General features: G+C 67.4%; 55 protein-coding genes and 4 pseudogenes. 31 read left to right on the top strand and 28 right to left on the bottom strand.

The features are described 5' to 3' along the window. Positions 1-10: 10 nt before the first annotated feature. Positions 11-451, top strand: coding sequence for an SRPBCC family protein (locus tag ACZYZ9_RS00295; protein WP_463824247.1), 441 nt, complete (start codon positions 11-13; stop codon positions 449-451). A 30-nt stretch (positions 452-481) separates the two neighbouring features. On the opposite strand, the gene ACZYZ9_RS00290 is transcribed toward ACZYZ9_RS00295, so the two are convergent. After that, the gene (locus ACZYZ9_RS00290) at positions 482-1921 is read right to left on the bottom strand and encodes a class I adenylate-forming enzyme family protein (RefSeq protein ID WP_463824246.1); all 1440 of its coding nucleotides are present in this window, start codon (positions 1919-1921) and stop codon (positions 482-484) included. A gap of 4 nt (positions 1922-1925) precedes the next feature. After that, positions 1926-2615, bottom strand: coding sequence for a hypothetical protein (locus ACZYZ9_RS00285; RefSeq protein ID WP_463824245.1), 690 nt, complete (start codon positions 2613-2615; stop codon positions 1926-1928). 186 nt (positions 2616-2801) lie between these two features. Between ACZYZ9_RS00285 and ACZYZ9_RS00280 the strand changes: the two genes are divergently transcribed. From ACZYZ9_RS00280 to ACZYZ9_RS00270, 3 genes are all read left to right on the top strand, one after another. Continuing rightward, positions 2802-3431, top strand: coding sequence for a nitroreductase family protein (locus tag ACZYZ9_RS00280; RefSeq protein WP_463824244.1), 630 nt, complete (start codon positions 2802-2804; stop codon positions 3429-3431). After that, a complete protein-coding gene (locus ACZYZ9_RS00275; protein ID WP_463824243.1) occupies positions 3431-3925 on the top strand; it encodes an SRPBCC family protein in 495 nt (164 codons plus the stop codon). The genes ACZYZ9_RS00280 and ACZYZ9_RS00275 overlap by 1 nt, the downstream gene beginning before the upstream one ends. 85 nt (positions 3926-4010) lie before the next feature. Continuing rightward, a complete protein-coding gene (locus tag ACZYZ9_RS00270) occupies positions 4011-4502 on the top strand; it encodes a hypothetical protein (protein ID WP_463824242.1) in 492 nt (163 codons plus the stop codon). 11 nt (positions 4503-4513) lie between these two features. On the opposite strand, the gene ACZYZ9_RS00265 is transcribed toward ACZYZ9_RS00270, so the two are convergent. Next, positions 4514-4936 (bottom strand): anti-sigma factor antagonist, encoded by a 423-nt coding sequence (locus tag ACZYZ9_RS00265; protein ID WP_463824241.1) that lies wholly within the window; start codon positions 4934-4936, stop codon positions 4514-4516. A 204-nt stretch (positions 4937-5140) separates the two neighbouring features. Between ACZYZ9_RS00265 and ACZYZ9_RS00260 the strand changes: the two genes are divergently transcribed. Beyond that, positions 5141-6400, top strand: a complete 1260-nt coding sequence (locus ACZYZ9_RS00260) for a sialate:H+ symport family MFS transporter (RefSeq protein WP_463824240.1) — start codon at positions 5141-5143, stop codon at positions 6398-6400. Here ACZYZ9_RS00260 and ACZYZ9_RS00255 read toward each other — a convergent pair. From ACZYZ9_RS00255 to ACZYZ9_RS00245, 3 genes are read right to left on the bottom strand one after another with little or no spacing between them, the layout of a single operon-like run. Further along, positions 6397-7680: a competence/damage-inducible protein A gene (locus tag ACZYZ9_RS00255; RefSeq protein WP_463824239.1), complete on the bottom strand. Its 1284-nt coding sequence runs from the start codon at positions 7678-7680 to the stop codon at positions 6397-6399. The two genes, ACZYZ9_RS00260 and ACZYZ9_RS00255, sit on opposite strands and share 4 nt — an antisense overlap. A gap of 35 nt (positions 7681-7715) precedes the next feature. Then, entirely contained in the window at positions 7716-8033 is a 318-nt protein-coding gene (locus ACZYZ9_RS00250; RefSeq protein ID WP_463824238.1) for a hypothetical protein, read from the bottom strand. 44 nt (positions 8034-8077) lie between these two features. Next, entirely contained in the window at positions 8078-8398 is a 321-nt protein-coding gene (locus ACZYZ9_RS00245) for an MTH1187 family thiamine-binding protein (protein ID WP_463824237.1), read from the bottom strand. 50 nt (positions 8399-8448) lie between these two features. Here ACZYZ9_RS00245 and dtd point away from each other — a divergent pair, with 50 nt between their 5' ends. Together dtd and ACZYZ9_RS00235 are read left to right on the top strand one after the other, a co-directional pair. Continuing rightward, a complete protein-coding gene (gene dtd, locus ACZYZ9_RS00240) occupies positions 8449-8880 on the top strand; it encodes a D-aminoacyl-tRNA deacylase (protein ID WP_463824236.1) in 432 nt (143 codons plus the stop codon). Positions 8881-8898: 18 nt separating this feature from the next. Next, positions 8899-9672 (top strand): annotated as a pseudogene (locus tag ACZYZ9_RS00235) (SAM-dependent methyltransferase); the annotation flags it as partial. Between the two features lie 9 nt (positions 9673-9681). On the opposite strand, the pseudogene ACZYZ9_RS00230 reads toward ACZYZ9_RS00235, so the two are convergent. From ACZYZ9_RS00230 to ACZYZ9_RS00220, 3 genes and pseudogenes are all read right to left on the bottom strand, one after another. Further along, positions 9682-10829: pseudogene (locus tag ACZYZ9_RS00230) on the bottom strand (zinc-binding dehydrogenase); the annotation flags it as partial. A 5-nt stretch (positions 10830-10834) separates the two neighbouring features. Continuing rightward, a pseudogene (locus tag ACZYZ9_RS00225) lies at positions 10835-12767 on the bottom strand (flavin-containing monooxygenase). 107 nt (positions 12768-12874) lie between these two features. Then, a complete protein-coding gene (locus tag ACZYZ9_RS00220; RefSeq protein WP_463824235.1) occupies positions 12875-13612 on the bottom strand; it encodes a glucose 1-dehydrogenase in 738 nt (245 codons plus the stop codon). A gap of 136 nt (positions 13613-13748) precedes the next feature. Between ACZYZ9_RS00220 and ACZYZ9_RS00215 the strand changes: the two genes are divergently transcribed. After that, entirely contained in the window at positions 13749-14879 is a 1131-nt protein-coding gene (locus tag ACZYZ9_RS00215) for a nitronate monooxygenase (protein ID WP_463824234.1), read from the top strand. Between the two features lie 6 nt (positions 14880-14885). On the opposite strand, the gene ACZYZ9_RS00210 is transcribed toward ACZYZ9_RS00215, so the two are convergent. From ACZYZ9_RS00210 to ACZYZ9_RS00200, 3 genes are all read right to left on the bottom strand, one after another. Then, a complete protein-coding gene (locus tag ACZYZ9_RS00210; protein ID WP_463824233.1) occupies positions 14886-15107 on the bottom strand; it encodes an Rv1893 family protein in 222 nt (73 codons plus the stop codon). Positions 15108-15180: 73 nt separating this feature from the next. Then, positions 15181-15471: a hypothetical protein gene (locus tag ACZYZ9_RS00205; RefSeq protein WP_463824232.1), complete on the bottom strand. Its 291-nt coding sequence runs from the start codon at positions 15469-15471 to the stop codon at positions 15181-15183. A gap of 9 nt (positions 15472-15480) precedes the next feature. Next, entirely contained in the window at positions 15481-15894 is a 414-nt protein-coding gene (locus ACZYZ9_RS00200; protein ID WP_463824902.1) for a hypothetical protein, read from the bottom strand. A 243-nt stretch (positions 15895-16137) separates the two neighbouring features. On the opposite strand from ACZYZ9_RS00200, the gene ACZYZ9_RS00195 reads away from it, so the two are divergent. The 3 genes from ACZYZ9_RS00195 to ACZYZ9_RS00185 are packed head-to-tail and all read left to right on the top strand — an operon-like array spanning position 16138 to position 19042. Continuing rightward, positions 16138-17430 carry a cytochrome P450 gene (locus ACZYZ9_RS00195; protein WP_463824231.1) on the top strand — a complete coding sequence of 431 codons (1293 nt, stop codon included), beginning with the start codon at positions 16138-16140 and terminating at the stop codon, positions 17428-17430. Positions 17431-17448: 18 nt separating this feature from the next. After that, positions 17449-18462 carry an alcohol dehydrogenase catalytic domain-containing protein gene (locus ACZYZ9_RS00190; RefSeq protein WP_463824230.1) on the top strand — a complete coding sequence of 338 codons (1014 nt, stop codon included), beginning with the start codon at positions 17449-17451 and terminating at the stop codon, positions 18460-18462. Positions 18463-18481: 19 nt separating this feature from the next. Beyond that, positions 18482-19042: a YceI family protein gene (locus ACZYZ9_RS00185; protein WP_463824229.1), complete on the top strand. Its 561-nt coding sequence runs from the start codon at positions 18482-18484 to the stop codon at positions 19040-19042. A gap of 1 nt (position 19043) precedes the next feature. On the opposite strand, the gene ACZYZ9_RS00180 is transcribed toward ACZYZ9_RS00185, so the two are convergent. Then, positions 19044-20162, bottom strand: coding sequence for a DUF7159 family protein (locus ACZYZ9_RS00180; RefSeq protein ID WP_463824228.1), 1119 nt, complete (start codon positions 20160-20162; stop codon positions 19044-19046). Between the two features lie 577 nt (positions 20163-20739). On the opposite strand from ACZYZ9_RS00180, the gene ag85B reads away from it, so the two are divergent. Then, positions 20740-21723, top strand: coding sequence for a diacylglycerol acyltransferase/mycolyltransferase Ag85B (ag85B, locus tag ACZYZ9_RS00175; RefSeq protein WP_463824227.1), 984 nt, complete (start codon positions 20740-20742; stop codon positions 21721-21723). A 69-nt stretch (positions 21724-21792) separates the two neighbouring features. On the opposite strand, the gene ACZYZ9_RS00170 is transcribed toward ag85B, so the two are convergent. Next, positions 21793-22365, bottom strand: coding sequence for a hypothetical protein (locus ACZYZ9_RS00170; protein ID WP_463824226.1), 573 nt, complete (start codon positions 22363-22365; stop codon positions 21793-21795). A gap of 47 nt (positions 22366-22412) precedes the next feature. Between ACZYZ9_RS00170 and ACZYZ9_RS00165 the strand changes: the two genes are divergently transcribed. The 6 genes from ACZYZ9_RS00165 to ACZYZ9_RS00140 all read left to right on the top strand — a co-directional run bounded on the left by ACZYZ9_RS00165 (position 22413) and on the right by ACZYZ9_RS00140 (position 26649). Next, a complete protein-coding gene (locus tag ACZYZ9_RS00165; protein WP_463824225.1) occupies positions 22413-22982 on the top strand; it encodes a chorismate mutase in 570 nt (189 codons plus the stop codon). Between the two features lie 107 nt (positions 22983-23089). Next, positions 23090-23506, top strand: a complete 417-nt coding sequence (locus ACZYZ9_RS00160) for a transglycosylase family protein (RefSeq protein ID WP_463824224.1) — start codon at positions 23090-23092, stop codon at positions 23504-23506. Positions 23507-23557: 51 nt separating this feature from the next. Continuing rightward, a complete protein-coding gene (locus tag ACZYZ9_RS00155; protein ID WP_463824223.1) occupies positions 23558-24013 on the top strand; it encodes an SRPBCC family protein in 456 nt (151 codons plus the stop codon). Then, entirely contained in the window at positions 24010-24858 is an 849-nt protein-coding gene (locus ACZYZ9_RS00150) for an SDR family oxidoreductase (protein ID WP_463824222.1), read from the top strand. The genes ACZYZ9_RS00155 and ACZYZ9_RS00150 overlap by 4 nt, the downstream gene beginning before the upstream one ends. 53 nt (positions 24859-24911) lie before the next feature. Continuing rightward, positions 24912-25322, top strand: coding sequence for a lipoprotein LpqH (locus ACZYZ9_RS00145; RefSeq protein ID WP_463824900.1), 411 nt, complete (start codon positions 24912-24914; stop codon positions 25320-25322). 25 nt (positions 25323-25347) lie between these two features. Then, positions 25348-26649 (top strand): cytochrome P450, encoded by a 1302-nt coding sequence (locus tag ACZYZ9_RS00140; RefSeq protein WP_463824899.1) that lies wholly within the window; start codon positions 25348-25350, stop codon positions 26647-26649. Here ACZYZ9_RS00140 and ACZYZ9_RS00135 read toward each other — a convergent pair. After that, positions 26624-28561, bottom strand: coding sequence for a potassium transporter Kup (locus ACZYZ9_RS00135; protein ID WP_463824221.1), 1938 nt, complete (start codon positions 28559-28561; stop codon positions 26624-26626). The genes ACZYZ9_RS00140 and ACZYZ9_RS00135 overlap by 26 nt on opposite strands. A gap of 108 nt (positions 28562-28669) precedes the next feature. Between ACZYZ9_RS00135 and ACZYZ9_RS00130 the strand changes: the two genes are divergently transcribed. Continuing rightward, positions 28670-29128: a limonene-1,2-epoxide hydrolase family protein gene (locus tag ACZYZ9_RS00130; RefSeq protein WP_463824220.1), complete on the top strand. Its 459-nt coding sequence runs from the start codon at positions 28670-28672 to the stop codon at positions 29126-29128. On the opposite strand, the gene ACZYZ9_RS00125 is transcribed toward ACZYZ9_RS00130, so the two are convergent. From ACZYZ9_RS00125 to bfr, 5 genes are read right to left on the bottom strand one after another with little or no spacing between them, the layout of a single operon-like run. Further along, entirely contained in the window at positions 29125-30270 is a 1146-nt protein-coding gene (locus ACZYZ9_RS00125) for an amidohydrolase family protein (protein WP_463824219.1), read from the bottom strand. The two genes, ACZYZ9_RS00130 and ACZYZ9_RS00125, sit on opposite strands and share 4 nt — an antisense overlap. Then, positions 30267-31631: a type I glutamate--ammonia ligase gene (locus tag ACZYZ9_RS00120; RefSeq protein WP_463824898.1), complete on the bottom strand. Its 1365-nt coding sequence runs from the start codon at positions 31629-31631 to the stop codon at positions 30267-30269. Before ACZYZ9_RS00120 ends, ACZYZ9_RS00125 begins: the two co-directional genes overlap by 4 nt. After that, on the bottom strand, positions 31631-32125 hold the full coding sequence (locus ACZYZ9_RS00115) for a carboxymuconolactone decarboxylase family protein (protein ID WP_463824218.1): 495 nt from the start codon (positions 32123-32125) through the stop codon (positions 31631-31633). The genes ACZYZ9_RS00120 and ACZYZ9_RS00115 overlap by 1 nt, the downstream gene beginning before the upstream one ends. A gap of 31 nt (positions 32126-32156) precedes the next feature. Beyond that, on the bottom strand, positions 32157-34223 hold the full coding sequence (locus ACZYZ9_RS00110; protein WP_463824217.1) for an MDR family MFS transporter: 2067 nt from the start codon (positions 34221-34223) through the stop codon (positions 32157-32159). A gap of 59 nt (positions 34224-34282) precedes the next feature. Next, entirely contained in the window at positions 34283-34762 is a 480-nt protein-coding gene (gene bfr / locus ACZYZ9_RS00105) for a bacterioferritin (protein WP_463824216.1), read from the bottom strand. A 280-nt stretch (positions 34763-35042) separates the two neighbouring features. Here bfr and ACZYZ9_RS00100 point away from each other — a divergent pair, with 280 nt between their 5' ends. Next, the gene (locus ACZYZ9_RS00100) at positions 35043-35231 is read left to right on the top strand and encodes a (2Fe-2S)-binding protein (protein ID WP_463824897.1); all 189 of its coding nucleotides are present in this window, start codon (positions 35043-35045) and stop codon (positions 35229-35231) included. Here ACZYZ9_RS00100 and ACZYZ9_RS00095 read toward each other — a convergent pair. Genes ACZYZ9_RS00095 through ACZYZ9_RS00080 form a run of 4 tightly spaced genes read right to left on the bottom strand, consistent with a single transcriptional unit; the run spans position 35228 to position 38099 of the window. Further along, positions 35228-35983: an enoyl-CoA hydratase/isomerase family protein gene (locus tag ACZYZ9_RS00095; RefSeq protein ID WP_463824215.1), complete on the bottom strand. Its 756-nt coding sequence runs from the start codon at positions 35981-35983 to the stop codon at positions 35228-35230. The two genes, ACZYZ9_RS00100 and ACZYZ9_RS00095, sit on opposite strands and share 4 nt — an antisense overlap. 9 nt (positions 35984-35992) lie before the next feature. Continuing rightward, positions 35993-36433: a TIGR03618 family F420-dependent PPOX class oxidoreductase gene (locus tag ACZYZ9_RS00090; protein WP_463824214.1), complete on the bottom strand. Its 441-nt coding sequence runs from the start codon at positions 36431-36433 to the stop codon at positions 35993-35995. Next, positions 36430-37143, bottom strand: a complete 714-nt coding sequence (locus ACZYZ9_RS00085; protein ID WP_463824213.1) for an EthD domain-containing protein — start codon at positions 37141-37143, stop codon at positions 36430-36432. The genes ACZYZ9_RS00090 and ACZYZ9_RS00085 overlap by 4 nt, the downstream gene beginning before the upstream one ends. An 11-nt stretch (positions 37144-37154) precedes the next feature. Beyond that, a complete protein-coding gene (locus ACZYZ9_RS00080) occupies positions 37155-38099 on the bottom strand; it encodes a hydrogen peroxide-inducible genes activator (RefSeq protein ID WP_463824212.1) in 945 nt (314 codons plus the stop codon). A gap of 102 nt (positions 38100-38201) precedes the next feature. Here ACZYZ9_RS00080 and ACZYZ9_RS00075 point away from each other — a divergent pair, with 102 nt between their 5' ends. Genes ACZYZ9_RS00075 through ACZYZ9_RS00065 form a run of 3 tightly spaced genes read left to right on the top strand, consistent with a single transcriptional unit; the run spans position 38202 to position 40598 of the window. Then, on the top strand, positions 38202-38789 hold the full coding sequence (locus tag ACZYZ9_RS00075; RefSeq protein ID WP_463824211.1) for a peroxiredoxin: 588 nt from the start codon (positions 38202-38204) through the stop codon (positions 38787-38789). Next, positions 38786-39322, top strand: a complete 537-nt coding sequence (locus tag ACZYZ9_RS00070) for an alkyl hydroperoxide reductase (RefSeq protein WP_463824210.1) — start codon at positions 38786-38788, stop codon at positions 39320-39322. Before ACZYZ9_RS00075 ends, ACZYZ9_RS00070 begins: the two co-directional genes overlap by 4 nt. 16 nt (positions 39323-39338) lie before the next feature. Continuing rightward, the gene (locus tag ACZYZ9_RS00065) at positions 39339-40598 is read left to right on the top strand and encodes an alpha-amylase family glycosyl hydrolase (RefSeq protein ID WP_463824209.1); all 1260 of its coding nucleotides are present in this window, start codon (positions 39339-39341) and stop codon (positions 40596-40598) included. Here the strand turns inward: ACZYZ9_RS00065 and ACZYZ9_RS00060 are convergent. Beyond that, positions 40595-41011, bottom strand: coding sequence for a DUF1810 domain-containing protein (locus ACZYZ9_RS00060; protein WP_463824208.1), 417 nt, complete (start codon positions 41009-41011; stop codon positions 40595-40597). The two genes, ACZYZ9_RS00065 and ACZYZ9_RS00060, sit on opposite strands and share 4 nt — an antisense overlap. A gap of 25 nt (positions 41012-41036) precedes the next feature. Between ACZYZ9_RS00060 and ACZYZ9_RS00055 the strand changes: the two genes are divergently transcribed. From ACZYZ9_RS00055 to ACZYZ9_RS00030, 6 genes are all read left to right on the top strand, one after another. Beyond that, the gene (locus ACZYZ9_RS00055; protein ID WP_463824207.1) at positions 41037-42257 is read left to right on the top strand and encodes an alpha-hydroxy acid oxidase; all 1221 of its coding nucleotides are present in this window, start codon (positions 41037-41039) and stop codon (positions 42255-42257) included. 72 nt (positions 42258-42329) lie between these two features. Next, the gene (gene lon, locus ACZYZ9_RS00050) at positions 42330-44648 is read left to right on the top strand and encodes an endopeptidase La (protein ID WP_463824206.1); all 2319 of its coding nucleotides are present in this window, start codon (positions 42330-42332) and stop codon (positions 44646-44648) included. A gap of 18 nt (positions 44649-44666) precedes the next feature. Beyond that, positions 44667-45155 carry a hypothetical protein gene (locus ACZYZ9_RS00045; RefSeq protein ID WP_463824205.1) on the top strand — a complete coding sequence of 163 codons (489 nt, stop codon included), beginning with the start codon at positions 44667-44669 and terminating at the stop codon, positions 45153-45155. A 4-nt stretch (positions 45156-45159) separates the two neighbouring features. After that, positions 45160-45492 (top strand): TfoX/Sxy family protein, encoded by a 333-nt coding sequence (locus tag ACZYZ9_RS00040; protein ID WP_463824204.1) that lies wholly within the window; start codon positions 45160-45162, stop codon positions 45490-45492. Positions 45493-45534: 42 nt separating this feature from the next. Next, positions 45535-46170, top strand: coding sequence for an HhH-GDP family DNA glycosylase (locus ACZYZ9_RS00035; protein WP_463824203.1), 636 nt, complete (start codon positions 45535-45537; stop codon positions 46168-46170). Further along, positions 46167-46892 (top strand): DUF72 domain-containing protein, encoded by a 726-nt coding sequence (locus ACZYZ9_RS00030; protein WP_463824202.1) that lies wholly within the window; start codon positions 46167-46169, stop codon positions 46890-46892. Before ACZYZ9_RS00035 ends, ACZYZ9_RS00030 begins: the two co-directional genes overlap by 4 nt. On the opposite strand, the gene ACZYZ9_RS00025 is transcribed toward ACZYZ9_RS00030, so the two are convergent. From ACZYZ9_RS00025 to ACZYZ9_RS00015, 3 genes are all read right to left on the bottom strand, one after another. Next, positions 46881-48950, bottom strand: coding sequence for an NAD-dependent epimerase/dehydratase family protein (locus ACZYZ9_RS00025; RefSeq protein ID WP_463824201.1), 2070 nt, complete (start codon positions 48948-48950; stop codon positions 46881-46883). The genes ACZYZ9_RS00030 and ACZYZ9_RS00025 overlap by 12 nt on opposite strands. Before the next feature lie 91 nt (positions 48951-49041). After that, a complete protein-coding gene (locus ACZYZ9_RS00020) occupies positions 49042-50526 on the bottom strand; it encodes an acetyl-CoA acetyltransferase (protein ID WP_463824200.1) in 1485 nt (494 codons plus the stop codon). Positions 50527-50591: 65 nt separating this feature from the next. Then, positions 50592-51101, bottom strand: a complete 510-nt coding sequence (locus ACZYZ9_RS00015) for an N-acetyltransferase family protein (RefSeq protein ID WP_463824199.1) — start codon at positions 51099-51101, stop codon at positions 50592-50594. Between the two features lie 33 nt (positions 51102-51134). Here ACZYZ9_RS00015 and ACZYZ9_RS00010 point away from each other — a divergent pair. After that, positions 51135-51982 (top strand): annotated as a pseudogene (locus ACZYZ9_RS00010) (SDR family oxidoreductase). Between the two features lie 45 nt (positions 51983-52027). Next, entirely contained in the window at positions 52028-54418 is a 2391-nt protein-coding gene (locus tag ACZYZ9_RS00005; protein WP_463824198.1) for a phosphoketolase family protein, read from the top strand. Positions 54419-54517: the final 99 nt, after the last annotated feature.

The following is a 54517-nucleotide window of genomic DNA, read 5'->3' as shown; positions in this document are numbered from 1 at the left end:
GTATCTGCGCATGGCTGTCACCGAGTCCCGCGAAGTTGTCATCGACGCGACACCCGACGAGATCATGGAGGTGTTGTTCGATCTGGAATCGCTGCCCGAATGGTCGTCGGCTCATCGCGAAGTCGAGGTTCTGGAGCGCGACGAGGACGGCCATCCGACCAAATCCCGGCAAGTCGTCAAAGTCGTTGGCGTGAGCGACGAACAGGTGCTGGACTACACCGTGCACGACGACGGCGTCAGTTGGAAGCTGGTGAGCGCCAAAGCGCAGAAGGGACAGCACGCGCGATACACGCTGACGCCCGAAGGGAATTCGACGAGGGTGCATTTCGAGCTCACCGTGGATCTCGGCGTGCCGGTGCCGGGCTTCCTGGTCAAGAAGGGCGCCAAGGGGCTGATGGAAACGGCGACGGACGGCCTGCGTAAGCGGGTACTGCAAGTCAAAAAAGGCTGATACGCCATTTTTGTTGTGGCCGTGCAGATTTCAGTCAGCGGCGCCGATCAGCGCCGCGAGCTGGGCGCGGTTCACCTTGCCGGTGGCGTTGTAGGGGATATCGTCGACGATGGTCAGCCGCTCGGGCAGCTTGAAGTAGGCGAGCAACGGCGCGCAGTGCGCACGTAATTCGGCGAGGGTCACCGGCCCGCGGGGCACCACCGCCACGCCCACGCGCTGGCCCAACTCTTCGTCGTCGACACCGGCCACCGCGACGTCGTGCACCGCCGGGTGCGAACGCAGGGCCTCCTCCACCTCGATCGGACCGAACTTCTCTCCGCCCCGGTTGATGGTGTCGCGCAGTCGCCCGCTCGGATAGAGGTAGCCGTCGGCATCCTGGCGGCCCAGGTCGCCGGTGCGCAGCCACCCGCCCGCGGTGTTGAGCGGACTGCGCACCCACAGCTCGCCGACCGCGCCGGGTTCGACGTCGGCACCGGTGTCGGGGTCGACCACCCGCACCTCGACCCCGGGCAGGGGACGTCCCACCGAGCCCGCCCGGGCCGGATCGTGGTGGTCCCCGGGCAGCAGGTTGGCGTACGTGCCCAAGGTCTCGGTCTGGCCGAACACGTTGGTGAAAGCGACGTGCGGGAGGGCCGCAATCACTCTGCGCATCAACGAGATCGGGGCAGCCGCCGCGCCGTAGGTGATCGCAGTGAGCGAGGACAGATCGGTGTCGGCGAAGTCCGGGTGCTCCAGAATCCGGTGCATCATCGTGGGCACCAGGAACATCCCGGTCACGCGGTGCTCTGACACCAGCCGCAGCCATTCGCCGGCGTTGAAACGGCGCTGCACCACCAGCGTGTTGCCCGAGTAGAGACTGGCGATCAAACCCAGTGACCCGCCGACATGAAAGTAAGGTACGCACATCATCACCGCGACGGGCGGGACGTCCGGCGCGAACGGCGCGGACGTCCTGTCCAGCCGCGCGGTCAACTGCCGGCTGCCGATCGGGACAGTCTTGGGCAGGCCGGTGGTGCCGCTGGTGAACAAGACCATCGCGGTCTGCTCGTCGACAACTGATTCGACTGGCGGGCAACGTCTTCCGCCGGTGAAGTCCACATCGGTCAACACCGTCGGCACCGCGGCGTCACGCAGCCGTCCAGCGTAGGACTCCCCCGCCACCGCCACCTCGGCGCAGCCCGCGTTGTCGAGCAGCGCCCGCAGCTCCGGCGGCGTCAGCGCCGGGTTCATCAGCGCTGCCGCAGCTCCGATGCGCGCCGCGCCGAGCAGCGCCGCGATCGACAGCAGACTGGCGGTGTCGACGACGGCGACCCGGTCACCGGCCGTCACACCGCGGGCTGCCAGCCCGTCGGCGCACGCGTGCACGGCCCTGTCGAGCTCGGCGTAACTGAAGGAGCGACCGTCGATGATCAGTGCGGTCCGCTGCGGATCGTGCGCCGCGGCGGCATCGATGATGGTCCCGAGATTCATCAGCTCAGTACAGCGGCGACCAGGTGGAGGTCCGCAACAACCTGCTGGTCCACTGGTCGCGCAGGTCCAACGCGTCGTGCAACCAGGTGCCGGGAGTCCGGTACTCGGCCGGGATGTGTGTGCGAAGCAGATCGAGCAACGCTTCGGGACGGCTGATCCGTTGCATCAGAATCACTTCCCGACGCAAATGGCTGCCCAGAGCGGGCTGAAACGACGCGTGCATCTGCAACATCGACGACGGTTGTTCGAGACTTCGGGCGTACACCTCGCCGCAGCGCAGAATGTACTCCTCGAACTTGTCCTCGTAGGGCCACATGGTGTCTTCCATGTAGAGGCTCATCTCGTGTTCGCGACCGTCGGCCGGCACATCGTCGAATGACACATGCTGCATCGGCGACCACGGCAACGCCACCAACAGCTTGGCGTCGACCCCGTGGCGCAATTCGTCGGTGTGGTGCATCCAATCCCGCAGGTCCCCCTGCTGCACCCGCTTCGTCAGGCGCTCCCAGGCGGCGCCGTCGCGAACCGCGGTCACGGTGATGACGGTGTAAGCCGGCCCGCTGCCCTGCGCCTGGTTGGTGTACCACAGCAGTCGGGCCTCGTCCCCGGCGGCGAGCGTAGGCAACCAGCCGTCCCGGAAAGCGGCCTCGAACTCGTCCTCGGCGCGGCCACGCACCGTATGAACCTCATGCATGAACAGCAACGCCAAAGACCTCCATCCCGGCGCAGGTTATTGAACGCCTGCCCACTACTCGTTGGCACGGACGTTATCCGGCACGATTCCCGCTGTCCAAACCGGGTCGACGCGCGCGTCAATATGGGCGGTCGATTCTTTTCGGGCCCGTCGCGGTAATTTTCTGAGCACGCGGAAGGGAGCTGAATGGACATCGCTTCGGTCGACGAATTGCTCAGCACCACCCGTGCGGTCCGGAAGCGTCTCGACCTGGACCGGCCGGTGGGTCGTGAGGTGATCCTGGACTGCATACGCCTGGCGATGCAGGCGCCCACCGCCAGTAACGCCCAGGACTGGCGCTGGATCGTCATCACCGACCCCGAGAAACGCGCGGCGATCGCCGACATCTACCGCAGCATCGGTGCGGAGTACCTGGCCAACGCCGCGGCCACCGCGTCCGATCCACAGACGCAGCGTGTCTACCGCAGCGCGGCGGGCCTGACCGAGACGTTGGCCAGGGTCCCGGTGCACGTCATCCCCTGCCTGCTGCAGCCCATCGAGGAGAGCAACCGGCTGGTGGCCGCCTCGGCCTGGGCGTCGATCATCCCGGCCGGCTGGAGTTTCCTGTTGGCTTTGCGGTCCCGCGGACTGGGGTCGGTGTGGACGACGATGCACCTGGCGAAGGAACGCGAAGTCGCCGAGCTGCTCGGGATACCGCCCTCGGTCACCCAGGCCGCCCTGTTCCCGGTGGCCTACACCATCGGCAGCGACTTCCGCCCCGCGGCAAGACCATCGGCAGAATCGATCACCTGCTGGGACACCTGGGACGAAAGCTGATGCAGTCCTACACCGTGCGTTTCCACGTCGAGGCGCCCCCGGCGAAGGTATGGCGGGTGCTGCACCCACCGGTGCCGCCCGACGCGCCGCGGCCACGGGTGCTGACGTGGCCGACCGGCAGCATGGAAATCCTGAACGAGGGCGACGCGGCGGGTGAGGGGCTGGTCCGCACCTGTATCTTCCCGGTGCCCAGATATCTGCTCTCCGGCGGCGTGGGGCGGTCCTGGGAGACCGTGACCGAAGCCAGGATCAACCAGGTGTCGCGGTATGTGGCGGTCGGCAAGCCGTTGTGGTCGCGGGCCGAGGGCTACCACCAACTCGACGAACAGCCCGACGGCAGCACGGTGCTCACGTTCCACGAGACCTATCACGCATACAACCCGGTGCTGCGCTTTCTGCTGGAGCGCCCGGTGCACGCGCGGATTTCGCGCGACAACCTCGCGACCTACGTGCACGCGCTGGGTTACGCCGGAAAGGTGCGCCGCCTGGACTGAGCGCGGCAGCGTGTGGCTGAGCTAACGGGATCGGCTCGGCGCCGAGACTCGAAATGCGCAGTTGAGCCAGGTAGGGTGCTTTGTTATGGGTTCTAAGCAAACGGCGCGGGTCGCCGCAGCGGCGCTGGTCGTCGCGGGCTGGGCCGGCTCGCTGGGGGTCGCCGCAGCTGATCCGGATCCGGCGCCATCTCCGGTCCCATCCCCGTCCCCGTCGGGAGCGCCTGCGGCAGCGGGCGCACCACGGACGACCATCGACCACGACGGTGTCTACACCGTCGGCAAGGACATCGCACCCGGGGTGTACAGCTCTGCGGGACCTGTCGGCAACGGCACCTGCTACTGGAAGCGGATGGGCAATCCCGACGGTGCGTTGATCGACAACGCGATCACCAAGCGCCCGCAGGTGGTCCAGATCGAAGCGACTGACAAGGCGTTCAAGACCAGCGGCTGCCAGCCGTGGCAGCCGACGAGCGAGGCGCCGCCCCCGACACTGTCAGGGCCTCAACTGCAAGGCACCCTGGGCATCCTCAACGGGCTGCTCGCTCCCCACGCGCCGCCACCACCGCCGGCACCGTAAACCGAGCGCGCTCAGACAGCCGGGGCCAACGCGGCTTCGACCGTGGCGTACATCGGCAGCAGGCGGCGCAGGCCACAGGCGGCGATGGTGCGGGCCACGATCGGCTGATTGCTGACCACTCGCAGACTCACCCCGCGCCGGCGGCACCGCACCGACTCCTGAGCCAGTACGGCATAGGCGCACGAACCCAGGAAATCGAGCTCGCGGACGTCGATCACGAACGGGCCCGGCGCGATCGCGATGGCGGCGCTTCGGTTCACCAGACGCTGCCAGATGGTCTCGTTGCTGGCGTCGATATCGCCGCCGACGTGAACGACCACGGCTGATCCCGAACATTCGGTGACAGCGCGCAGACCGTGCTGCGGATCGCTGACTGGCGAACTCAGCCGCGTGCGGGAAGGAGCCGGCGATGATTTGATCGCGACAGTCTTCATCGTTCGCAATGTCCCGTCGTATTGGTCGTTGGGAATGCCCTCGTCTCGGAAGGCGGCACGGTCGAAAGACAGCGTAAGTGCTGGCCGGTTTCGGGGAGTGGTCTTCGGGATTACGGGCTTAATAAGCATATGTGCAACAGCGGCGACGAGCTAGGGGTGCACAGCAGACTCGCGGGATCGCGGCCGGTACTGCACGATGCACACGTGACCCGACAGCGGCTGACCAGCGACCAGCGCAACTCGTTCATCGCGGCATTCCTGGGCTGGACGATGGACGCGTTCGACTACTTCATCGTCGTGCTGGTGTACGCCGACATCGCCGAGACGTTCCACCGCAGCAAGACCGAGGTCGCCTTCGTCACCACCGCGACCTTGGCGATGCGTCCGTTGGGCGCCTTACTGTTCGGGCTGTGGGCCGACCGAGTCGGACGGCGACTGCCGCTGATGGTCGACGTGATCTTCTATTCCCTGGTGGGATTCCTGTGCGCGTTCGCGCCCAATTTCACCGTGCTGGTGATCCTGCGTCTGCTGTACGGCATCGGCATGGGCGGCGAGTGGGGTCTGGGTGCGGCGCTGGCCATGGAGAAGGTTCCGGCCGAGCGGCGCGGCTTCTTTTCCGGCTTGCTGCAGGAGGGTTACTCGTTCGGCTACCTGCTGGCCACGGTGGCCTCGCTGGTGGTGATGAACTGGCTGGACTTGTCGTGGCGCTGGCTGTTCGCGCTGAGCATCATCCCGGCCCTGGTCAGCCTGATCATCCGGTACCGCGTCGAGGAATCCGAGGTATGGGAGGCCGCACAGGATCGGATGCGGTTGACCAAGACCAGAGTCCGCGACGTGCTGCGCGAGGCGAAGGTCATCCGCCGGTTCTGCTATCTGGTGTTGTTGATGACGGCCTTCAACTGGATGAGTCACGGCACCCAGGACGTCTACCCCACGTTCCTGAAGGCGACCGCAGATGACGGTGCGGGACTGTCCAGCGCAACGACCCGCTGGATTGTGGTGGCCTACAACGTCGGTGCCATCATCGGCGGCCTGGTCTTCGGCACCTTGTCGCAGCGATTCGGCCGGCGCTACACCATCGTGTTCTGCGCCGTGCTGGCCCTGCCGATCGTGCCGCTGTTCGCCTACTCGCGCACCGCAGCCATGTTGTGCCTGGGTTCGTTCCTGATGCAGCTGTGCGTGCAGGGCGCCTGGGGCGTGATCCCGGCGCACCTGACCGAGATGTCGCCGGACGCCATTCGCGGGCTGTACCCGGGGGTGACCTATCAGCTCGGCAACCTGCTGGCCGCGTTCAACCTGCCCATCCAGGAACACCTGGCCGAAACGCATGGCTACCCGTTCGCGCTGGCGGTGACCATCGTGCCGGTGCTGACGATGGTGGTGTTGCTGACGTTGATCGGCAAGGACGCCACCGGAGTTCGCTTCGGCACCGCCGAAAGCGCCTTCCTGCCCGGGGAGGGCTAACCGCCCAGGGTGCGTAGCAGCATGTGCATCGCGACCGTGGTCGAGCGCTCCCGGACGTCGGAGCGGTTGCCGGGCAGCCGCAAGGTACGGGTGACCTGCCGGCCGTCTGCCAGCGCCAGGGTGAAACAGACTGTGCCCACCGGTTTTTCCTCGGTTCCGCCACCGGGACCGGCAATCCCGGTGATGGCGACGGCGGTGTCGGCTTCGAAACGTTTCAGGGTGCCGGCCGCCATCGCCTGCGCGACCGGTTCAGAGACCGCGCCGTGCGTCTCGATCAGCTCGGGGTCCACGCCGAGCAGCTGCGCCTTGGCTTCGTTGGAGTAGGACACCACGCCGCCGGCCACGTAGTCCGAGGATCCGGGGCGTTCGGTCAGCCGGGCCGCCAGCAGGCCCGCGGTGCAGGATTCCGCGGTGGCGATCCGCCGGCCGGCGAGCAGCTCCGCGACCAGATCGTCGACCTGCGAGCCGTCCTCGGAGAACACCTGCTCGCCGTGGCGGTCGCGCAGCAACCGGGTCAGCTGTGTGTACACCTCCGCTGCGTCCGGTTCGTAGCGCGTCACGATCTCCAGCTCGCCGCGCCGCAGGCAGGTGGTGATCTCGAGGGCTTCGAAGCCGGGCACGGCGGTCTCGGCCTCGCGTAGCGTCTCGGCCAGCCCCGACTCAGGGAGTCCGAACATCCGTACCATTTCCTGCCGGTAGACGGTGCGGCCGGCGATCGCCGCCTGCACCCCCGGTGTCTGGACAGCCTTGTGCCACATGGGTTGTAGCTCGCGCGGCGGTCCGGGAAGGACCAGCACCGCGGGCTTGCCGGGCACCACGACCCCCGGAGCCGTGCCGACCGGGTCGAGCACCTGTGCTCCGACCGGGATCATCGCTTGCTTGCGGTTGGCCGTTCGCACCGACTCGAACTTGCCCGGCTCAAGCAGCGCCGCGAAGGCGGGATTGCGCGCCATCAACGATTTGAGGATCTCGGCGATCCTGTTCTCCAGCGCCTCGTCGAGGACCAGATCACGGCCGCAGAATCGAGCCACCACCTCGACGGTCATATCGTCAGCGGTCGGGCCCAGGCCACCGCTGGTGATGATGAGGTCCACGCCCTGCTCTGCCATGAAACGCAGCTGCGCCTCGATGTCGGACGGACGGTCGCCGCAGATGGTGATGTGCGCGAGCTCGACGCCCAGTTCCAGCAGCCGGTCGGCGATCCAGGGACCGTTGCGGTCCTGGACGCGTCCGGTCAGAACCTCGGTTCCGGTGACGACGATGCCCGCGCGTGAACTCACCGTGATGACCCTACGCATCCACCGGCGGCGCGTTACTAGGTGCTGGGGCTGCCCGGTTGGCCGGGGATGCCCGGGTCGGACAAGCCGCGCTCGCCGGAACTGCCGGGTTGACCGGGCTGGCCGGGCTGGCCGGGCTGGCCGGGCTGGCCCGGTTCTCCGTCGCGGCCCGGCGCCCCGCCGTCGCCGCCGCGCCCGCCTGCGCCGCCCGCACCGCCGCGACCGCCGTCACCGCCGCGACCGCCGTCACCGCCGCGGCCGCCTGCGCCCCCGCGACCCCCGTCGCCACCCCGGCCCCCTCTGCCGCCTTGGCCCCCGGTGCCGCCTGGGCCGCCGTCAGGTGCGTCTTCGGTCATGGGCTGCGCCTCCTCGGGGACACGGGAAATCGGTCCGCCCCACGCTACGCCGGACCGGCCCGACCCTCGGCGAGGTACCGTTCGACCGATTCGACTTTGTGTGTCATCGCGTCGGCGACGCCGGTCCGCCAGTCCGCTTTGATCACCGTGCTCACCCGGGGTGCGCGGGCGGCGACGGCCTCCACCGCGCGCTGTACCACGGCCATCACCTCCGTCCAGCTGTCCCCTTCGATCACGGTGAACATCGCATCGGTCTTATTGGGCAGACCCGAATCACGCACCACACGAACAGCTTCGGCGACGATCTCGCCGACACCCTCCCCCACACCCAGTGGAGTGACGGAAAACGCCACCAGCACAGACATGCCACGAGGGTACCCACGCGCGGGGACCGCACATGGCAGCATCGACGCCCATGCGGGTTCTGGTGCAACGGGTCTCGTCAGCTTCGGTGACAGTGGATGGTCGCGTGGTCGGCGCCATCGAACCTCCCGGGCAGGGCCTGCTGGCGCTGGTCGGCGTCACCCACACCGACGGGCCCGGTCACGTTCAGCGGCTCGCCGAAAAGCTGTGGACGTTGCGCATCCTGTCCGGAGAGAAGTCCGCGTCCGATGTCAACGCACCGATCCTGGTGGTCAGCCAGTTCACCCTCTACGCCGACACCGCCAAGGGCCGACGCCCATCGTGGCACGCCGCCGCGCCCGGTGCGGTCGCTGAGCCGCTGGTCACGAGTTTCGTGACGGCATTACGCCGACTGGGTGCTGAGGTCGAAACCGGCATATTCGGCGCCCACATGCAGGTCGAGTCGGTCAATGACGGACCGGTGACCGTCCTGTTGGAGCTGTGACGAGTACGTTCGACAGCTATGACGCCTGAATTCGGATCGCTGCGTTCCGACGACGACGAATGGGACATCGTCAGCGGTGTCGGCTACACGGCGTTGATTGTGACCACCTGGCGTGCGCTGCATGCGATGAGTGAGCAACCGTTAGCGCGTGACGATTACGCCAGGTTCTTCATCGAGGCCTCAGAGGATCCCTACCTGACCGGACTGCTGACCGAACCGGGAAGCTCCGAACATGAGAGCGCGTTCCCGCGCCTCTACGGCGTGCAGACGCGGTTCTTCGACGACTTCTTCACCTCCGCCGGTGATTCCGGTCTGCGGCAGGCGGTGATTGTGGCCGCCGGGCTCGACTCGCGCGCGTACCGTCTCGAATGGCCATCTGGCACTACAGTTTTCGAAATAGACCTGCCCAAGGTGCTGGAGTTCAAGGCGCAGGTGCTCGACGCGCACCACAAGCAGCCCGCGGCGCAACGGCGTGAGGTGGCAGCCGACCTGCGTGCCGACTGGCCCGCTGCGCTGGCAGCGGCCGGGTTCGACCCGCACAGCCCCAGCGCCTGGTCGGTGGAGGGGATCCTGCCGTACCTGACCAGCTCAGCCCACGGGACGCTGTTTGCCGGTATCACTGAGTTCAGTGCCCCGGGCAGTCGGCTGGCCATCGGCGCCCTGGGGTCCCGTCTCGACCACGACCAACTGGCCGCGCTCGAGGAGGAGCACCCGGGGGTCAACATGGCGGGCGATATCGACTTCTCGTCGCTGACCTACGAGAACCCGATGGACCCGGTGACGTGGCTGGGATCCCACGGGTGGCGTGTCGAGCCGGTCCGCAGCAATCCGGAGTTGCAGGTGGGCTACGGGCTGACGCCACCGGAAGTGGACGTCAAGATCGACAGCTTCATGCATTCGCAGTACATCATCGCGGTCAAGGACTAAGGCCGCAGCAGGATCTTCACGACCTCGCCGGACCGCGAGCCGGCCGTCGCATACGCTGTGGCGGCCTCGTCCAGCGGCAACGAGGTGGTGAAAATCCCGTCGACATCCAGCCGACCTGACTGCAGCAGCGGAATCAGCTCGGGCCAGGTGCGCTGCACCGGCGCGGTGGTCCATCGCACCGTGATGCTGCGGATCAGGCTCATCAGCGCCGGGAACGGGAACGGCTGCAGATCGTGCACACCCACCACCGACACGGTGCCGCCCGGCCGCACAGCGGCAAGCGCATCGGTCAGTGACGCATCGGTGGCCACCGCGTCGATCACCGCGTCAGCGCCGCGGCCACCCGTGGCGGCGAGGATGGCTTCCACCGCCGGTGCCGTGATGGCTGTCGCGCCCCAGTCTGCCGCGCGTTGCAGCCGGCCCGGTACCCGGTCGATCGCGAAAACCGTTGCCGCGCCGTGGGCGAACGCGCTGCGCAGTGCACACAGGCCGACCGCGCCCAGCCCGATCACCGCGACCGTGCCGCCGTACGGGATGTCGGCGCGTTGCGCTGCGGCCCAGCCGGTGGCCAGGTTGTCGGTGAGCAGCAGTGCCTGTTCGGTGGAAATCCCGTCGGGAATCTTGCGGACCTGAAAGTCGGCGGCGTGCACTGCGAGCAGATCGGTCTGCGCCCCCGGCAGCACACCCCCGCCGAAGATGTTCAGACCCGAGTGGCACATGACCGGATCGTTCGTGGCGCACCCCGGACAGGCTCCGCAACCGGCCACCGATGACACCAGCACCTGATCGCCCACCTTGACGCTGCGCACCTCGCGGCCCGCGTCGACCACGGTGCCGACGGCTTCGTGCCCCAGCGCGATGGGCTCCACCAGCGGGTAGTCGCCTTCGTAGAAGTGCAGGTCGGAGCCGCAGATCCCGGCGGCACTCACCTCGACGATCACCCCATCCGGCCCGGTCAGGGCGGGATCGGGCCGGGTATCGACCCGGATGCTCGCGGGTCCGTCGACGACCACCGTACGCATCGCGCTCACTTTCCTTGCCGGAGAACAAATTTGGACCAATCAGGTTGCCGGACCGCGGCCCAGTATGCATTGAGACGCCACGGGCTGACGGTGTGGATCTCCCCGTCGGCGTTCTTGAAGTAGGAATGTTTGACGGCCGGGTGCGACCAGACCATCTTCTTGATCTCGACCTGCGTGCGTCGGTGCCAGTCGGCGGCCGCCTCGGCGGTGGGCTCCATGGCGACGATGCGCTCCTCGGCCATGCGTTGCAGGCACAGGTTGACGTAGCGCATCTGCAGTTCGGACTGGAAGATCAAGCTGCCGCCGTGCGCCAGATGCGTGCCCGGCCCGTAGATCAGGAAGAGGTTCGGAAACCCCGGCACGGTGACGCCCAGATAGGCGTAGGGCCGGCTCCCCCACATCTCGTGCAGGTCGATTCCGTTGCGGCCGTTGAACTTCACCGGCCACAACACATCGGTGTGCCGGAAGCCGGTGGCGTAGACGATGACGTCGACGTCGTGACTGACACCGTCCTCGGTCTCGATGCCGTGCGGCGTGATGCGCCGGATCGGGGTGCGCACGAGGTCGACGTTGTCGCGCTGCAAGGTCTGCAACCAGCTGCCGTTGTCCTGCAGTGTCCGCTTCCCGGTGGCCGGGTAATCGGGCAGCACCTTGGCCAGCAGATCGTCCCCCTCGGGAATCTGACTGGTGATCCACTGGCTGAACATCATCCGGGCCGCGGCGTTCATCTCGCTGACAGCGTGCTCCTGATCGGGGTAGGTCGGGTCGCCCTTGGCCGCATCGAGACCCTTGTCGGCACCGGGCCACATCAGCAGGAAGCGGTACCACCGCCCGTAACACGGCAGGTGTTGCATCGCCCAGCGAACGCCGTCCCCGACCTCGTCGTGATACATCGGATTCGGGAACATCCATTGCGCGGTGCGCTGAAACACAGTCAGGTGCTCGACGTCGCCGGCGATGGCGGGCGCGATCTGAAATCCGCTGGCGCCGGCGCCCACCAGCGCGACCCGCTTTCCGGTGAGGTCGACGGAGTGGTCCCAGGCTGCGGAATGAAAGGACGGTCCCTCGAACGTGTCTGCGCCGGCGAACTCGGGAATGAGCGGCCGATTCAATTGGCCGACAGCCGTGATGATGGCCCGGGCCCGCGTGGTGCCGGTCTCGCCGTCGGCCGAGCGCAGCGAAACGGTCCACAGGGCCTCGGCGTCGTCCCATTCGGCGGCGAGCACTTCGGTGTTCCACTGCACCTGCTGCATCAGGTCGTGCTTGTGCATCACGTCGACGAAATAGTCGCGCAACTCCGGCTGTTCGGCGAAATAGTGGGTCCAGTCGTTGTTGGGTTCGAAGCTGTAGCAATAGAAGTGGTTTGCCACGTCCACTCGTGCGCCGGGATAGCTGTTCTCCCACCACGTTCCGCCCGGCCCGGCGTTCTTTTCGACGATCGTGAACGGAATGTTGGCCTGCTTCAGTCGAATTCCGGCCAGGATGCCTGATTCGCCGCACCCGATCACCAGGACCGGGAAGTCGGCCATGCCGGCCGCAGGCAGCGCGACCGGCCGGCGCGGGTCCACGCCCTCGAGGTCCATCTCTTCGAGCGCCAGCGGTAGGTAGTCGTCGGGGACCGGCTCGCAGGCCGCCCAGTCCATCATTTCCCGGATGAGCTCATAGCTCAGTGGCGCGGGCTCGGGGACATCCGCGATCGCGGTACTCGGTGAGCACCGGTAGCGCCTCGGCGCGGGCCCGGGCCTTGTCCTCCTCGGACATGAACCCCTGGACCTCGTTGAGGAACAGTCCCAGCTGTTTGAAATCACGGATGAACCGGGGATCGCCGGTGATGTGCACCAGGGAGAGAAGCAACGTGGGGATACTGACGTCCTCGAGCGCAGCCGCGATCTCGGCGGTGGGCGTGGTGAAAGGTAACCCGGCGTACCTGCTGCGCATCGAAGCGGATTCCTTCCGGTGGCGGTGGCAATTACGCTACTCGACGTGTCGTAATTGCGGCATTACGCTACCCCGTGGCGTCGCACCGGATCAAGGTGCTCGCGGGACTACGACTTGTGCGACACGTCCTCGATCAATCCGCCGTCGACCACAAACTCCGCAGCGGTCGCATACGACGATTCGTCGCTGGCCAGGAACAGCACGAACGACGACACGTCCTGGGCTTCCCCCGCCCGGCCCAACGGGATGTTGAGCGCGTCCTGGGGAAGCTTTGCGGTCATCTCGGTGCGGATGAAGCCGGGATGTATCGAGTTGACACGAATGTTGTTGGGCGCCAATTCCAATGCCGCAGATTTGGTCAGTCCGCGCACCGCCCATTTCGACGTCACGTACCCGTGCACCCAGGCCGCGCCGCGCAGGCCCTCGATTGAGGAGATGTTGATGATGGAGCCGCCGCCGGCGGCCACCATCGGGTCGACGACGGCCTGGATGCCCAGCAGCGTGCCGGTGACATTGACGTCGAGCACCCGCTGCCATTTGGCCAGGTCGAAGTCTTTCAGCGCGCCGTAGTTGATGATCCCGGCGTTGTTGACCAGGACATCGAGCTTGCCGAACCCGTCCACCGCCGCCGCGACCGCGGCCGACCAGTCCGCAGGCCGGGTGACATCGAGGTGCACGTAGCGCGCGGCGGCGCCCAGGTCGTCGGCCAGTGCGCGTCCCTCGTCGTCGAGGATGTCGCCGAGCACCACGTGGGCGCCTTCGGCCACCAGCAACCGCGCATGCGAGGCGCCCATGCCGCGGGCGGCGCCGCTGATCAGTGCAACCTTGCTGTCGACGCGTCCCATGCCGGCTCACGCTACCGTTTCACGCTGACGGGCATTAGTCGGTACGCGCCAGACCTGGCTGGCCAAGCGGCAGACCCGCGTACTAAACTAGAACACGTTGCAGTTTTCCGCTCGGTCAAGCTTCCTAGGAGCAGGCATGCACACCCCCTTGTGCGATCAACTCGGTATCGAGTTCCCGATCTTCGCTTTCACCCACTGCCGCGATGTCGTCGTCGCCGTCAGCAAAGCCGGCGGTTTTGGTGTGCTGGGTGCCGTCGGCTTCACCCCCGAGCAGCTGGAGATCGAGCTGAACTGGATCGACGAGAACATCGGCGACCATCCCTACGGCGTCGACATCGTCATCCCCAACAAGTACGAGGGCATGGACTCGCACCTGTCGGCCGAGGAACTCACCAACTCGCTGCGGTCGATGGTGCCGCAGGAGCACCTGGACTTCGGCAAGAAGATCCTGGCCGACCATGGAGTCCCGGTCGAGGACAGCGACGGTGACAGCCTGCAGCTGCTGGGCTGGACCGAGGCGACCGCCACCCCGCAGGTAGAGGTGGCGCTCAAGCACCCCAAGGTGACGATGATCGCCAATGCGCTGGGCACCCCCCCCGCCGACATGATCAAGCACATCCACGACGCGGGTCGCCAGGTGGCCGCGCTCTGCGGCTCGCCGTCGCAGGCCCGCAAGCACGCCGACGCCGGCGTCGACATCATCATCGCCCAGGGCGGTGAGGCCGGCGGTCACTGCGGCGAAGTCGGCTCAATTGTGTTGTGGCCGCAGGTCGTCAAAGAAGTGGCTCCGGTGCCCGTGCTCGGTGCCGGCGGCATCGGCAGCGGCCAGCAGATCGCCGCCGCGCTGGCGTTGGGCTGCCAGGGCGCGTGGACCGGATCGCAGTGGCTGATGGTCGAGGAGTCGTCCAACACCCCGGTGCAGCAGGCCGCATACATCAAGGCGGGCAGCCGGGACACCGTCCGCAGCCGGTCCTTCACCGGCAAGCCGGCCCGGATGCTGCGCAACGACTGGACTGAGGCCTGGGAACAGCCGGACAACCCGAAGCCGCTGGGCATGCCGCTGCAGTACATGGTGTCCGGCATGGCGGTAAGGGCCACCAATCGCTACCCGAACGAGTCCGTCGACGTGGCGTTCAACCCGGTCGGGCAGGTCGTCGGGCAGTTCCAGAAGGTGGAGAAGACCTCGACGGTGATCGAGCGCTGGGTGCAGGAGTACCTCGAGGCGACCTCGCGGCTCGACGAGCTCAACGAGGCCGCCGCGGTCTGATCGCCGCTAGTCGAGGATTTCGTCGTCCTTGCCGGTGAAGACCTCTTTGACCCGGTCAACGGCGTCGGTGGCGATGTCGACGCTGCTCTGAACGATGCCGCTGGCGCCGCCGGCGATGTCGCCGCGGATGATGGCAGTGACGTTCTCGACGATGTCCGAAGACTTCTCGACGGCATTGATCGCGATGTCCCTGACTGCGTCGACGGCGTCTCTGGGATCGAAGGCCATGTGCGTCTCCTGTTCGTTGGCGGCGTTATCTGACTGTAGAGCCTGGCGCAGGCGGCCGACGACCGAGGAAAGTTCAGTAGTCGACGAGGGTGCGCCAGTATTCTTCCGGTATTTCCCTGCCGGACCGCAACACTCGCGCGAGCCCGGCGGCCATCGCGATGCCGAGCAGACCGAGCCATAAGCCGGCCAGCCCGATCAGCCACCACAGCACCGTGGTCAGCAACGGCCACGGCGACAATACGGCGAGTGCCGGTGCGAAGAAGAACCCGGCCCCGATGTACCACGCCGAACCGGCGCGGTCAGAGGCCAGGACGAACCGCAGCCACCGTGGGATCGGGGACTCGAGGGCGGTGCTGCCCGGCATGGACGTGCCTCACTCGCTGAGGTCCGGCGGGAAGAAGCCCGCTCCGGTGAACCACCCCTCTTGCCAGCCCTGGGCGCCCAGACACAACATCGGCAGACCGGCCGGCGATTGCGCCGCGACCTTGGGGTTCGGGCACGGGGAACCGATCTGCTGGACGCCGCGCAACGGGTAGGAGATGACCCAGTACCCGGTAGTGGCGGCGGGGAATTGGTTGGGCGGCGGGAAGTGGCACGCCTCGGCCTGGCCGCTGGGGCCACGTCCGAAGATGAAGCGCTCGTAGTTGTCGCACGGGGCGCCCAGCGAGGCGTCGTAGTTCATCCCCGGGACGTCGCCCTCCCAGCGGCCGTTGTCGGCACCGGCGACCGGGGCCAGCGCTATCGCCGCACCCGTGACCGCAGTGGCGGTGAGCATTTCGCGAATCATGGTGTTCCCTTCTTGGCGCCGGCGCGGCGCTGCAGCGGCATTCATCAAGAGCATAACGATTGCCACAGCAGCCACAAGGCCGAATCCGATACCGGTGTGCGTGTGCATGACCAGCGGATTTCCCACCGCCGCGCCACGGCGGCGCCGGCATTTTCTTTTCGGTTTCCGCCGATGCTTCCCAATGGGGGTGTAGCAATGAAGTATTGGCACGAGACGACCACCAGGACTCTCAAGGAGTGGGCCTTGTCAACTACGCACCCAGCCGCCGAACCGCAGGCCCAGCCGAACCTGCCGCCGGGATTCGATTTCACCGACCCCGACATCCACGCCGAGCGGCTGCCCGTCGCGGAGCTGGCTGAGCTGCGTCGAACCGCGCCGATCTGGTGGAACGAGCAGCCTTACGGGGCGGGCGGATTCGATGACGGCGGCTTCTGGGTGGTCACCAAACACAAAGACGTCAAGGAGATTTCGCGACGCAGCGATATCTTCTCCAGCCTCGCCAAGACCGCCCTGCCGCGTTACAAGGACGGCACCGTCGGCGAGCAGATCGAGCGCGGCAAGTTCGTCCTGCTCAATCAGGACGCCCCGCACCACACCCGGCTACGCAAGATCATCTCCCGCGGGTTCACCCCCCGGGCCGTCGAGCGGTTGCGCGACGATCTCAACCAGCGCGCCCGCCGGATCGTCGAGGTCGCCGCTGCCGAGGGCTCCGGCGACTTCGTCGAGCAGGTGTCCTGCGAGCTGCCGCTGCAGGCGATCGCCGGCCTGCTCGGCGTGCCCCAGGAAGACCGGATGAAACTGTTCCACTGGTCCAACCAGATGGTCGGAGACCAGGATCCCGAATTCGAGAGCAACGACGCCCTCTCGGCGTCGGTGGAACTGATCATGTACGCCATGCAGATGGCGGCGGACCGGGCCGAGAACCCCGGTGAAGACATCGTCACCAAACTGATCGAAGCCGACGTCGACGGCCACAAGCTCTCCGACGACGAATTCGGTTTCTTCGTCATCCTGCTCGCGGTCGCCGGCAACGAGACCACCCGCAACTCGATCACGCAGGGCATGATGGCCTTCACCGACTTCCCGGATCAGTGGGAGCTCTACAAGCGGGACCGCCCGGCCACCACGGCCGACGAGATCGTCCGGTGGGCCACACCGGTCACCTCGTTCCAGCGGACAGCGCTCCAGGATTACGAATTGTCCGGCGTGCAGATCAAACAGGGACAGCGGGTGGTGATGGTCTACCGGTCCGCCAACTTCGACGAAGACGTGTTCGACGATCCGTTCACCTTCAACATCCTGCGCGATCCCAACCCGCACGTCGGATTCGGCGGCACCGGTGCGCATTACTGCATCGGGGCGAATCTGGCGCGGATGACCATCGACCTGATGTTCAACGCGATCGCCGACGCGATGCCCGACCTGGAGCCGATCGGCGCCCCGGAGCGGCTCCGTTCAGGCTGGCTCAACGGCATCAAACACTGGCAAGTGAACTATCACGGTGAGGCGGCCGCCAAATGCCCAGTCTCGCACTGAGATCCGGTAGCTGAGCGGGTGGCGACACACAGAGCGGTCCAGGTACGGTCCGAGGGCGCGCCGTTGGAGTTCGCCGACGTCGAAACCGTCGCACCCGAGCGCGGCGAGGTGCGGATCGCCGTGACTGCATGCGGCATCTGCGGCACCGACGCCCACTTCGTCAACGGCCAATTCCCCGACATGTCCTGGCCGTTCACCCCCGGACACGAGATAGCCGGCACCATCGCCGAACTCGGCGCGGGTGTCGAAGGATTCGCGGCCGGGGACCGCGTCGCGGTGGGCTGGTTCGGCGGCAACTGCAACCACTGCGATCAGTGCCGCAAAGGCGCTCTGATGCACTGCGCGAACGCGAAGGTGCCCAGCTGGCAGTACCCCGGTGGCTACGCCGAATCCGTGACCGTACCCGCCACCGCGTTGGCCCGGATCCCGGACGGGCTCACCGACGTGGAAGCCGCACCGATGGGGTGCGCGGGCGTCACCACCTACAACGCCCTGCGTCACACCAAGGCCATGCCCGGTGACCGGGTGGCGATTCTCGGTGTCGGCGGACTCGGTCATCTCGGAGTGCAGTGGGCGCGGGCAATGGGTTTCGAGACCATCGCCATTGCCCGGGGTACTGCGAAGAAAGAGGACGCCCGGAGTCTGGGCGCCCACCACTACATCGACTCCACCAGCAGCAACGTCTCCGAAGCGCTGCGGGCCCTGGGTGGTGCCGCGGTTGTCCTTGCCACAGCGGGCAATTCGCAGGCCATGGCCGACACCGTCGGCGGGCTGCTCCCCCGGGGCGAACTGGTCACCATCGGGGTGACCCCCGAACCACTGCCGATCAGCCCGGTGCAGTTGATCATTCCCGGTCTGAGCGTGATCGGCCATCCGGCCGGAACCGCGAAAGATGTCGAGGAAACCATGCATTTCGCGGTGGTGTCCGGTGTGCGGGCGTGGATTGAGCAGCTGCCGCTGGCGCAGGCGGCCGACGGCTACGCGGCATTGGAGGAAGGCCGGGCGCACTATCGCACCGTGTTGACCGTGTGAGTCCAAGTAGAGTTCGGCCGTGGCTTCGCAGGAACATACGGCGTGGACGCTGGGTCCGGACAACGGCGAACTGACCGTGCACACCGGGGTGGCCGGGCGCGCGGCGCGGATGGGCCATCGGCTCACCATCGCGGTCACCCGGTGGCGGGCTGGGGTGAATTGGGTTGGTGGCCAACCGGATACCGCTGAACTGGTGGTCGAGGTGGATTCACTCGAGGTGACCGGGGGCGTCGGGGGTCTCAAGGGCCTGTCCGGGCCGGAGCAGGTCATAGCGCGCACCAATGCGCTGAAATCGTTGTCCGCCAACCGGTTTCCAGAAATACGCTTCGCCGCCGACACGATCGAGCAGACCGACGGTGGGTACCGTCTCGCCGGAACACTGTTCGTCCGCGGCAAGTCCCGCGAGCACGTGGTCGAGCTACGCGTGGAAGATCTCGGCGATACGTACCGACTCGGTGCCGAATCCAGGGTGCGTCAGACCGACTACGGCATCAAGCCCTACGCGATGTTCCTGGGGTCGCTGCAGGTCGCCGACGAGGTGACGGTCTCATTCCATGCGGTTCGGCAAAAACCCGAGTGATTTACTCCGGCGGGCTTCCGGGCTCGGCGAACGTGCCGGGAAGGCTCTCGATGGCCCTGCTCAACCGGAATGGCCCGCCGTCGGGGCCCGGTGCCGCCGGGGCGGCGCTCGGCGGGGCGCCTGGCGCGGATTCGTCGGGCTGCTCGTCGGCCGCGAGACGCACCGGCTCCTGCTGCGGCGGCGGAGGCTGCACCGCGGGCGGGGACGGCGGCGCCACGGCTTCGGCGACAGGGGGTTTGGTCACGACGTGCTGTCCGGCGTCCTTGCCGGGCGCCAGCTGCAGACCGATAGCCAAGGACGCCGACGCGACGAACGTGACGGCGGCCGCGGCCAACGCGCCGGCCGCCCCGGCATATCGCCGTGACTGTCCGGCAGCGACCCTGTCCGGTTCGACGGCGTCATCCACCAGGGCGACCAACTCCGCGTCGGTGAACTCGGTGCTCTGAGCCGCCGCCAGCGCTGCGCCGCGCGCGACCGTCACCTGGGCCATAGTCTGCGCGAACACCGGCACCGGCAGGACCTGCTCCAACTGCCAGGAGAAATCGCTCACGTCGCCCTCGGAGCCGACGACCACCACTCCCGCCGGCCGCCACGTGCTGCGATCGAACATCCCGGTCAGCCAGGACGTCAAGCCGTCGAAGCCGCCGCGGACGTGCTTGACGGCTGTCTGGGTCTGGCCGTCGTGCGTGTCGACCATGACCACGGTCGCCCATTCCCGCTCGAGGAGGCACACCGCGGTCTTCTCGTATCCGATGACGGGCGCGATGGCCTGCGCCAGGGTCTCGACGGCATCGAGCAGCCGGACCGGCACCACGTTGTCGAAGCCGGCGTCGGCGAGCGCCTCCTGCAGCAGCGCGGCCTGCGCTGCGGCGTCGTCGCTCCACGTCACGCCGACCACCCGCAGTCGGTGATCGCCGGCGGTGGCCGTGTCGCGCGCCCGCATGACCTCGTCGGCCACTTGTTCGGCGGTGTTCACCGCACGCACCGTGCGGCCGTCCTGAACGCTGTCCTGCAAACGCAACTCGTGGTGACCCAAGATTGCGCCGTCGGCGCCGTGCCCTTCGGCCAGCACCCACCCGACGGTGGTCGGTGTAACTGACAGCCCAAGTACCGTATCCAAGTTTTCGCACCTCAATCGTGTCCGGGCTCGTCGCACCTCAGCAGTGGCCACCCGCTTCAGGGGCAGGTGCGTGGCGCGTGAATGCCGTCAACGCCCGGAATAGCGTCGTAAGTCGGCTTGCTCCGAGCGAGCCTACGCGGTCTGCGGTGTGCCGGCTGACCCGGTATGGAAACCGCCCGCCGGCCGGTGAAAGACCCGGCTAGCTCGGCAAATCCGGCGACTGACGGTGCAGTAAATAGATAAAACGTTGCTCCCCGATAGAGAAATCCGCGTTCTGGCTCCGGCCATTTGGGTCGGTGTGGCGCTGGGCATGGCGTCCGTCCCTGCCCGACTCAGCCCTATTCCAAGTGCATAACGCCTGCGTAACGGCGCGGCGTGGGTCAGCGTCGCGCGTGTCGGGCGCGGGCTATAACGAATGCGGTCGATCGGCGCGGTGCACTGTAAACACAGTTGCTGTAACCCGCGCCGGTAACCGATATGGAACTGAAATGTGTTTGCGTCCGAATCGACATTCGGCCTATTCACGCGGTAAGTTCTGCCGGGAGCAAGAGATATAAGGACAAAAAGGGGCACAGGTATGACAGACGTGACCGGGAAGATACGGGCCTGGGGTCGTCGACTCTTGGTCGGTGCGGCTGCGGCCGCGACCCTGCCGGGCCTGATCGGACTCGCCGGTGGCGCGCCGAGCGCGGGAGCGTTCTCCCGGCCCGGACTGCCCGTCGAGTACCTACAGGTGCCGTCGGCGGCGATGGGTCGCAACATCAAGGTGCAGTTCCAGAGCGGGGGCGACAACTCGCCTGCGGTGTACCTGCTCGACGGCCTGCGCGCCCAGGACGACTACAACGGCTGGGACATCAACACCCCGGCGTTCGAGTGGTACTACCAGTCGGGCCTGTCGGTGGTCATGCCGGTCGGCGGCCAGTCGAGCTTCTACAGCGACTGGTACAACCCCGCGTGTGGCAAGGCCGGTTGCAGCACCTACAAGTGGGAAACCTTCCTCACCAGCGAACTGCCCGCGTACCTGGCGAGCACCAAGTCGGTCAAGCCGACCGGCAGTGCCGCCGTCGGTATCTCGATGGCCGGCTCCTCGGCGATGATTCTCGCGGTCAACCACCCCGGGCAGTTCATCTATGCCGGTTCGCTGTCGGCCCTGTTGGACCCGTCCCAGGGCATGGGCCCCTCGCTGATCGGACTGGCCATGGGTGACGCCGGCGGTTACAAGGCTTCGGACATGTGGGGCCCGTCCAGTGACCCCGCGTGGGCGCGCAACGACCCGTCGTTGCACATCCCGGAGCTGGTCGCCAACAACACCCGGCTGTGGGTGTACTGCGGTAACGGCAAGCCGTCGGAACTGGGTGGTGCCAACATGCCGGCCGAGTTCCTGGAGAACTTCGTCCGCAGCAGCAACCTCAAGTTCCAGGACGCCTACACCGCCGCCGGCGGGCACAACGCGGTGTTCAACTTCCAGGCTGACGGCACACACAGCTGGGAGTACTGGGGCGCCCAACTGAACGCAATGAAGGGTGACCTGCAGGGCGCGCTCGGCGCTCGGCAAGGCTAGACCCACCGCACTACCGCTACTGCGCTTGACGGCCCCGGTCGTCGAGCGCAGTAGTGCGTTGTGGGTCTTTCAACCGGCCGGGCCGAACTCGCCGGTGACGTCGACCCAGCCGGTGGGATCGGCATGATGATCGGTCACGTTGCGGCATTCGCCGTACACGCGCAGGATGCCCAGATCCGGATTGTCGTCATGGCGGTAGATGCTCGCGGTGAGCTCGTCCTTGGTGAGCGTGCTGGCCAGCGCGTGGTTGCCGGGCGGTAGCCCCGGGGACCAGCCGCCGGCCAGCAGTTTGGCCACGACTTCCGGCAGGTAGGTGTCGGCGGCGGCGTCAGCCGGGATCGCGAAGGTCAGGTACACCGCTCCCCGATAGGGCGGGTTCTCGCGGTCCTTGCAGGACATCAACAGGTAGCCGGCCGTCGTCGTGCGCAGACCGGCGACCGTGACCACGTTCTGCGCGGCCCGGACGGCCTGAGCCCGGCTCTGCTGGTCGGTAGCCGCAGGTCCGGGGTGGTGCAAGGCGTCGGCGGGTACGGAGTGCAGTTGGTCCAGCGCCACGAAGGCGCCGCCCAGCACCAGCGAGGCGGACAGCGTCGCGGCGAGCACGAGCCTGGCCAGTCGCGTGCGCAACCAGTTGTCACTCATCTCGCCATTGTCGACGACGCCGGGTCGCTCGTGTTTGGCTGGATGGCATGCGCGGTAGGTGCGGCCCGGCAGTCCTGGCTTTGATCGCGGTGCTGGCCGCGCCGCCGGCGCAGGCCGATCACGCCGACTCGCTGGGCGCGCTGCTGGACGCCGCCGCCGAACGGCTGCAGGTTGCCGATCCGGTGGCTGCCTACAAGTGGGCCACGCACGGCGCAATCGAGGATCCCGACCGGGTCGAGCGCGAAATCGCCACGCTGCGCGAGGAAGCCGCCGCACAGGACGTCGACCCCGATTTTGTCGCGCGCGTCTTCGGCGACCAGATCAGCGCCACCGAGGCCGTCGAGTACACCCGGTTCGCCGAATGGAAACTCGACCCCACCGGTGTGCCGCCGGCCCCGCCGGACCTGGCGGCGTCCAGGGCCGCGATCGACGCGCTGAACACTAAGATTTTGTCTCACATATCGCTTAACTGGAGTTTGCTGAACACTGCGGATTGCGGGCGCCTGGTGCAGCGTGCGCGGGCCGAGACGAGCCGCCGACGAAGTTTCGACGACCTGTACCAACGTGCGCTTACGACCGCAACCAGGTCGTACTGTCCGGCTTCCCGCGGGGCTTGAAGCATCCGCAGAATCGCCGTTTGCGCCAATCTCGAAGGGATGGATAAACGGTCTCATAATTTTCTCTAGTGGGTAACGCTACGGCTACGGTCCGCGAAATCCCGCACATGACGACCATCACAAAGCCCCTCATCAAGTCGGCCGTGGCCGGCGGTTTCCTGGCAGCTTCGATGTCGCTCTCCTCCGGTGTCGCCAACGCCGAGACCATGAACTGGGAAGCCGTCGCAGAATGCGAATCCGGCGGCAACTGGGCCGCCAACACCGGCAACGGCGCCTACGGCGGCTTGCAGTTCAAGCAAGCCACTTGGGAGGAGTACGGCGGTGTCGGGAACCCGGCAAAGGCCTCCAAACAGCAACAAATCGCCGTTGCGAACAAGGTTCTGGCCGGTCAGGGGCCAGGTGCGTGGCCAAAGTGCTCCCGTGCCGGGGGGCTGACGCCGACGTCTGGCGGTGCGACTCAACCGGGCCCACAGTGGCAGCAGACCATCAGCGCGATCATCGGGATGTTCACCCCCAAACAATGATTATCGGCGGTTCATCTCGTTTCGTTACACGGGACGTGCTTGGATCATGTTATGGAGGGTTCAGCAACGGTTCATATGGCCGCCCCGGCGGATAAAATTTGGGAATTAATCGCCGATATTCGCAATACCGGGCGGTTCTCTCCGGAGACTTTTGAAGCGGAATGGCTCGGCGATGCGACCGGTCCCGAGCTTGGTGCGCGGTTTCGCGGCCACGTGCGCCGCAACGAGATCGGGCCGGTCTACTGGACCACGTGCCAGGTGACGGCGTGCCGGCCCGGCCGTGAGTTCGGGTTTGCTGTGCTGGCCGGTGACCGGGCGATCAACAACTGGCACTACCGGTTGGAGCCGGCCGGGGACGGCACCGACGTGACTGAGTCGTTCCGGATGGCGCAGTCGCCGTTGACGAAGCTCTACCTGGTGTTCGGCGGGTTTCTGCGCAGACGTCGCAACATCCGGGACATGACGAAGACGCTGCACCGGATCAAAGAGGTGGCCGAGGCGGCATGAAGACCATTTTCATCACCGGTGCAGGCAGCGGCATGGGCCGCGAAGGCGTACGACTCTTCCATGGCAAAGGTTGGCGCGTAGGTGCGGTGGACCGCAACGACGACGGACTGGCCGCGCTGAACCTGGAGTTGGGTTCGCGGCTGTGGACCCGGACCGTCGACGTGACGGACAAGGCGGCACTGGATGCGGCACTGGCCGACTTCTGCGCCGGAAACCCCGGCGGCGGTCTCGACATGATGTGGAACAACGCCGGCATCGGCGAGGGCGGTTGGTTCGAAGACGTGCCCTACGAAGCCGCCATGCGCGTCGTCGACGTGAATTTCAAAGCGGTGCTGACCGGCGCGTACGGATCGCTGCCCTACCTGAAGAAGGCGCCGAACAGCTTGATGTTCTCCACCTCGTCGTCGTCGGGCACCTACGGCATGCCGCGCATCGCCGTGTACTCGGCGACCAAGCACGCGGTCAAGGGGCTCACCGAGGCGCTGAGCGTGGAGTGGCACCGCCACGGGGTGCGGGTGGCCGACGTGCTGCCGGGGCTGATCGACACCGCGATCCTTACCACGACACCGCAGCACGCCGGCGCCGACGAAGGCTCCGGCGACGCCCCGGCCAGGGTGACGCAGGAGGAGTTGCGCGCGGCCGCGCCGAAGCGGGGCATGTTCCGGCTGATGCCCGCCGCCAGCGTGGCCGAGGCGGCGTGGCAGGCCTACCACAACCCCAGGCGGCTGCACTGGTATGTGCCGGCCAGCATCGGCTGGATCGACCGGCTCAAGGGGGTCAGTCCCGAGCTGGTCCGAACTCTGGTCAGAAAAGCACTGCCCCGGCTGGACCTGAAACGGCAATAATGACTCCGGCGCAACGCGCAGGTCTGATACGGAGGTGGCTGGTGCAGAACCGGATGGTTGCGGTTGCCGGAATCGCAGTGGCCGTCGCCGGCGCCGTCGCCGGCTGCGGTGAGGCCATGACCGTGCCCCGCAAAGCCGCGCACCTGACGCTCGACGGCCACTCGATCACCACCCGGCCGCCGTCCTGCAGCCAGATCGAGGGCTACCGCACCATCGACATCCGCGAACACGACGGATCGGTGCAGGCGGTGGTGTTGATGAGCGGGGATCGGGTGTTGCCGCAGTTCGTCAAGATCCGCGACATCGGCGGCTTCACCGGCAGCTATTACGAAGGGGGCGTCGGCGACGCCCACGTCGACCTGGCCAAGAACACCTACACGATCACCGGCAGTGCCTCCGGCATCAACACCACCAACCCCAACAAAGTCGTGACCACCGATTTCAAGCTGACCGCTGAATGCTGACCGGCGCCTACGCTCGCGGGCGATGGTGAAAGACAGACTGCACTGGTTGGCCATGCACGGCGTCGTCCGCGGACTCGCGAGCTTCGCCGTCCGGCGGGGTGATCTCGGAGCGCGATTGATCGCCGACCCAGCGGTGGCCGCCGACCCGGTGCCCTACTACGACGAGATCCGCCAACACGGCCCACTGGTGCGCAACCGCGCGAACCACCTGACCGTGGACCACCGGCTGGCGCACGACATTCTGCGGTCGGACGACTTCCACGTCGTCTCCTTCGGGGACAGCCTGCCGGGGCCGTTGGGTCGGCTGGAACGGCGAACCCGCGACAATCTGCTGCACCCGATCCGTCCCCCGTCGCTGCTGGCCGTCGAGCCGCCGGATCACACCCGGTACCGCAAGACCGTCTCGGCGGTGTTCACCGCGCGCGCCGTTACCGGTCTGCTGGACCGGGTCGAGCAGGCTGCGACGAGCCTGCTGGACCAGCTCGGCGACCAGCCCGAGGTCGACGTCGTCGCACGGTATTGCTCGCAGCTTCCGATCACCGTGATCAGCGACATCCTGGGGGTGCCGGAGTACGACCGGCGCCGGATCCTCGAATTCGGCGAGTTGGTCGCCCCCAGTCTGGATGTCGGCGTGACCTGGCAGCAGTACCGGCGGATTCAGCGAGGGTTGGCCGGATTCCAAGCGTGGCTGGTCCAGCATCTACGGCAGCTGCGCAGTGCCCCGGGCGACGACCTGATGAGCCAACTGATCCGCATCACCGAAAGTGGCGACGCCGAGCGCCACCTTGACGAGACCGAACTGCAGGCGGTCGCCGGACTGGTCCTGGTCGCCGGTTTCGAGACCACGGTGAACCTGCTGGGCAACGGGATCCGCTTGCTGCTGGACCATCCGGACCAATTGCGCACGCTGCAGCAGCAGCCCCAGTTGTGGCCGAACGCCGTCGAGGAGATTTTGCGGCTGGACTCTCCGGTGCAGCTCACCGCGCGAGTGGCCCGCACCGACGTCGAGCTGGCCGGCCGGCGCATCGAGCGGGGCGAGGTGGTGGTGGTCTACCTCGCCGCCGCAAACCGCGACCCGTCAGTGTTCGCCGATCCGCACGCCTTCGACGTCCAACGCCCCAATGCGGGAAAGCATCTCGCGTTTTCCACCGGACGGCACTTCTGTCTGGGCGCCGCGCTGGCACGGGCCGAAGGCGAGGTCGGGTTGCGCACATTCTTCGAACGCTTCCCCGATGCGACGGCCGCGGGCGCGGGGGTCCGGCGTGATACCCGGGTGCTGCACGGCTGGTCGACGCTGCCGGTCAGACCTCGATGCGCGCACCCATGACCACGGTGCGGTTCAGGGGCAGACCGAAGTATTGCGCGGCATCGGCGGTGGTGTAGGAGGTCGCGATGAACAGTCGTTTGCGCCACGACGCCATCGTCGGTGCCGAACCTTTGACCAGTTCGAGTTTGGACAAGAAGTACGAGGCGGCCTCGATGTCGATCGCACCCTCGGTCTGCTCGGGGTCCAGCAGACGCAGCACGGCAGGGACATTCGGCGTCTCCATGTAGCCGAAGTTGGCGGTCAGGTGGACGATGCCGTCACCGGTATGCACCAGGTGGTCGACTTCGGTCCGCTCGGCGTCGGGAATCCGCGGTACCGGCAGCGTCTGAATCGCCATGATCACCACGTGCTCGTGCAGCACCCGGTTGTGTTCGACATTGGCCCGCATCGCCAGCGGCGCGGTCTCTTTGCCGCGATCGAGGAAGATGGCCGTGCCGGGAACGCGCGCGCACGGCGGTTGGCGCTCGGCCAGCTCATCGATGAATTCCTGCAGCGGTCCCTCCGCTTCCTGCCTTGCGCGCGTGACGATGTCGCGTCCGCGCTGCCAGGTGGTCATCACCGTGAAGGCGACCAGCGCGATCAGCAGCGGCAGCCAGGCGCCGTGCACCAGTTTGGTCAGGTTGGCCGCCAGGAACATCAGGTCGACCAGGAGCAGCACGCCGCCGCCGGTCAGCACCAGCCACAGCGGGGTGCGCCACGTGGTGCGCGCGTAATAGAGGAACAGGGTGGTGGTGATGGTGATCGTGCCGGTGACGGCCATGCCGAAGGCGAACGCGAGCGCCGCCGAACTGCGGAAAGCGAACACCAGGGTGAGCACCGATACCAGCAACAGACCGTTGATCCACGGCACGTAGATCTGACCGATGGTCGACTCCGAGGTGTGCGCGATCCGCAGTCGCGGCAAATAGCCGAGCTGCGCGGCCTGGGACGCTACCGAGAACGCGCCCGTGATCACGGCCTGCGACGCGATCACCGTCGCGGCGGTGGCCAGCAGCACCAGCGGCAGCCGCGCCCAGCCGGGGGTGAGCAGGAAGAACGGCGCACTGACGGCACCGGTGTCCGCCAGGATCAGCGCCCCCTGACCGAAATAGCTGAGCACGCAGCCGGGCAGCACCAGCAGCAGCCACCCCGAGGCGATCGCCCGCCGTCCGAAGTGACCCATGTCGGCGTACAGCGCCTCCGCGCCGGTGATGGACAGCACCACTGCGGCGAGCGAAAAGAACGCGAAGTGGAAGTGCCCGACCATGAACTTCGCTGCGTAGAACGGCGAGAGCGCCTTGAGGATCTCCGGGTGATCGGCGATGGCGACCACGCCGAAGCCGCCGATCGTGGTGAACCACGCGATCATCACCGGACCGAACAGCCGCCCGACGGCTGCCGTGCCGTGCCGTTGCACCGCGAACAGCACCACGATGATCACCGCGGTGATCGGCACGACCCAGGTGCCGAAGTGCGGCTGGATCACCTTGACACCCTCGACGGCCGACAGCACCGAGATCGCCGGGGTGATCATGCTGTCGCCGAAGAACAACGCGGCCCCGAAGATCCCCAGCGCGCCCAGCGCGACGACCGTGCGCCTTCTCGCCCCGCTGCTGCCCTGGTGCCGCTTCCCGACCAGGGTGATGAGCGCCATGATGCCGCCCTCGCCGTGGTTGTCGGCCCGCATCACCAGGCTGACGTAGGTGAACGTCACGACGGTCATCACCGACCAGAAGATCAGCGAGACCACGCCGTACACATTGTCGGTGCTGATCGGCACCGGGTGCGGATCGCCGGGGTTGAAGACGGTTTGAATGGTGTAGATCGGGCTGGTGCCGATGTCACCGAAAACCACACCGAGCGCGCCGACGACGGCGGCTGGGCGTAGGCGGGCGCCGTGGGTAGGTGCCTGGGATACGGATTCGGTCTGCACGGCAGATGGGCCCCCGGGGTGGGTGGTAGCGATGCGGCGGATCGATCCTACGGCGCGGGCCGTGCAGCGAGGTTGACACTCCGCGGCAGCCCGAGTTAATTGACCTGCATGACAGATGTTGCACCGAACTCCCCGGCCGATGTCGTGACCGGGATGTGGCAGGCGCTTTCGCGGCGGGACTGGGATGCGGTCAAGACCTTCCTGGCCGAGGACTGTCTCTATGTCGACATGCCGGTACCCGCGGTGTCGGCCCGCGGTCCGGCCGACATCGTGACTCGGCTCAAGATCGGGCTGGCGGACCTGGCGGCGTACGAGAACCACGACGGCGTGCTGGTGTCCAACGGTTCCGATGTGATCTACGAGCACTCCGAGACCTGGACGTTCCAGAGCGGTGAGCAGGGCACCCTGAGATTCGCCACCGTGCACAAGGTGCAGGACGGCAAAATCACTGTGTGGAAAGACTATTGGGACATGAACAGTCTGGTCGCGTTCGCGCCGCCCAATCACTTCGAGAAGCTCGCCGGTGGCGACACATCCTGGATTTTCGACGCCAGCGCCCTGGTCTAGCCCGCCGAAAAGCCGCTGGCGAGCCGGTAGATGCGCGCGGCGTTGAGGTGACTGATCAGGTCGACCACCCGGATGGCCTCCGCCTCGCCCCAGTCCCCGGCCTGCACGAATTCATCCAGCACTCGGTGAATGCCGTTGCGCCACAACGCAGCACCGAGGAAATGCAGTTCGGCGGGACCGAACCCGTCCGATGAGTACAGGATCTTGCGGAACGGCGCCAGCTCCAGCAGTCGGGCGATGAACGCGGGCGCCCGGGCGCCCAGCTGGTTGATGCTCAAGCCGCCGTCGACGTAGACGTTGTTGAACGCCTGGGCCAGGTAGCCGGCTTCGCGTTCGTAGGGATAGCAGTGCAGCAACACGATCGGCGTCGTCGTCCCCGAATCCCGCAGGAAGTCCAACAGGTACAGCGGATTGGACTTGTGCAGGTCGCAGTCTCGGTCACCGAGCCCGACGTGCAACTGCAGCGGCTTGCCCAGCCGCAGCGCCTGGTGCAGGCCGAAACGCAGCAGCACCGGATCGCTCACCCGGGTGCCGCCGACGTCGCGCCAGCGCCGAGCCGCCTCGGCTACCAGCGCGGCCGGTGGATCGCTCAGGTCGCGGTCGAATCCGCCCCGGTAGGCCAGGATGGACTTGGTGCCCACCGCGCCGGCAACACGCTGGTGCAGGATCTCCTCGAACGCCGCCGCATAGTCGCCGGCGGCCTGCGCTGCCTGTTCGGCGACCTGCTCCAGGCGCACCACCTCGTAGGCGCGCCGCCCCGACCATTGGCTCAGTTGGGAGACGTCCGTCACGTCGCTGCCGCCGAAACCGGTGTCCACCAGCCAGCTGCGCACGCCCGCCGCGGGCAGGAACAGCCGGGCCAGTTCGTCTTCGCGGAGTTGGCTGCGGCTGCGCCAGTATTGCTCGGCGTCAACGTGTCTGGGCAGGCCGAGGATGGGGGCGCAATGGTTACGCACGGCGAAGCCCAGCTGGGTGTCGAAGCCGGAGTCGAAGTCGGCCAACGGTTCGGTGTTGGCTTCGTTGAGGGCGTTCTCGAACCGCCGCCGGTCCCCGGTGGTCAGCCAGCAGCCGTGCACATGCTGATCGATCAGTGCGACCTCGCTGATGTGGTGCGCCAGTGCGGAATCCGACGGTGTGGTCACAGGCTCCACGCCATCCGGAACCTGTCGGCCAGCGTCGCCGGGTCCAGGCCGCCGTATCGGTGGTGCTCCATTCGGCGGACCGCGACCACCGCATCGATCACCGGATCGCCCAGAATTCGCCGCAGCAGGGCCGAATCATTAAGGGCGGTAATCGCTTCGGGCTGCGTGTCCGGCAGCAGCAGGATGCCGGCCGCCGTCCGGTCGGCTTCGGACAACGCCGCCGGGTCCACCGTGGTTTCCGGCGACAACGGCGCACCGGTGTCCAGGCCGTCGAGCGCGAGCCCGAGGATCGCGGCGCAGGCCAGATACGGGTTGGCCGACGGGTCGACGATCTTCACTTCCACGTTGCCGCCATCGGGGTCGGCGGGGCTGGATTGGATGAATCGCACTGCAGCTTCCCGGTTCTCGATGCCCCAACAGACATAGGCACCGGCCCAGTTGCCGGGGCGCAGGCGCTGCCCGGACACGATCGATCCGCACAGAATGCCCTGCGCCTGCGGCAGCCCACGCAACACCCCGGCCACCGCGGCCTGCCCGGGCGCCGTCATGCCGCCGGTGCCGTCGGAGAACAGCGGACCTTCCGAGGTGCGCAACGAGAAGTGTTGGTGGGCGCCCGATCCCACACTGCCCGCGAACGGTACCGGCGAAAGGCTGACCCGCAGCCCGTGCCGGCGCGCGGCACGGCTGACGACGATGCGCAACAACACCAGTTGGTCGGCGGCGGTCACCGGCGACTGCGGCGCCAATGAGATCTCGAACTGGTTGGCGCCGTATTCCGGGTGGAATTGCTCGATGACGACGCCGGCCAGGTTGGCCGCAGCGGTGACGTCGCGCACGAAAGCCTCGTGCTCGAGGACCCCGGCCAGGCCGTACTGGGCCCACAGCGTGGCCGGCAGCCGACCGCCGTCGCTGTCGACCAGCAGGAACTCGAGTTCATGACCCACCGTCGCCTCGACGCCGGCTGCGCTGAGTGCGGCCTCGATGCGTTGCAGCGTGCCGCGCGCGCACTGCGCTACGGGGGTGCCGTCCTGTTCGAAGAAGCCGGCCGGGGCCCACGCCAAACCGTCGCCGAGGATGCGCAGAGCGGACAGGTCGATGCGCAGTCGCTGGTCCCCGACCACGCCGACGGCGTCGGTGAACGCAATGCCGGTCTGGTCGATGGCGAAGGCGTGCCAGGACGGCCCGGCGCCCAGGCCCGGATCGGCGAATGTGTTGGTACGCCTGATCGGAACGGTCTTGGCATGGGTGAGCCCGGCGGGGTTGACCACCGTGCCGATGACCGTGTCCACGCCCTCTGCCTCGAGTTGGGCGATCGCCGCGGCGGCCAGCGGGGTGGCCTCGGAAGGTGGCGGAGACGTGATCAGGCCCTGCTGGGCAGGGTCAGCCGGCACGCCTGACCGATGTCCAGGGTCCGCAGCACCCGTCCCATGCCTACCCACAGCGCGCACGAGATGGCCAGATCGGCCAGCAACTCCGCACTGAAGTGGTCCTCGGCCCGGTTCCAGAAATCTTCGTCGTCGCGCAGCGCGGTGTGATCGGTGGAGAAGCGGTGCGCGAACTCGGCCGCCAACCGCTCCTGCGCGCTGTAGCCGGGCCAGGTGCGCCACTCGGCGGCATGGTCGTAGAGCGCTTCGTCCACACCCGCTGCGGGGCCGTCGGCGTCGCGGGTGTTGGCGCACACCGTGCACTCGTTGTTGGCGGCGATCACCGCGCGCGCGATTTCGCGGGTGCGCAGCGGCAGCCTGTTGGCGGTGTAGACCGCGTGGCTGAAGTTGGCCATTGCGCCGCCGAGTTCCGGGGATTTCTGAATCCAGCCGGCCACGTCGTCGTCAGCGAAAGTTCCGATTCGGCTCATGGCGAGATGGTACGCCGGGCGGACCGGCTGCTCACGTTGCGGCCCGCGGCATCGCCACCGTGGGTGCGTCGGCATGCCAATCACGCTGTGCGATAACGCGATAGGCGATGCGACTCAACGCGGCTTCCACCTCGCGGCGGTCGGGGCGGCCGGCGAATCCGGCCGATCGGGACAGTTTGTCGACGATCCAGGCCAGCAGCAGTGAGTAGACGTAATCGACCTGCTGTACGCCGGCCGGAGTCAGGCTGAGCCGGTCGCCGTCGCGCACCACGTAACCGCCGGCGGCCAGCCGCGCGAAGGTGGGTTCGAGGACTTCGAACGGAATGTTCAGCGTCTCGCCCATGTCGGTGAGCCGGGCCGCGCCGAAGAACTGTTGATAACGGTTGATGCGCAACACCGCCCACAACCCGGCGACGTCGAGGCGGCAGTCGGGCCGCATCGCGATACTGCGCAGCCGCATGCCCGATTCGCCGCGCAGCACGCGGGCCACTGCGTTCTCCAACAGCTGTTCGGGTGTCTCGGAGGTGGGCATGGCGAAGCCGTCGCCGAGATCGGCCGCGCTGGTGTGGATGTCACGCAACGGGACTTCGCGCAGGAACAGCGCCAGCACGAAACCCGCCGCGGCCACCGGCGCCGCGCAGAGGAACACCTGAGACAGCGACTCCGCGTAGGCATGCACGATCGGCGCCATCACCGCAGCAGACTGGCGATGCAGGGCCGCCGGTGAACTGACCTCGTCCGGCGAGATCCCGCCGGCCGCGGTGGCCGGCCCCAGTCGGGCGTTGAGGAAGTTGACGAACAGCGAGCCGAAGATGGCTGCCCCGAACGAGCTTCCGATGGTGCGGAAGAAGCTCACCCCCGAGGTGGCCACGCCGAGGTCCTCGAAGTTCGAGGTGTTCTGCACCACCAGCACCAGCACCTGCATGGACAGGCCGATGCCGGCGCCCAGGATCAGCAGGTACACCGACTGCAGCACCGCCGGGGTGGCACCGTCCATCGTCGACATCAGCAGGAACGCGATCGTCATCAGCGCGGTGCCGACGACCGGGAAGATCTTGTACCGACCGGTGCGGCCCACCAGCGTTCCGCTGCCGGTGGAGGTGATCAGCATGCCGACCACCATCGGCAGGGTGCGCAGCCCCGACGTGGTCGCCGAGACGCCGTTGACGTACTGCATGAACGTCGGCAGGAACGTCATCGCACCCAGCATCGCGAACCCGACGACGAAGGACAGCGCGCAGCAGACGCTGAAGACGGGGCTGGCGAACAGCCGCAACGGCAGAATCGGTTGGGGTGCGCGGCTTTCCACCCACGCGAAAACACCCAGAGCCAGCACCGCGCCGACGAACAGCCCGATCACCGGCGCCGATCTCCACGGGTAGACGGTGCCGCCCCAGCTGGTGGCCAGGGTCAGCGCGGCCGCGCCCACACCGATGAACACGATCCCGGCGTAGTCGACGACGGGCCGCGTCGCGGCGGCCAGCGCCGGGATGGCCGCAGCCGCCACGCAGATCACCACCACCGACACCGGCAGGTTGATCCAGAACGCCCAGCGCCAGCTCAGATAGTCGGTGAAGTAGCCGCCCAGCAGCGGGCCGACGACTGTGGTCACCCCGAAAACGGCCCCCAGGATGCCCTGGTACCGGCCCCGGTCGCGCAGTGGGACCACTTCCCCGATCAGGGCGCTGGCGGTGACGGTGATAGCGCCGCCCCCGATGCCCTGCAGCGCCCGTGCGCCGACCAGCATGGTCATCGAGTGCGCCAGTCCGCACAGCACCGACCCGGCCACGAAGAACAGCACCGCGACGACGAAGACCCGCTTGCGGCCGAACAGGTCACCGAGCTTGCCGACCAGCGCGGTGACGATGGTCGAGGCGAGCAGGTAACTGGTGACCACCCACGACTGCCGGCCGGCGTCCCCGAGGTCGGCGACGATGGTCGGCAGCGCCGTCGCGACGATGGTCTGATCCAGGGCGGCAAGCAGCATGCCGAGCAGAACCGCCAGGAAGATGAAGTTGCGCCGCCGCGCGGTGAGCAGCGGGCCGCTGGGGGCGAAATCGGTCGACGGGTCCGTGACCGCTGCGCGCGGGGTTGTCATGACCACCTTCCGGTCCCGGTCTGTGACCGCCGATCACCCCGCGGCGTGTCGAGCCGGCGTCAGCTGGGCGGACGGGAGACGCACTGGGCGGAGTACAGCTCCTCGCCGAGCTTGTCCATCAGCTCCAGCTGAGTCTCCAGGTAATCGACGTGCGATTCCTCGTCAGCCACGATTCCTTCCAGCAGGGCCGCACTGGTGCTGTCCTGCTTCTCGCGGCACATGATGATGCCCGGTTTGAGCCGGTTCAACACCTCGTACTCGATGGCGAGGTCGGCTTCGAACTGCTCGCGCAGCGTCTGGCCGATCCGCAACGAGAAAATGCGCTGATAGTTCGGCAGGCCGTCCAGCAGCAGAATGCGGTCGGTGATCGCCTCGGCGTGCCGCATTTCGTCGAACGATTCCGCGCGGGTGTGCTTAGCCAGCTCGGTGAAGCCCCAGTTGTCCTGCATCTTGGAATGCAGGAAGTACTGGTTGATGGCGGTGAGTTCGCTGGTCAACTGTTCGTTGAGCAGCCGCAGAACGTCGGGATCGCCTTGCATGCTCACTCCTCAGGGGTGAAGTCGGTCATGTCGGCCGCAGGCGGCTGGGCTGGAGCGCGCCATACGGGGTCAGCAGCAGCTTTGCGTGCCGACCTCGAATCTAGTGCAATATCCGCAAGTCAGGACACCCTTCGTCGCTCCCGCGGCGTGGCGGCCAAGCCGAAAATCGGCGAGCTTAACCTAAGTTAGGTTAGACTTCACTAACCACCTTAGGTTAGACTGTGCTAATTATGCGGCTCAATTCTCCGGCGCTGTCTGCGGCAACCTTGCGGGTTTGCTGATGTACGTCTGCCTGTGCGTCGGAGCCACCAATCAGACCATTTGTGACGTCGTCGCGCGGGGTGCGTCGACGTCGAAGGAAATCGCCGCAGCATGTGGGGCGGGCGGGGATTGTGGCCGCTGCCGGCGGACCCTCCGGGCGATCCTGGCCGCGGCCACCACGCTCGATCCGGCCGCGGCCGTCGGTTAGCTCCGCTTCCGGTCGCTGAAATCGGCCAGCGCCGCGGCGTTCGCCTGCTGCCCCATCAACTCCGCGAAATGCGCGTTCTCCCGCGCCGTCGCCGCAGCGATCTCGGCGCGTAGCGGTTCGACCATGGTGTGCTTGACCGCCATCAGGCTGGAGATCGGCCGGGCGGCAAGCACCTCAGCGTGCCGCCGGGCCTCGGCCAGCAGGTCGTCGGGCGCGCAGACCCGCCAGACCAGCCCCATCCGCAACGCCTCCGCGGCATCGACCCACTCCGACGACATCAACAACCAGGCCGCGTTCTGCCGGCCGACGAGTTGCGGCAGCAGGTAGGACGAGGCCGCCTCGGGCGCCACGCCCAGGCTGGTGAACGGGCACTTGAGCCGGGCTGTGGACGCCATGAAGGCCAGGTCGGCATAGCCCAGGATGGTGGTGCCGATGCCCAACCCGACGCCGTTCACCGCGCAGATCAGCGGTTTGGGAAACGCGGTGAGCGCCTCGATCAGGCCGCGGAAACCGTAGGTGCCCTCCTGGAACTCCGGATCGGTGATGCGCGCCTGCATCTCGGCCAGGTCGGTGCCGGCGCTGAAGCCGCGACCCGCGCCGGTCAGCAGGACCACTGCCACCTCGGGATCCTCGGCGGCGTCGATCAGCGCCTGGGCGGTGGCGTCGTAAAGCGCTTCGTTGAACGCGTTGAGTGCTTCGGGCCGGTTCAGCGTGAGAGTGCGGACGCGGTTCTGATCATCGATGAGCAGCACGGCGCCACCCTAACCGTTGCCGTAGACGCGGGTCGGTCCGATCAGCACCACCGCGCGCCGCTCCCGTGCCATGGTCGCGTCGTATTCTGCCCAGTTGTCGTGGGTACCGCCCGCCGCGGCGAACACGTCGCGCAACAACGACGCCAGCAGCTGCTCGGTCAGCCACGGCTGCGGGTCGTCGGGGCCGGCCAGTTCAGCGCGGCCTTCGACCGTGGCCCACCGCCAGCCGTCGCGGAAGGTGACGGCCAGCTGCGGACGGACCCGCAGGTTGGCCAGTTTGACCTTGCCGTAGGTGGTGAAGCCCAGCACCGGCTCGCCGCCGGTGGGATGTGGCAACAGGCCCACGTTGACCAGCGAGGCCTGCACGGTGCCGTCGGCGCGGCCGGTTGAGATCACTGCCAGCCCGCGTTCGACCGTGGCCAGCGCCACCGCCTCCTCGAGTGTCGTCATGCGTGCTCGTCCTTCCGGAATGGCGACTTCATCACGTAGCGGCTGGTGGGCACGGTGTCGATGTTCTGGTTGGCGCCGAATGCGGCTGTGCTGGCGACCATTCGGCCTAACCGATGCTGCAGATCCGCGTCGTCGGCAGCACCGAAGAACGCCTTGAGGTCGGAGACGGCCTCGGCCGGGAACAACTCCTCGACGATGGCGGCGATGTCCGGCGCGTCCGGGGTGATTGCGCGCACCACCCAGTTCTGGGTGTAGCCGAAGGTCGACTGGGTCTCGATGGCGACCGGGGTGTGGTCGAGTTGCCAGCGGTCCAGCCACGTGGCCACCTCCAGTTCGGCGGGCCGGCGCAGCAGTGCGATGTTGGCCAAACCTGTTGTCCGAGCGCCGGGTTGGTGAACGGGGCCGGGCAGCGGAACCGACTCGGTGACCAGGTAGGCCGCCAGCCGGTCGCATTCGCCGCCCAGCACCCGCAGGGCCGCGGTCACCTGCTCGCCGTAGCACTGCTGGGTCCAGAGGCTCACCACCACGGCGACCGGCGGATCCAGCGTGGTGAGCGTCATCAGCGAGTCGCGCACTGCGCTGTCGCGCACATTGATCGACAACCCCGGCACACCGAGCCGCAACAGTTGGTCGGCGACCGGCCCGCGCTGCCGCGCGCACCACTGGTCGTCGGCTTCGGCGCGCATCAGGACAACGATGACCTTCTCCATAACGGACGAACCTACAAGCGCGGGTCCACCAGCCGTACCTGGTGTTCGCTGTCGACCAATGCGCCGATGACTGCGGCCAGCCGCCGGTAGGACTGTTCGCCGCCGCGGGCGGCACGAAACACCAGGCCGATGCGCCGACCAGGGCGCGGCGGCGCGAAGTAGGCCAGGCCGAGCCGGTTGCGGGCGGCTTCGACCGGTGCGGCGGTCTGCGGGATCAGCGTCACCCCCAGTCCCCCGGTCACACACTGCACCGCCGTCGCCAGCGACGCCGCACGGGTGTCGGCGAGCTCGGTCTGTGCTCCCGCCTGCCGGCAGGCCTCGAGGGTCTGGTCCCGCAGGCAGTGGCCCTCGTCCAGCAGCAGCAGCGGCAGCTCGGCGAGGGTGGCCGCGGGCACCCGCCGCTTACCGGCCAGGCGGTGCCCGGGCGGCAGCGCCAGGACGAAATCCTCGTCGTAGATCGGGATCTCGATGAGGCCGGCGGCTTCGGCGGGCAGTGCGATCAGCGCGGCGTCCAGCGTGGCATCGCGGAGCAACGTCAGCAACCGGTCGGTCTGGTCCTCAACCACCTGCAGGGTCAAGTCCGGCAGTTCGCGGGGCAGGCCCGCGAAGATGGTCGGCAGCACGTAGGGCGCGACGGTGGGGATCAGGCCCAGGCGCAGGCGGCCCCGCAGCAGATCCGACGCGCCTGCGGCTGCATTGCCGAACGCGTCTGCCGCATCGACCACGGCCTGCGCGTACGGCAACAGTGTGGTGCCCTCTGCGGTCAGGAAAACGCGTCGGGTGGAACGCTCCACCAGGCGGACGTTCAACCCGGCCTCCAGCGCCGCCAAGGCCTGCGACAAGGTGGACTGGCTCACCCCGAGAAGCGTTGCCGCACTGCTGAAATGCTGCTTTCCGGCCACCGCGGTGAAGGCCCGTAACCCGGCCAGGGTGGGCTGGAAACTCTTATCGGTCATGCCTATCAATGTAGTGCGACATATCACCTTTACTTCACACAGAACTCCAGGCACCATGAGGGAGACGGATAATCTTGATTGAGTCCAAAAAGGAGTGCACGCATGTCCCTGTTGACCATCGGCGACCAATTCCCCAGCTACCAGCTGACCGCGTTGGTCGGCGGCGATCTGTCCGAGGTCGACGCCAAGCAGCCCGGCGACTACTTCACCACCGTGTCCAGCGACGACTACCCGGGCAAGTGGCGGGTCGTCTTCTTCTGGCCCAAGGACTTCACCTTCGTGTGCCCGACGGAGATCGCGGCATTCGGCAAGTTGAACGACGAGTTCGCCGACCGCGACACGCAGGTACTCGGCGTCTCGGTGGACAGCGAGTTCGTGCACTTCCAGTGGCGAGCTCAGCACGAGGACCTGAAGAAACTGCCGTTCCCGATGCTCTCGGACATCAAGCGCGAGCTCGTCGAAGCCACCGGCGCGCTCAATGCCGACGGCGTCGCGGACCGGGTGACGTTCATCGTGGACCCCAACAACGAGATCCAATTCGTTTCGGTCACCGCCGGATCGGTCGGCCGCAACGTCGACGAGGTGCTGCGGGTGCTTGACGCGCTGCAGTCCGACGAACTGTGTGCCTGCAACTGGCGCAAGGGCGACCCGACGCTGGACGCCGGCGAACTGCTCAAGGCCTCGGCATGAGCATCGAAAACCTCAAAACCGCCCTGCCGGAGTACGCGAAGGATCTCAAGCTCAACCTGGGCTCCATCGCGCGCAGCACCGTCCTGGACGGCGAGCGACTGTGGGGTACTTTGCTGGCCAGCGCGGCGGCAACGCGAAACGCCCAGGTGCTGGCCGAGATCGGCGCCGAAGCGCGCGAACAGCTCTCCGCCGAGGCCTACCAGGCCGCGCTGGGCGCCGCGTCGATCATGGGCATGAACAATGTGTTCTACCGGGGGCGCGGATTCCTCGACGGCCAGTACGACGACCTGCGGCCCGGCCTGCGGATGAACATCATCGGCAATCCCGGGGTGGCCAAGGCGAACTTCGAACTGTGGTCGTTCGCGGTGTCCTCGATCAACGGGTGTCCGCACTGCGTGGTCGCTCATGAGCACACCTTGCGCGAGACCGGGGTGGGCCGCGAGGAAATCCTGGAGGCGTTGAAGGTGGCCGCGATCGTGGCCGGCGTGGCGCAGGCACTCGACACGGCAGCCACCCTGGCCGCCGTCGGGTGACCGTAGTGTCGTAGGCATGCCCTCCTGGACCGAGCACGTGATCTGGTGGCAGGTCTACCCGCTGGGCTTCGTCGGAGCGTTTCCCGCTGACCAGCCGCCGGACCCGGCCGAGCACCGGCTGCGGCGGCTGGTCGACTGGTTCGATCACGCCATTGAACTCGGCGCCTCCGGGGTCGCGCTGGGTCCGGTATTCGCTTCGCGCACACACGGTTACGACACCACCGACCATTACCGCATCGACCCCCGGCTCGGTGACGACGCCGACTTCGACCACCTCGTCGCAGAGGCTCACCGCCGCGGTCTGCGGGTGCTGCTCGACGGCGTGTTCAACCACGTCGGCGCCGACTTCGTCGGCCCCGCCGGCTGGTTGAGCGGCGGCACGTTCGAAGGCCACTCCGAGCTCGTCGCGTTCGACCACAGCAATCCCGAGGTTGCCGACTACGTGGTCAAGGTGCTGGCGCACTGGCTGCAACGCGGTGCCGACGGCTGGCGGTTGGACGCGGCTTACGCCGTACCGCAAGACTTCTGGGCACGTGTGTTGCCCAGGGTGCGGGACCGCCACCCGGACGCGTGGTTCGTCGGCGAGCTCATTCACGGTGACTATGCGGCGGTGGTCGAGGCGGCCCGGTTCGATTCGGCCACCCAGTACGAGCTGTGGAAAGCGATCTGGAGCAGCCTCAACGACGGTAACTTCTTCGAACTGGACCATGCGCTGCAGCGGCACAACGTGTTTCAAGAGACTTTCGCGCCGTTGACGTTCGTCGGCAACCACGACGTGACCCGGATAGCCAGCCGGCTCGAGCGTCCCGAACACCTGGCGCAGGCGCTGGCGATCCTGTTGATGATCGGCGGGGTGCCCAGCATCTACGCCGGCGACGAGTTGGGCTTGCGCGGCGTCAAAGAGGAGCGCCGTGGCGGCGATGACGCCGTGCGCCCAGAATTCCCCGCTCCCCCAATGACATTGGCTGAACCGGACGTTCAGATCTGGGAGTTGCACCGATATCTGATCGGGCTGCGCAGGCGCCACCCTTGGCTGCATTCCGCGACGACCACCGCGGTGCAGCTGGCCAACCGGCATTACGTGTTCCAGACCCGCCGCGGCGATGACGCCCTGCTGGTCGCACTCAACATCGACGACGAACCACTCGAGCTCGCGCTGCCGGACCTGGGTGCCGCACAGGCGCAGGTGATCGCGGGCTCCACGGCACCCGAGGACCACGTCACCCAGCAGTTGGTGGTCGAGGCCCACGGCTGGCGGATCCTGCGGCCGTTCTAACCCAGCCGGACCACCGTCTGCTCGTCCTCGTCGCCGCCGTAATACTTCTCGAGCAGCGAGCGGAAGTCTTCGTTGTCGTCAGTGGCACGGGCGAACAACGTCATCGACGATTTGAGCTTGAGATCGTCGGGCCGGCCGAAGATCTGCACGGCCGACCGGTCCGGCACCTGGTTGACCAGTCGCACACATTCGCGCAGCCGGGGACCCAGCAATTCGTGTGCCAGATAGGCGCGGGCCTCTGCCAGCGAGACGATGCCGTAGTGCTGGGCCATCGGACTGCTGCCCAGCCCGCGCAACTGCGGGAACACGAACCACATCCAGTGACTGCGTTTGCGACCCGCACGCAACTCGTCGACGACCTTGTCGTACACGCCGGCCTGCGCGTCCACGAACCGCTGTAGATCGAACGCCATGACTTCACCCTGATTGAATGACCTGATGGCGGTCAAGCGGCAAGTCCCCAAGATCCGCGACCTGGCGCCCCTGGTGCAATTCAAGCGGCCCCAGTTCGACCGCACCAAGCGGCGTCTGGACGCCGCCCTGACCATCGAGGATCTGCGGCGCATCGCCCAACGACGAACCCCGAAGGCGGCGTTCGACTACACCGACGGTGCGGCCGAGGAGGAAGTGTCGCTGCGCCGGGCTCGGCAGGCGTTCCGCGACATCGAGTTTCACCCCACGATCCTGCGCGACGTCAGCAACGTGACCGCCGGCTGGAACGTGCTGGGCGGACCCACGGCACTCCCGTTCGGGATCGCGCCGACCGGATTCACCCGGCTGATGCACACCGAGGGGGAAGTCGCCGGAGCGCGCGCGGCGGCCGCGGCCGGCATCCCGTTCGCCATGTCGACCCTGGCCACCTGTTCGATCGAAGACGTCGTTGCCGCTGTTCCACAGGGCCGCAGATGGTTTCAGCTGTACATGTGGAAGGACCGGGAACGTTCGGTTGCCCTGGTCCGGCGGGCCGCCGACGCGGGTTTCGACACCATGCTGGTCACCGTGGACGTTCCGGTCGCCGGGGCGCGGCTGCGCGATGTCCGCAACGGCATGTCGATCCCGCCCGCGCTGACGTTGCGCACCGTGCTCGACGCGGTGCCGCATCCGCATTGGTGGTTCGACCTGCTCACCACCGAGCCGTTGTCATTCGCCTCCCTGGATCGTTGGCCGGGCACCGTGGGCGACTATCTGAACTCCATGTTCGATCCCAGCGTGACGTTCGACGATCTGGACTGGATCACGTCGACCTGGCCGGGAAAACTCGTCGTCAAGGGGATCCAGACCCTCGAAGACGCGCGCGCGGTGGTCGACCGCGGGGTGGACGGCATCGTGTTGTCCAATCATGGTGGCCGCCAACTCGATCGGGCCCCGGTGCCGTTCCAGCTGTTGCCGACGGTGGCGCGCGAGTTGGGCCGGGACACCGAGATCCTGCTGGACACCGGGATCATGTCCGGCGCCGACATCGTCGCCGCGGTCGCACTCGGGGCGCGCTGCACCCTGATCGGTCGGGCGTACCTGTACGGGTTGATGGCCGGCGGTGAGGCCGGTGTGCGGCGCGCCATCGAGATCCTGGAAAGCGGTGTGCTGCGGACCATGGCGCTGCTGGGCGTCACCTGCCTCGAGGAGCTTTCCCCCACGCATGTGACGCAGCTCTACCGCTAGCGCGCGCGGCCGGGGGAACAAACACCGGCCGGTCAAGGTTGAGCCGAACAGACTTAACCTTTGGAGGAATGGATGTCTGAATCCAAGTCAATCCCGGTGCTGTTCGTGACCGACACGATCGTGCTGCCCGGGATGGTGGTGCCGATTGCGTTGGACGACGCCGCACGCACCGCTGTCGACGCCGCCCAGGCCGGCGACGCGCGTGAGCTGCTGATCGCGCCGCGGCTGGCCGACCGCTACCCGTCCCACGGCGTGGTCGCGAAGATCCTGCAGGTCGGCCGCGTTCCCGGGGGCGGCACTGCGGCCGTGGTGCGCGGTGAACGCCGCGCGCACATCGGCGCCGGGACCACCGGTTCGGGTGCCGCGCTGTGGGTCGAGGTGAGCGAGGTGCCCGATGCGGAGGTGACCGACGAGGTCAGGGAACTGGCCGCGGAATACAAGAAGCTGCTGCTGGCCATGCTGCAGCGACGCGACGCCTGGCAGATCGTCGACTACGTGAACAGCCTGACCGACCCGTCGGCGCTGGCCGACACTTCCGGCTACGCGTCCTACCTGTCCGACGTGCAGAAACGCCAGTTGCTGGAAACCGTGGACGTGGCCGAACGACTGCGCGTGCTGATCGACTGGACCAGCGAACACCTGGCCGAAGTCGAGGTCAACGACAAGATCGCCGAGGACGTGCGCGACGGCATGGAGAAGACGCAGAAGGAGTTCCTGCTGCGTCAGCAACTGGCCGCCATCCGCAAGGAACTGGGCGAGGGTGAACCGGACGGATCAGAGGACTACCGGGCCCGCGTCGAGGCCGCCGACCTGCCCGAGAAGGTGCGGGAAGCCGCTCTGCGCGAGGTCGGCAAGCTGGAGCGGTCCAGCGACCAGAGCCCGGAAAGCGGCTGGATCCGCACCTGGCTGGACACCGTGCTGGAGCTGCCGTGGAACGAGCGCACCGAGGACTGCACCGACCTGGCGGCTGCCCGGGAGATCCTGGATGCCGACCACCACGGGCTGGACGACGTCAAGGACCGCATCGTCGAATATCTGGCGGTGCGCACCCGCCGTGCCCAGCGCGGACTGCAGGTAGTGGGCGGCCGCGGCTCCGGTGCGGTGATGGTGCTGGCCGGTCCCCCCGGGGTCGGCAAGACGTCGCTGGGCGAGAGCGTCGCGCGGGCGCTGGGCCGCAGGTTCGTGCGCGTCGCCCTGGGCGGAGTGCGCGACGAGGCCGAGATCCGCGGGCACCGGCGCACCTATGTGGGTGCGCTGCCGGGCCGCATCGTGCGGGCCATCGGTGAGGCGGGATCGATGAATCCCGTTGTGCTGCTTGACGAAATCGACAAGGTGGGCTCCGACTACCGCGGCGACCCGAGTGCGGCGCTGCTGGAGGTGCTGGACCCCGCGCAGAACCACACCTTCCGCGACCACTACCTGGATTTGGATCTGGACCTGTCCGACGTGGTCTTCCTGGCGACCGCCAACGTGATCGAGAACATCCCGTCGGCGCTGCTGGACCGGATGGAGCTGGTGCAGATCGACGGCTACACCGAGGACGACAAGGTCGCGATCGCCCGCGACTACCTGCTGCCCCGGCAGCGGGACCGGGCGGCGCTGACCGAGGACGAGGTCGTGGTCACCGACGCCGCACTGCGCAAGATCGCCGCCGACTACACCCGCGAACCGGGCGTGCGGCAGTTCGAACGGCTGCTGGCCAAGGCGCTGCGCAAGGTCACCACCAAGCTGGCCGAGGATTCGTCGGCGATCACCGTCGACGAGCCCGATCTGGTTGGCTACCTGGGCCGTCCGCGGTTCACGCCGGAGTCGGCCGAACGCACCGCGGTGCCCGGCGTGGCGACCGGCCTGGCGGTCACCGGGCTGGGCGGCGATGTGCTCTACATCGAAGCCGGGGCCACCGACGGTGAACCCGGATTGCAGTTGACGGGTCAGCTGGGTGAAGTGATGAAGGAATCGGCGCAGATCGCGTTGTCCTACGTGCGTTCGCACGCAGCAGAACTCGGTGTCGACCCCGCGGTGCTCGACGGCCGCATCCACGTACACGTGCCGGCCGGTGCGGTGCCCAAGGACGGCCCGTCCGCCGGGGTCACCATGGTGACGGCGCTGGTGTCGATGGCCACCGGGCGGCAGGTCCGCTCCGACGTCGGCATGACCGGCGAGGTCACGCTGAACGGCCGGGTGTTGCCCATCGGCGGTGTCAAGCAGAAGCTGCTGGCCGCCCAACGTGCCGGTTTGTCAACCGTTTTCATCCCGGTGCGCAACGAGCCGGACCTGGATGACGTGCCGGCCGAAGTGCTCGAGACGCTGACTGTGCTGCCGATGACCGACGTGGCCGACATCGTCGCCGCGGCGCTGGAACCGGCGCGGACGGAGGCGGCAGCGGCCTAGTGCCGCTAGTGTGCACGGATGGCTGCGTTGCTTCGCAAGATGTTCAGGATCGGCAAACTGCCCGCTGACCTGCGGGCAGAGGTCGAAACCGAGAACATCATCCACCTGGCCGAGTTCGTCCCGGTCACCCTGCGGTTCACCGGATCGGTGCCCGGCAAGGTGTCCAAGGGCAACGTCCGTAGCTACGCCGGTGCGGTGGCGATCACTTCCCAGCGGGTGCTGGGCACGCTGTCCACGGTGCCAAAGCTGGCAGGGCGCGCCATCGACCTCCGCTGGGACGCCCCCACCGAAGGTCCGGTGCAGGCCGAGATCTGCGCAGCCGGACTGCTGCTCGACGTCGACGTCAGCCAGGTCGATCCCGCGTTCTCCGGCAGGTTGTCGCTCAACTACAAGACCGCGATTCCCGAAGCGGTGCTGACCACCATTCCGCGCCGGTCGCTGTCGTTCAGCGTCCCCCGGGAATGGGTGTTGCGGGTGATCGGCGTCCCCGCTCCGCGACCGGTGTGACCCCGTGGCCTACGACACGCACCTCGCGGACCGGGTCCGCGAACTGGTGGCCACCGAGCCCGCAGTCGACGAAAAACAGATGTTCGGCGGACTGGCGTTCCTGGTCGGCGGGAACATGTCCGTCTGCGTCAGCGGGCAGGGTGGTCTGATGGTGCGGGTGCCTCGGGAGGACACCGACACGTTGCTGGCGCGAGACCACGTCAGCCCGATGGTGATGGCGGGCCGGGAAACGCGCGGTTGGGTGCTGGTGTCACCCGATGGCGTGAAAACCAAACGCCAACTACAGAATTGGGTTGTCCGCGGGGTGAAATACGCTCGCAGCCTGCCGCGCAGGTAACCGGGTCGGTTTGCCCGGTGTCGGTGCGGGTACGCCCCGCCCATGGACGACCCCGCGCCACAGGTACGACGGCTGCTCAGGGTCGCCGGGATCACCTTTGCGGCGGAGGCGGGCGTCCGGCTCCGGGACCAGCCCATGCCGTTGTTCCAGCTGCTGGTGCTGTGCATGCTGGCCAGCAAACCCATCGACGCCGCGATCGCGATGCGGGCCGGTCGCGAATTGTTCGACGCCGGTTTGCGCACCCCGAAGGCCGTGCTGGCAGCCGACCGCAGGACGATGATCAGGGCCTTCGGTCGCGCCCGCTACGTCCGGTATGACGAGAGTTCGGCCACCAGGCTCACCGTCATCGCCGAGCGGGTGCGCGACGAATTCGGCGGCGATCTGCGTGACCTGGCTGTCCGCAGCGCCGAGAACCCGGTCGAAGCTGCACGAATGCTGAAGCAGTTCAAAGGAATCGGCGACACCGGTGCCGACATCTTCTTGCGCGAGGTGCAGGACGTGTGGACCTGGGTGCGACCGCATTTCGATGCCCGGGCCCTGGCTGCGGCAGAGGCGTTGAACCTGCCCACCGATCCGGTGAAACTTTCCGCGCTGGCGCCGCGCAGCAACGCCAAACTGGCGGCGGCGCTGGTGCGGGTGTCGCTGGACGACGACGTGCGCCACCAGGCGGCCGGTTGACGGTACGGATCGGCACCTCCGGGTGGTCCTATGACCACTGGACCGACGTGCTCTACCCATCCCGGTTACCGGCCGCGCGTCGATTGGCTCGGTATACCGAGGTCTTCGACACCGTCGAGTTGAACGCCAGTTTCTACCGCTGGCCCAAGGATTCGACGTTCGCCGGGTGGCGTGAGAGGTTGCCCGACGGCTTCACCATGACGGTCAAAGCCCATCGTGGACTGACCCACTACCGGCGGCTCGCCTCGCCGGAACCGTGGATCGAACGCTTCGAACGCTGCTGGCAGCTACTGGGTGATCGGCGTGGGGTGCTGCTGGTCCAACTCCATCCCGAGCAGCAGCGTGACGATGCTCGACTGGACTCATTCCTGCGCCTGGTGCCCACACCGGTTCGGGTGGCCGTCGAATTGCGTCACCCCTCCTGGGCCGCCCCCGAGGTGTATGCGCTGCTGGAACGGCACCACGCCGCCTACGTGGTCATGAGCGGCGCCGGGCTGGCAAGTGTCCGGCGCGCCACCACCGACTTCGTCTATATCCGCTTGCACGGGCCCGAACCGGCCTCGATGTACACCGGTTCCTACACCGCGGCCGATCTGCGCGACTGGGCCGGCCGCATTCGCGCCTGGGACGGCGAAGGCCGCGATGTGTGGGTGTATTTCAACAACGACCTCGGTGGTCACGCCGTCCGAAACGCGTTGTCCTTGCGCGAGTTACTGAGCTGATCCGTCGATGACATCGGGCGGGTGTTGCGACTGCAGACGTTCACGCTCGGCGCGGCGGCGCTTGACCCGCAGTCGCGCGTCGGCGGGCAGCGTGACCAGTTCGTCGCAGAGCAAGTAGTGCGCGTCGTCGACGGTGTCGATCACATCTGCCGCCACTCGCCGAGATGCCAACTCGTGCACGGCCATGCGGAACTCATGGGTGAACCGCATGGTGGTGTCGTGGGCAAGTTCCCGCGAAGTGCGGGCGCTGTCGGCCACCCGCTGGGACACCGATGCGGGCGGGTCGACGGCCGCAGCGGTGGCGTCGGCGGCCGCAGCCGCCGCAGTCAGCAACAGTCCCGGGTCGTCGCCGAACGTCGGGCAGGCCAGTTCGGCTTCGCCGGGGCCCCGGTGCTCCAGGTGGGCGACCAGGCTATCGAGGGCGGCGGCCGCTGTCGGCGACAACGCCCGGATGCTGCCGACGTTGCCCTGACGGGCCAGCGCGCACAACGGCGGGTCGGCCCGCAACAGCGCCGCCAGTGCGGCGGTCTCGGCCGCCACGCGGCCACTCTCGACGATCATCCCGATGCCGGACACGCGCGAAGCTGCCCGGGTGTGCTCGAGCGTGGCCGCGGTGACGCCGGAGTCGATGACCCACAGTCCGGTCAGGATCCAGCCCTGGTGAATGCGGTCGCGCAGCAGCCGCAACCGGACTTCCAGGGCGGCGTCACTCAGCGCAGCCAGTTCCGCCGGTCCGGCGTGCTCGGTCGCTGCGGCGGCGACGTAGGCCTGGGTGTCGGCCCGCAGGTGGCGCAGCAGGGCGACCGAGCGCGCGGTCGCCACCGCCTTGCCGACGGGCCCGGCTGAGGGCGGGTCTGCGCCCGGCAGCAGATCGGCGGCCCGGTCACCGAGGGCACGCTGGGCGATGGCGCGCTCGTCCCAGCCGGGCAGCTGAGTGGCGGCGACGATGTTGGCCGATACCCCGATGTAGGGGCGGTGGCCGAACACCGCTATCGCCCGGTTGGACCACTCCTCGGCGAACTCCTCGCCCAGTGCCAGCGCCCGGCCCATGGCCTGCGCGGCGCCGCGTAGGCCGGCTAGCTGCACGTCCAGCGTGAGCGGGGTGAGCGGTCCGGGAAGTGCCTCGGCCAGGTCGGTCGCGCTGAAGATCGGAAACCGAGGATCGATGCGGTCGTCGAACTCCCCTTCCAGCCCGTCGGGCATTACCGCGCGGCTGTCCTGGGCCGGACGCGGCCGCGGCGGCGTCTCGACCGGCAGCGCCAGTGAGGGCGAGGCGCACACGGCGCCGTCGGGGTCGAGTCTGCGACCGGTCAGGCCCCGGCCGGTGTCCAGCACCGCGTCGTTAGCCCGCCAGCCGTATTCGAAATCCCAATCCTCCTGCACCGTGGCGATATTCAGCTCGGGAAGCAGGTCGTCCCAACCCGGCACCCCGTGCAGCCGCAGCCGCGGGTTGACGGATCTGATCGCCCGCCACGCGGTGATCACGTTGGTGGTGTCCGGAGTGGCCAGATCGACCACCCCGGTGCGGTCGGTGCCGACCGCCAGCACCAGGAATCGGACCAGGTCGTCGAGGTGCAGCACCCGCATCGGACGGGCCGAAACCTTGCTGCGCATCAGGGTGGCCACTGTCCGGCACACCATCCAGTCCAATTGGCGGCCAACCGGTGGGGCGATGCGGACGACGAGGCTCGGTGCCCAGCCGGTGGATACCAGCTGCTCAGCCGGGCGGTACAGCTCAGACCGCCCGGCGGCCTGTGACACCAACAGCAATCGCGCCCCCGCCTGGGCCGCGGCATGCGCCACATGTGCGACGCCGGTGAGGCCGGCGGCGCCCGGCGCGCTGGGGTCGACCGGGGCGAGATGGATCACGACGTCGGCTTCAGCTGCCAACTCCGCCAGCACCGGGTGACGCAGCGGCGCGCGAACGAATTCGACGTCAGGCTCCAGGGCGGGGTGTGCGCGGGTGGCGATGCCGCTGACGGTATGTCCGGCGGCCAGGAGCTGGCGTGCGACCAACCGCCCTACTGTGCCGACTGCGTCGGTAAGCAGTACGTGCACGTGGCGTCACCTCCCCCAGCGTGTATCTAACGACAATAAGCACGTCAACCATGGTTGCGCAGAATTGAGTCACTAACGTGACCGCGGTGGGTCAACGCAGCGTCGCCGTGCCGTCGGCAGCGACGATGACCTTGGCTCCCGCAATGTCGTCGCGCACGGTCGCCGCGGCGGTGTCCGGATCGGTGATGACCGCCAGCACCCGCGCCTGGTCGGGCGTGCGTACCGCCAGAAAGGCCCGCTCGGGTCGTCCGTCCCGATCGAACGGCGTGGTCCACGCTTCCAGGGTGCCGACACCCTCCCATTCGACCGGCCCCACCGTGGTGGGCTCCCGGTCCACCGCCGGTTGCACGTCCTCGTAGCGAAACTCCGTCGGTGGTTCGGTGCCGTAGACGCCGAAGCTGTGCTTGGTCAGGTAGCCGCCGTTGGCGGTGATCAGTCCGCGTCGACCGGGGTTCGCTGTCAGCAGCTCGGCCATGGTCGCAATCGAATGAGTGACGTAATTGCTCCATGGTCCGCCGGCGAACGTCAGACCGCCGGTGACCGTGAGCGGCCGGGCGGGATCGTCGGTGGCCAGCCCCAACTCGTTCGCCGCGACCTGTACCGCGGACGGGAAGCACGAGTACAGATCGACGTAATCGAGGTCGTCGATGCCCAGCCCGGCCAGCTCCAGCGCGCTGGCACCGCCGATCCGGATCGCCGGCGAACGGTGCAGTTCACCGCGCTCAGCGATGGCCGATGTGTCGTGCGCGTCGGTACCGGACTGCGGGTACACCCACCGCTCGGGCGGGACCCGTAGGCGTTGCGCCTGTTCGACGGAGGTCAGGATCAGCGCGGCGCCCTGGTCGACCATGTTGTTGGAGTTCATCAACTTGGTGTACGGCCAGCTGATCATCCGGTTCGCGGGGCTGGGTTCGCGGATTTCCTCAGCGGTCACCGCCCGCCGGATCCAGGCGTGGGGATTGTCGACCGCGACTGCATTGAAGCGCGCCCACAGTTCACTGACCCGTCTGCTGTGCTCCTCGACCGATTCGCCGTTGGCGATGCGCAGCGACTGCTCGAACAGTGGATACACGTAGGCGGGCCGGTCCAGCTTGATCCGGATTTCGGCGTCGCCGGCCATCGGGACGTCGTCGCCGGCGATCTCGGGCATCGGCACGGAGTTGTCCTGCTCGGTCCACACCAGCCGGCGGCCCTGCTTCTTCAGCGCGTTGCGGGTGCGCCAGGTCTCCGCCGCGGAGATCAGCACCACCCCGGCCCGGCCCTGCTGAATGTCCAGGCACGCCCGGTTGACCAGCGACTGCGGGGTGTTGCCGCCGACGCTGCTGTAACCGGCCGCGAAGTCGGCCAGGCCGAGCCGCTCGCCGAGCAGCCGGCCCGGGTTGCGGTAGTGCGCCGACAACATGTGCACTACCCGAATGGCGTCGACAGCGTCGATGACGTGCTGGTCAGCGGCGTTGTGGACCGCCTTGACCATCAGGTCCAGCGGCTCGATGGACGGCTTGTCGGGGTCGACGTCGTCGCGGTGGTTGACCTGGCCGTAGCCGATCAGCACCGGTGTCCTGGGATCCACGGGCATGAATCGAACCTATCGTGAGGCCTGCGCCCGCCGCTTCCGATGTCGGGCAGGCAGCCGAGCGATCGCTACACGGGGACGCGACGGTACCGCACTTCGGCCACCGGCCGGTCCCCGTAACTCTCGGTGCGAGATGCCCCGTCCGGCTGCCAGCCGTCGCGCGCATAGAAGCGGCGCGCGCGGACGTTGTCCCGCAGGACCCACAGCGCCGCGCCCTCGACTCCCAGCCCCCGCAGCCGGTCTCGCCCCGCGCCGATCAGCAACCGGCCGATACCGGTGCCGAAGCAGTCCGGGTCGACGTAGATCGCCATCAGCTCACCGAAGTTCGGCAGGTCCTCCTCCCGGCACAGGCCGATGGTGACCAGACCGCAGATGGCGTCGTGCTGCACGGCGACCAACGTGACCGGCACGCCGATTCCGGGTCGGCCGAAGTCGTATCGGCGGGCCCGTGCCTCCGGTGTGAGGCTGTCGAGATAGTCCTGCGCAATCAGACCCCGGTAAGCGGATTGCCAGGCCCGCACGTGCACCCGTGCCACGGCCTCGGCGTCCGCTGCAACGGCGGTGCGTACCTCCGTCATCGGTGCCATTATCCAGCGGTTTACCGTGTACGCATGGCAGACACGGCATCGATCGGTGTGAAGGTACAGGGCAAAGTCATAGTTATCACCGGCGGTGCTCGGGGAATCGGCTTGGCCACCGCCACCGCGCTGCACAAGCTGGGCGCCAAGGTCGCCATCGGCGACATCGATGAGACCACGGTCAAGGAGTCCGGGGCCGACCTTGGTCTGGAGGTGTACGGCAAGCTCGACGTCACCGACCAGAACTCGTTCTCGGATTTCCTCGACCAGGTCGAGCGCCAACTCGGGCCGATCGACGTGCTGATCAACAACGCAGGCATCATGCCGGTGGGCCGGATCATCGACGAGCCCGACGCCGTCACCCGTCGCATCCTCGACATCAACGTCTACGGGGTGATACTCGGCAGCAAGCTGGCCGCTCAGCGGATGGTGCCGCGTGGGCACGGCCACGTCATCAACATCGCTTCGCTGGCCGGTGAGATGCACATCGTCGGGCTGGCCACCTACGTCGCCAGCAAGCACGCGGTGCTGGCGTTCACCGACTCGGCGCGGCTCGAGTACCGCGCCGCCGGGGTGCACTTCTCCGCAGTGCTGCCGACATTCGTCAACACCGAACTCACCGCCGGCACTTCCGGCGCCAAGGGCTTCCGCAACGCCGAACCGGCCGAGATCGCCGACGCGGTGGTGGCGTTGGTGGCCAAGCCCAGACCGCGGGTGCGGATCACCAAAATGGCCGGCGCGATGGTGGTGTCGCAGAAGTTCTGGCCACGCCGCGTGGCCGAGGGCCTTAACCGCCTGATCGGCGGTGATCACGTCTTCACCGACGACGTGGACGTGGAAAGCGCAAGGCGTACGAGGCCCGCGCGCGCGGCGAAGACTGAGACGCCCTTAGACGCCGTTCATCCGCGCCGGGAAGAATCGGCCGGATGAGTCCAGAAACCGCAACGAAGACCGAGCCCGCGCCCCTGACCGACGACGACCTGGCCCTCATCGACGCGTACTGGCGAGCCGCCAATTATCTGTCCGTCGGCCAGATCTATCTGCTGGACAACCCCCTGCTGGCCGAACCGCTGTCCGCGGAACACGTCAAACCACGACTGCTCGGCCACTGGGGCACCACACCGGGGCTCAACCTGCTCTACGTCCACCTCAACCGCATCATCCGGGACCGCGACGCCAACGTCATCTACATCACCGGCCCGGGCCACGGCGGTCCCGGGTTGGTCGCCAACACCTATCTCGAAGGCACCTACAGCGAGGTGTACACCGGGATTGAGGAGGACACCGAAGGTCTGCGCAAACTGTTCCGGCAGTTCTCTTTTCCCGGCGGCATTCCCAGCCACGTCGCGGCACAGACGCCGGGGTCGATCCACGAAGGTGGCGAACTCGGCTACGCGCTGGTGCACGCCTTCGGGGCGGCGTTCGACAACCCCGACCTGGTGGTGGCCTGCGTGATCGGCGACGGCGAGGCCGAGACCGGTCCATTGGCCGCCGGTTGGCACTCCAACAAGTTCCTCAACCCCGTCGTCGACGGTGCGGTGTTGCCGATCCTGCACCTCAACGGCTACAAGATCGCCAACCCGACGGTGCTGGCGCGCATCCCGGAATCCGAGCTCGAGGCGCTGATGCGCGGCTACGGGTACCGGCCGATCACCGTCGCGGGTGACGATCCGGCCGACGTGCATCAGCAACTGGCCGCCGCGTTGGACGATGCCTTCGACTCGATTCGCGCGATCCAGACCGCCGCCCGCAACGGTGAGCAGACCGACCGTCCGGTGTGGCCGATGATCGTTCTGCGCACCCCCAAAGGTTGGACCGGCCCCAAAGAGGTCGACGGGCAGCACGTGGAGGGCACCTGGCGGTCCCATCAGGTCCCGCTGTCCGGCACGCGCGACAACCCCGAGCACCGCAAACAGCTCGAGCAGTGGCTGCGCAGTTACCGGCCCGACGAACTGTTCGACACCGACGGTGCGCTACGGGCTGATCTCAAAGCGATTGCACCACAAGGCGATCGACGGATGAGTGCGAATCCGCACGCCAACGGCGGGCTGCTGCTGCACGATCTGGACCTGCCCGACTTCCGGGACTACGCGGTGGACGTCGAGCGTCCGGCCACCGAGACCCACGAGGCAACCCGAGTGCTCGGCAACTTCCTGCGTGACGTGATCACCCGTAACCTCGACCGCTTTCGGATGATGGGTCCCGACGAGACCGCGTCCAACCGGCTGAGTCCGGTGTTCGAGGCGACCGACAAGGTGTGGCTCTCGGCGACCGGTCCCTACGACGGTCCAGCCGATCATCTGGCTCCCGACGGCCGCGTCATGGAAGTGCTTTCCGAGCACCTGTGCCAGGGGTGGCTGGAGGGCTACCTGCTGACCGGTCGGCACGGGCTGTTCAACTGCTACGAAGCGTTTGTGCACATCGTCGACTCGATGTTCAACCAGCACGCGAAATGGTTGTCCACCAGCCGTGAACTGCCCTGGCGGCGGCCGATCGCCTCGCTGAACTACCTGCTGAGTTCGCACGTGTGGCGCCAGGATCACAACGGCGCCTCCCACCAGGATCCGGGTTTCATCGACCTGGTCGCCAACAAACGCGCCGAGGTGGTGCGGGTCTACCTGCCGCCGGACGGCAACACGTTGTTGTCGGTGGCCGATCACTGCCTGCGCAGTCGTGACTACATCAACGTCATCGTCGCCGGGAAGCAGCCCGCCTTGTCCTATCTGTCGATGGAGGAGGCGATCCTGCACTGCACCCGCGGCGTGGGGATCTGGCAGTGGGCCAGCAGCACGACCGGTGAACCCGACGTGGTGCTGGCGTGTGCCGGGGACATCCCGACGCTGGAGACGTTGGCCGCCGCCGACATCCTGCGCCGCGAGTTGCCCGAGTTGGCGGTGCGAGTGGTGAACGTGGTGGATCTGATGCGGCTACAGCCGGCCTCTGAGCACCCACATGGCATGTCGGACAAGGAGTTCGACGCATTGTTCACGACGGACAAGCCGGTCATCTTCGCCTATCACGGATATCCGTGGCTGATCCACCGGCTGACATATCGGCGCACCAACCACGCCGGGTTGCACGTGCGCGGATTCAAGGAGCGCGGCACCACCACCACCCCGTTCGACATGGTGATGCTGAACGACCTGGATCGTTTCCACCTGGTACTCGACGTGATCGACCGGGTGGACGGATTGGCGATCCGCGCGGCTGAACTACGCCAGCGGATGGTCGACGCGCGACTGTCGGCCCGCATGTATACCCGTGAACACGGCGAGGACGACCCGCAGATCAGTGGCTGGACCTGGCCTAGCGACTGACCCGCGCCCCTAGAAGGGCGGGGGGTCGTCGTCGGGGTGGGGTGGTGGGTGGTTGTCGGCCCAGTGGGTCCAGTCGGTCCAGTTGGTGGTGTGGGTGGT

Source organism: Mycobacterium sp. IDUB_28, from assembly GCF_055419285.1.
The sequence above is the reverse complement of the archived record's forward strand: the minus strand, read 5'-3'. Positions and strand labels throughout refer to the sequence as shown.

Bases quoted from the DNA above. Each gene is read 5' to 3' on its own strand.
- ACZYZ9_RS00295 (WP_463824247.1), top strand. From the start codon at position 11: ATGGCTGTCACCGAGTCCCGCGAAGTTGTCATCGACGCGACACCCGAC.
- ACZYZ9_RS00290 (WP_463824246.1), bottom strand. From the start codon at position 1,921: ATGAATCTCGGGACCATCATCGATGCCGCCGCGGCGCACGATCCGCAG.
- ACZYZ9_RS00285 (WP_463824245.1), bottom strand. From the start codon at position 2,615: ATGCATGAGGTTCATACGGTGCGTGGCCGCGCCGAGGACGAGTTCGAG.
- ACZYZ9_RS00280 (WP_463824244.1), top strand. From the start codon at position 2,802: ATGGACATCGCTTCGGTCGACGAATTGCTCAGCACCACCCGTGCGGTC.
- ACZYZ9_RS00275 (WP_463824243.1), top strand. From the start codon at position 3,431: ATGCAGTCCTACACCGTGCGTTTCCACGTCGAGGCGCCCCCGGCGAAG.
- ACZYZ9_RS00270 (WP_463824242.1), top strand. From the start codon at position 4,011: ATGGGTTCTAAGCAAACGGCGCGGGTCGCCGCAGCGGCGCTGGTCGTC.
- ACZYZ9_RS00265 (WP_463824241.1), bottom strand. From the start codon at position 4,936: ATGAAGACTGTCGCGATCAAATCATCGCCGGCTCCTTCCCGCACGCGG.
- ACZYZ9_RS00250 (WP_463824238.1), bottom strand. From the start codon at position 8,033: ATGACCGAAGACGCACCTGACGGCGGCCCAGGCGGCACCGGGGGCCAA.
- ACZYZ9_RS00245 (WP_463824237.1), bottom strand. From the start codon at position 8,398: ATGTCTGTGCTGGTGGCGTTTTCCGTCACTCCACTGGGTGTGGGGGAG.
- dtd (WP_463824236.1), top strand. From the start codon at position 8,449: ATGCGGGTTCTGGTGCAACGGGTCTCGTCAGCTTCGGTGACAGTGGAT.
- ACZYZ9_RS00220 (WP_463824235.1), bottom strand. From the start codon at position 13,612: ATGGGACGCGTCGACAGCAAGGTTGCACTGATCAGCGGCGCCGCCCGC.
- ACZYZ9_RS00215 (WP_463824234.1), top strand. From the start codon at position 13,749: ATGCACACCCCCTTGTGCGATCAACTCGGTATCGAGTTCCCGATCTTC.
- ACZYZ9_RS00210 (WP_463824233.1), bottom strand. From the start codon at position 15,107: ATGGCCTTCGATCCCAGAGACGCCGTCGACGCAGTCAGGGACATCGCG.
- ACZYZ9_RS00205 (WP_463824232.1), bottom strand. From the start codon at position 15,471: ATGCCGGGCAGCACCGCCCTCGAGTCCCCGATCCCACGGTGGCTGCGG.
- ACZYZ9_RS00200 (WP_463824902.1), bottom strand. From the start codon at position 15,894: ATGATTCGCGAAATGCTCACCGCCACTGCGGTCACGGGTGCGGCGATA.
- ag85B (WP_463824227.1), top strand. From the start codon at position 20,740: ATGACAGACGTGACCGGGAAGATACGGGCCTGGGGTCGTCGACTCTTG.
- ACZYZ9_RS00170 (WP_463824226.1), bottom strand. From the start codon at position 22,365: ATGAGTGACAACTGGTTGCGCACGCGACTGGCCAGGCTCGTGCTCGCC.
- ACZYZ9_RS00165 (WP_463824225.1), top strand. From the start codon at position 22,413: ATGCGCGGTAGGTGCGGCCCGGCAGTCCTGGCTTTGATCGCGGTGCTG.
- ACZYZ9_RS00160 (WP_463824224.1), top strand. From the start codon at position 23,090: ATGACGACCATCACAAAGCCCCTCATCAAGTCGGCCGTGGCCGGCGGT.
- ACZYZ9_RS00155 (WP_463824223.1), top strand. From the start codon at position 23,558: ATGGAGGGTTCAGCAACGGTTCATATGGCCGCCCCGGCGGATAAAATT.
- ACZYZ9_RS00150 (WP_463824222.1), top strand. From the start codon at position 24,010: ATGAAGACCATTTTCATCACCGGTGCAGGCAGCGGCATGGGCCGCGAA.
- ACZYZ9_RS00145 (WP_463824900.1), top strand. From the start codon at position 24,912: ATGGTTGCGGTTGCCGGAATCGCAGTGGCCGTCGCCGGCGCCGTCGCC.
- ACZYZ9_RS00130 (WP_463824220.1), top strand. From the start codon at position 28,670: ATGACAGATGTTGCACCGAACTCCCCGGCCGATGTCGTGACCGGGATG.
- ACZYZ9_RS00115 (WP_463824218.1), bottom strand. From the start codon at position 32,125: ATGAGCCGAATCGGAACTTTCGCTGACGACGACGTGGCCGGCTGGATT.
- ACZYZ9_RS00110 (WP_463824217.1), bottom strand. From the start codon at position 34,223: ATGACAACCCCGCGCGCAGCGGTCACGGACCCGTCGACCGATTTCGCC.
- bfr (WP_463824216.1), bottom strand. From the start codon at position 34,762: ATGCAAGGCGATCCCGACGTTCTGCGGCTGCTCAACGAACAGTTGACC.
- ACZYZ9_RS00100 (WP_463824897.1), top strand. From the start codon at position 35,043: ATGTACGTCTGCCTGTGCGTCGGAGCCACCAATCAGACCATTTGTGAC.
- ACZYZ9_RS00090 (WP_463824214.1), bottom strand. From the start codon at position 36,433: ATGACGACACTCGAGGAGGCGGTGGCGCTGGCCACGGTCGAACGCGGG.
- ACZYZ9_RS00085 (WP_463824213.1), bottom strand. From the start codon at position 37,143: ATGGAGAAGGTCATCGTTGTCCTGATGCGCGCCGAAGCCGACGACCAG.
- ACZYZ9_RS00080 (WP_463824212.1), bottom strand. From the start codon at position 38,099: ATGACCGATAAGAGTTTCCAGCCCACCCTGGCCGGGTTACGGGCCTTC.
- ACZYZ9_RS00075 (WP_463824211.1), top strand. From the start codon at position 38,202: ATGTCCCTGTTGACCATCGGCGACCAATTCCCCAGCTACCAGCTGACC.
- ACZYZ9_RS00070 (WP_463824210.1), top strand. From the start codon at position 38,786: ATGAGCATCGAAAACCTCAAAACCGCCCTGCCGGAGTACGCGAAGGAT.
- ACZYZ9_RS00065 (WP_463824209.1), top strand. From the start codon at position 39,339: ATGCCCTCCTGGACCGAGCACGTGATCTGGTGGCAGGTCTACCCGCTG.
- ACZYZ9_RS00060 (WP_463824208.1), bottom strand. From the start codon at position 41,011: ATGGCGTTCGATCTACAGCGGTTCGTGGACGCGCAGGCCGGCGTGTAC.
- ACZYZ9_RS00055 (WP_463824207.1), top strand. From the start codon at position 41,037: ATGGCGGTCAAGCGGCAAGTCCCCAAGATCCGCGACCTGGCGCCCCTG.
- lon (WP_463824206.1), top strand. From the start codon at position 42,330: ATGTCTGAATCCAAGTCAATCCCGGTGCTGTTCGTGACCGACACGATC.
- ACZYZ9_RS00045 (WP_463824205.1), top strand. From the start codon at position 44,667: ATGGCTGCGTTGCTTCGCAAGATGTTCAGGATCGGCAAACTGCCCGCT.
- ACZYZ9_RS00035 (WP_463824203.1), top strand. From the start codon at position 45,535: ATGGACGACCCCGCGCCACAGGTACGACGGCTGCTCAGGGTCGCCGGG.
- ACZYZ9_RS00020 (WP_463824200.1), bottom strand. From the start codon at position 50,526: ATGCCCGTGGATCCCAGGACACCGGTGCTGATCGGCTACGGCCAGGTC.
- ACZYZ9_RS00015 (WP_463824199.1), bottom strand. From the start codon at position 51,101: ATGACGGAGGTACGCACCGCCGTTGCAGCGGACGCCGAGGCCGTGGCA.
- ACZYZ9_RS00005 (WP_463824198.1), top strand. From the start codon at position 52,028: ATGAGTCCAGAAACCGCAACGAAGACCGAGCCCGCGCCCCTGACCGAC.